Raw genomic sequence first — 45,009 nt, forward strand, 5'->3', positions numbered from 1 at the left:
ACACATTTGGTACTGGTGATTGCGCATCGATTGAGTACCTTGCAACAAGCAGATAGTATTTTTTTACTGGAAGCTGGGCGCGTAGTGCAACAAGGCAACTATCAGACATTAAGCCAGCAAACAGGGTCATTTAAGCAGTTGCTAAATAGTGATACTCAGGCGGGTGCTCATGCATAATTTCATTCGTTTATTACGCCTTTGTCAGCCCCACGCAGGGGCGATGTTGTTAGGTGTATTTCTGACGGTATTGACCGTATTGGCCAATGTCGGATTACTGGCTATTTCAGGCTGGTTTTTAGCATCAATGGCGGCAGCAGGTTTAGCTGCAGCACAAATGAATTATTTTACACCCGCTGGCATTATTCGCTTTTTAGCCATTGTGCGCACGGCATCTCGTTACGGAGAACGCCTTGTCACCCATAACGCGACCTTTCTGCTTCTTAGTGAAATTCGCGTAAGCGTGTTTGCCACGCTGAGTCAGTTGAACAATCAGCAGCTGGCCATGAATCGCAGCGCTGATTTGTTTAATCGCATGCAAAACGATGTGGATGCCCTGGACAAGTTTTATCTGAATGTGTTGCTACCGATGCTGGTGGCATTGGTATGTGTGCCGATTGTGATTTGGATAATTGTAGGTTTTAATCCACAAGTGGCGTTAGTTTGCTTAGGCGCACTGTTGATAGTGGGGGTAGGTTTACCTGTGTTGCTCAGTGCCAAGCTTAGCCGCACTGCAGGGCAGCAGACTGAGTGCTCAGCACAGCTACGCGAGGCCTTGTCTGACATGTTAACTGGGCAACGGGAGTTAGCACTATATCAAGCAACCGACAGCCAATTAGCCAAATGCAACGCAATACAACAAAACTACAATGACCTATTAGATAAGCGCCATGGCGCACTTGGGGACAGTGATGGGTTGAGTTTAATTGTTGTGCAGTTGGCCATGCTTGGAAGTGTTTGCTTGCTGGTACCTCTGGTGGTTACGCAGCAAATAGCCAACGTGCATTTAGCCATGCTGTCGTTGTTTGTTTTAGCGAGTTTTGAAACTGTACTGACGTTGCCAAATGCCTTTATTCAACTGCCCGTTGCGTTAAGTGCCGCTGGGCGAATTTTTGCTTTGCAAGACACATTAACCCAGAGCAAACAGACCACGCAGTCGAACACAGGCAACTTTGTTGAGACATCGCTGATATACGAGCAAAAGCAAGCGCCCGAAAAGACACAATATGAGCCCAATGAACACAATGCACTTGAGTCTTTAAAAAGCATGGGGCTGAGATTACAAAATGTAAGTTACCAGTACGCTAGCGACCCCTTAGTCTCAAGTCTCAAGCATAAACTTCCAGCAAACAGCCAGCACTTTGCACTGAATGATATTAGCTTTGAGATTGCGGCGAATCAAAATGTTGCGCTTGTCGGCCCAAGTGGTAGCGGGAAATCGACCTTAGTCAATTTGCTAAGCGGCCTGTGGCCTGAGCAACAAGGGCGTATTAGTTTTGAGCATGATGCCAGCAATAAAAGTAACCCTAGTAACACATGTGTAATCAATGAACTCAGTTTTGCGCAACGCGTACAACTCATCGGTATTCTCGCCCAACAGCACCATATTTTCGATGGTACTATCGCCGATAACTTGCATTATGCGGCGCCTGATGCCACACACGAGCAAATGCTTTATGCCTGTGAGCAAGCCCAACTCGGGGATTGGGTGTTCACTCTGCCCAATAAATTAAATACGCGTTTAGGCAGTGCAGGTAGACGAATTTCACAAGGTCAATCTCGCCGCTTGGCGATTGCGCAAATGTTACTACGCTCCCCAGCCCTGTTGGTCTTAGATGAACCCACAGAAGGCCTTGATAACCACGCTAAACAAGCGGTTATGGACGCTATTATTCGTGCAATGCGTGAAAGTACAGTGTTATGCATTACGCATGATACAGCGCTGCTACGCAATATGGATAAAGTCATATGGTTAGAAAATGGTCAGGTAAAAGGTGAAGGCACCCATCAAGAATTACTGGCAAAATATGAACGATACAAAGAGTTAACAACGCGCATTTAATGATGTGAATCAATGCGCTAGCCGTTTTTCACGGCATAATAAAAGCTCATCATTTTAGGTTGAGACTGATCATCTTTAAACAGAAATCACTCAGCGTGAACTTTTGGAGCCACTAACGTGTTATCTCTTTTCACTCAGTTTGCCGATTGGTTGGCGTACTCGATATTTGGCTTATCGCCTGAGTCTAAGTGGGGCAGTGCCCTTCAATTCTTTATTGAAGATACTAGCAAGATATTTTTTCTGCTGATTGTGATGATTTACATTATCGCGCTCATTCGTGCGTCCCTGAACATTGAAAGGGTGCGTGATTACCTCGCAAAGAATAATAAGTTTGTGGGTTATATCTTAGGCTCATTCTTTGGGGCGATTACGCCGTTTTGTTCATGTTCAAGTATACCGGTATTTCTGGGCTTTACCTCTGCGGGTATCCCTATCGGTATCACCATGTCTTTTTTATTGACTTCCCCCCTTATTAACGAAGTCGCCGTGCTAATGCTGTTAAGTCTAGTTGGCTGGGAAATAACCTTGATCTACGTCTTGATTGGAATGGGAGTTGGCGTTGCAGGTGGGATATTTCTTGATCTTATTCGGGCCGAGCAGCTTCTTCAGCCATTTGCCTTAAAAGCCTATCAAACTGCTGACTTTTCAAGTGATGAACAGCCCGCTTCTGAAAAACTGACGTTTCGTGAAAGACATGAATTTGCCAAAACGGAATTACTCGACATCTTGGCGCGGGTTTGGAAATGGATATTTGTGGGGGTTGGGTTAGGAGCTGCCTTGCATGGTTTCGTTCCAGAATCTTGGTTCGCTGACAATTTGGGCAATGGTCAGTGGTGGTCAGTACCTATGGCAGTGCTTGCGGGTATTCCCCTGTATTCAAACGCCACAGGTGTTATTCCCGTGATGGAGAGCTTAATTTTAAAAGGCTTGCCGCTAGGGACTACACTGGCTTTTTGCATGAGTACCGTTGCGGCCAGCTTTCCTGAATTTATCATGTTGAAACAGGTGATGACGTGGAAATTACTCGGCATTATTTTCTCACTCTTACTGCTGTCATTCACGCTCGTTGGGTGGCTAATTAATTTGCTTTACGTTGTCTAGGAGACGTTATGAAAAAGTTTGAAGTGCTCGGTACTGGGTGTACTAAATGCGTTAAAACAGCGGAACTGATCAAGTCGATCGCGGCTGAATGTGGTGTTGAGGTGCAGGTTATAAAAGAAACCAATCCAGAAATAATGATGGGTTACCAAGTGATGAGTACGCCTGGAGTAACGATTGACAAACACCTTGTGCATTCGGGCTCTATTCCCTCAAAAGGCAAGATTGCGTCTTGGTTGAAATAGGAAACATTATCAATAGGGCGGGACGCATATTTAACGATTGCTCCCTTGCAAAGTCAGATAATAAATAACGTAGGAGTCCTTTTAGGAGCCTGCAAAACCGTTCTACTTAGGAGATGTAAAAATGAAAACACTGCCTCATCAGTACTCAGTCACCGCCGAAGGTGATTCATCAGGAGCTTTAACGGCATATTGTGATAATTTACCGGATATTGCCGTAGCGCCGCCCTCACAATTCGGCGGTGATGGTGACAAATGGTCGCCAGAGGATTTATTTATGGCCGCTATCGCCAATTGTTTTGTGCTGTCGTTCAGAGCGATTGCCAGAGCGTCTAAACTAGAATGGCAAGACATAAAATGTGAATCCCAGGGGACACTCGACCGAGTGCAAGGGAAAACGTACTTTACCCAAGTGCGAACAAAAGTGCAGTTGTTGATCCCCAAAAGTGAAAGCATTGAAAAAGCTGAAAGATTGCTTAATAAAGCCGACGAAGCGTGCTTGATCAGTAATTCAATTTCGTGCGAAATGAGTTTAGAGTGTGACGTTGTTGTGCAGTAAGTTTGATGTCTGACTGAATTTCGACGGATTGGTTTTGTCAATTTGGTAGCTCGGACACTAAGTTTCTAAGTAATTAATAAAAATTAACGAGGACTTATCAGAGCATGAGGGCGGAATTACGCGCTAAAATCATCACAGTTTGTGATAATAAAATCTCAAGTAAGGGAGATAACGTTGGCTTGTCATTCTACGCTTTTTTTGCGAATAAGAACGACGATCCAGTCCTGCTGATGGAAGCAGCCACGTGGTGGATTGAAACCCATCAGTTAGATCATTTTGAGAAAGCATATAAGATCAAAGATATGGTGCTGAACAACTTATAATTGATGGGTAAATTAGTACTGCCCGGCGTACCCGTGCTTTGACATATCATAGCTTTTCACTTTGATTCTGTAAGTGGCTGCTTATTGGTTTATTGTTTGATGAGCTAATACATTTGGGAGAACAATGATGCAGCGAGTCACTGGGATTGGTGGGGTCTTTTTCAAAGCCAAAGATGCACCTGCTTTGCGTGCTTGGTACAGACGTCACCTTGGGATAGATGTGCAGGAGTGGGGTGGTTCTTCATTTACATGGCGTGATGCTAATGGCCAACCCTCTGGGGGCTCCACTGTTTGGTGCATTAATTCAACTGACGAAGAAGCTTTTTCACCGAGTGACATGCCCTTTATGATCAATTACCGGGTAGAAGCTTTACACGACTTGGTTACGTTGCTCAAAGCTGAAGGTTGTGAAGTACTAGATAAAATTGAAGAGTCTGAATATGGCATTTTTGCTTGGGTTATCGACCCAGAAGGCAATAAAGTCGAGTTATGGCAGCCCCCTGAAGGTCAATAACGACCAATGTTTTTATAAGTTTCTATCATGCTGGGCACTAATAGCGGTAACGCTTGTCTATGAGTTCTATCAATCGCAGTGTTTTTGTTTTATCGAGGAAATTTGAGCACTCGATTCGCCTTGAGACAAAGACAACTAAAATATACTCAGTCGAGAAAGAAGCAGTAAGGATTTATATGCATTACGCAGTATTATGGGGGAGTGCAGTGATATTGGGTTTAAGTGGGTGCGCCGCATCAAAGAACGATCAGGACGTTGTTAAGCAGCAGTTTGGTGAACGCTGTGAGGATGCCAGAAAAGAGCTTGATAACGCAGTTAAAGACGGCCAATTAGCTGATTTGCGCGTATTGAAGCGGGATATCGAATTGTATTGTGTTTGGCGCAGAAATTAATCGACGGCGGTGGTTTGCTTATTGCTTACACGAACAGGCCACAGCGATGATCTGTATGGTTGACTTGGGATGTATAAGCCTATCAGCTTCGTAGGAATAGCGGTGAAAACGAACAAGTTAAGTAGGATTTTGAAAAAGACAAAGCGACGAGTAATCAGCTTAAATAGTGAGTAGATATTTCTCTCTACTACCAAAGTATTAGAATTGGACGATATCACCGTAATATCTTATAAATCAATCACTAAACGACATAAAAAACTAAATTTAAAATTACAGTTGGGTAAAAATTTTATAAGTTTTAACCTATAATCAGGTTTGTAGACGACATACCTATGCAGGATATTTAGTTTCTGTACATGTTGCTTGAATTCATAATTGCAAGTCTTCAGTACTGTAATTCGTTTTTGTTTCGTCAGTTGGAATTTTTGAAATATGTTTGAGAAACTCATTTCCCGCCTTTTTAAGCGCAGTCGTCCTAGTAGCGCTGCCAATAATGAAAAAGGTGCCCTCAGCAATAGCGGGAGTGCAGTTGCCTCCGTTAACCGTCAGCAAAATAACAAACTTAAACCTGAAAACTCAACTGAGCAAACGAGCGATGATGCCGAAACCTACGAGATACCTATACCCACTCGCACAGTGAATATTAGCGTTGCCTCATTAAATCGTCTTGATTTTTTATTTTACGATTACTTGCTTGGTCCGTCACAAACTAGCACCACTTTGAACCCCATCGAGCAGTATATTTTAACGCGGGTAAATCATGCGCTGAAATCCCCTGATAGCGTGTTAACCCATTTTCCAGTGTTACCTCAATCGGTTATTTCACTAACCAATTTGCTGAATAATCCTGATTTTAATCTGCAGTCATTTATCAAGGTCGTTGAGCAAGAACCGAGTATCGCTACTGAATTGATGAAAAAAGCCAATAGTCCTGCTTACAAACGCGGTGATAAAGACATCACCAACTTGCAGCAAGCTTTTATGTTTATGGGAGCAAATGACATAAAAGAGTTTGTCTTGAATCGTTTCATTAAAAACTTATGTCAGCAAAAGCCTATTTACTTTAAAACCTTCGGTGAGAAAATTTGGCTACATAGCCAAGATGTAGCCATTGTGACTAAAACACTAGCGGCGAGGCGTAAGCAAAATGCCGACGCGGCTTATACCATTGGTTTGATGCACGATTTGGGTAAAGTTGTTATTTTTCAGTTTATGGTCGAGGCGTTTAAAATGATCGACCCAGATTTTAAACAAGACTCGTTGGTGTTCAAGAAATTTCTCAGTGAGAAATCGATGTTGCTAAGCGTAGAGTTAATGAAAATCTGGAATATGCCCAGTGTGATTATTGATGTAGTGCAAGGGCAGGTGGAAGACTTTACTAACGTGAATGATCTCGACCCTATGACGGCAATATTATTTGAAGCCAATTTAATCAGCGAGGTAAGCTTGTCTTACCAAGATGGGCATATTCAACCGGCCGAGTTTGAATTATTAGTCAGTAGTACCAAACTTCGAGATGACGCCAAGTTGCTGCTACGTGAAATACTCAATATATACTCAGACGAAGCCAGTTAATTCGGCATCACCCTCTTGATAACCTTTTGTCCGTAAGCATATCTACATGTTATGAAAGCTGAAGGTGAAAGGCTTAACAGCAGCGCTCAGAACATCGGTTCAGATTCCGCTCAATTTAATTGCTTCAACTAATTTCTATTAGCGTAATAGACGTTTTGCAAGCACGCTTTTTAGTGTGTTTAGTTCACCTTACTTTCATTAAATTCGTTCAATGCGCTCATAGCCAGTCGAGCCTTGTCACTGGGCACATATATGTGATCATGATAATAAGCTGCAACCACGTTAGCACTGATGTCGTATTCGGTTAACTTTGCTGCTACTGCTGCGGTCAGCCCTACGGCCTCTAAACTAGAATGCACCGTGAGAGTAATTTGTTTGTAGGTTCCGTCAAAAGGAATTTTCGCCTGTTTGGCATCATCGGCTAGCAATATTAATGTCAAGCCTTCCGATTCTTGAAAAAAGCACACCGGATCCAAATGTGCATAATCAGAGACCTTACCGTCTACTGTGCAAAAGGCGTATTCGCCATCTTGCAAAAATGGAGACATCGATTTAAGTAATTCATTTAACTCTGTAATGCCTGACATATTGTTTCCTGATTTCGCTGAGATTTAATGCTGTGCTAATACTGGCAAGGCGAGTAGTTTACCCGATTAAATTGTATGTGTGAACGGGCGGCAGTGCCCCCCGTGAAGACTTACATTATGTTGTTAATTTCTGGCCTTAAGCAAAATGAGGGGCTCGCTTTTCAAAAAATGCCGCAACGGATTCTTTAAACTCGGCAGAGGCTAGTTGTTCGGCAAATATGACACCTTCACGTTTCATTTGCGCCTGAACTTCCTCTTTGTTTACGCCACGAATCAAGCGCTTTGATTGCTTAACTGAATTAGGTGCTAAACTGGCGACTTGCTCTGCTATTTTCAGACTTTCAGCCACTAAAACGCCATCCTCGAATACGCGCGTAACAAGGCCCGCACTCAGTGCTTCTTCGGCATCAAGTATGCGACCTGCAAGCATTAAATCATTTGCCCATGCTTGACCCACGGCAAGGGGGAGTAACAAGCTGGATGCGGCTTCAGGTACTAAACCAACATGGGTAAAGGGGGCTCGAAAGCGCGCACTTTTGCTGGCATACACCATATCGCAATGTAGCAACATGGTAAGGCCAACCCCAATGGCAGGGCCATTCACCGCGACTACAATAGGGGTTTCACATTCTGAAATAGCCTTTAAAAATCGAATGACCGAAGGCGTACCACATTCTTCAACTGGGTTAATGAAATCATCTAAATCATTACCCGCAGTGAAGGTATCGCCGTTAGCGGTTAATAGAACAGCGCGGATCTGGTCGTCATGGTTGCTTCGCTCTAGCTCATCCGCTAGGGCTGCGTACAGTTCACGATTGAGCGCATTTTTTAGCTCAGGACGATTGATCGTTAACGAAAGCACACGATTCTTTAACGAAACAATAAGGCTTTTAGACATGTTGTAGCTCCTGTCAAAATAACATAGTGGAAATGTTGTTTAATAGAATTGGTATTAAAACTAAACCGATGGATTAAAATCGCTCCTTCTCACTGACAATGTTTTCTGCATTTTGCGTAACGTGCATTAAAAACCGCGCAATGGTTTCTTGCTCATCTAAGGTGAATTTTTTCAGCAGGGCATGATTAATATTGCGTACCTTAGAAGCGGAGCGCTGCGCAAGTTCACGTCCTTTGGCTAGTAAGATAACGTTTTGCACCCTAGCATCAGTTGTTCCTTGTTGGCGGGTAACCAATTCTGCTTTGGTCATTCTGTCAATAACGCCAGAGAGGCTGGAATAGCTCATATTTGTGCACGTTGAATTAAGTTTGTGACAGGTTTAATTAAGTTTGTGACATTAATTAAGTTTGTGACAAGGTAACAGTTGTAAGGCGAACCTGAGATGGTTCGCTTTTTTGCTATTAATAATTGGTTAAATCTGAAGTTCTGTTATGAGCCTAGGCAAAAGCTATACGGAAGAGTTTGAGTCTGCAATTACATCTGGAGCTGCATTAGAAGGAAAGTTATTCAGCTACTCCTTCATAACCCTTCTAAAATACGCTGACTTAGATTTTTGCCTAAGTCACGCTATGCTGTTGTACGCTCACGGCTATTCATTTCACAGTTAGCCTTTATTGACAACCACCACAACAGTTACCATCAGCATGGGCTGGCTTGGCAAATAAAATCTGATTTTCTAACAAGATATGTAACATTAGATCTTCTTTTAATGCCTTTAAGCCTGCATACAAAGCCGTCCAAGTATTACAAGCATCTTCTGGTAGGGTGAGGTTATGGGTTAGTTGATCTAATACCTCCAAGGCATCACCATGTTCTAAATGCTCTTCCTCCATTTGACTAATGGGGCCAGCGGGATAAATACCATTAGCCAACATTGGAAAGAGTATTTGCTCTTCTTTCATCATATGGCTTTCTAACTCTTGAAACATATTATTCAAATGTTCGGTAAGGCCAACAGGGCAGTTTGGATCTAGTTCATGGACCTGTTCAACTCGTCGTGCCAATCTAATTAATTCTGGCAGTTGCATGCGATGACGTTGATGAAAATTCAGGTAAATATGCTCAATTAGCTCTGTGGTTGGCGCTTTTCGCCAGTCAATAAAATCTTCTGCTGGTTTTTGCAATTCAGCCAATGCCGCTAACAGCTCTTCCTCTGGTAACTGGCGTTTAGCGATGGCTTCACGCAAAGTGAGGTTACCACCACAACAAAAGTCTAATTTATAACGATGAAATACTGCAGTAGCGCCTGCAACACTGGTGGCGATATTACCTAAAGATTGTTCTAACAATGACATAAAAAACTCCTCATTTTTTGCTGGCAGATTTGAAAAAAACTTGTACTTAATTTGTGACTAAGATATCCCGGTGTACTTTATCCAACAGATCCTTTAGGTCTGCAGAGTTGCAATTTTCATGTTCACGTTTTTTATAACCCAAAGAAGTTAGTTCTATATGCCATGTTGGGGTCACATCAACTGAGGCTAGGCTTTGTTTGACGCAATTTAATGGGCAGCCGTCTATTGCCAATATGGGTCTTGCAGATTTTGCCACTTTTACTAATTGATTTACTTTGCCACCCACGCCAGCAATACAGGACATTTGTGCCGAGCCTTGACGATCAAGCCTAACTGCCAGATCGTTGGCCAGTTGTGCTACATTTGAGCAACCAGAGCATGAATAAACTAAGGGTTTATTTTGGTAATGGGTTTTCATATCAACATCCCCTAAAAGTGCTGTTTGGTGTCACTAATAGAATACTCTGCTAATCGTACAAATAAATTAACCTGGCCTGCCATCTGCCCTTGGTGTGGTCAGTACCGGGAAATACACCAGCACATATAGGCCATATGCAATGACCCAAGCAACAACACCTAAGGTTAACCAGTCCATGGTGTAATTCGGCCATAGCCAAATTAACAAGGTGCGGCTTATGGCAGCCACAAAGACTAATAAAAATGCCAAAGACATAATGGCTTTGGGTTTAATCATTCGTCCACTGTGGCCAAGTGAAACACGAGCCATCATGCTTAATATCATTGAGCCCATAGCACCTGCGGTTAACATATGTAATGCCCCGCTAAGACTAATATTTAGTCCGGCATAATGTGCGCTATAACAAGCTAAGCCCAATGGGACAAACCAATAGGCTAAATGAATTGACCATAAAAGTGGGGTTTTAAGGGTGATCCACATTTTCCAACGAAAACAGCGTAGTGCCGTAAATAACGCACAAAACGCAAACAGGCCACTTAAGCCTAGATTGGGAATAAATTTAGCTAGGGTAGAAAAGTGCAGAAAGAATATTAGCCATAGTGAGCCAAGTGATAAGCGGTCTAACCAAATGTTGGAGGCTACTTTTGCTGTTTGTGTGCCATTGGCTGTGAACATGGGTATGACTCGCCCACCCACTATGGCGATTAATAATGTCACTAGCCACACAGCATTTTGTGAGCCTAACTGTTGAATATCATAGCGAGCTGTTTCAAAACCTATATACATCAGGGCATTACACAGGGTAATTAAAAACAACACTGGTACAAAAAATAGATTCCGTTGTTGATTAGCATTAATTAATGGCCGCGCCAGCAATACCGCACAAATAGGCAAAAAGCTCAAATCGATGGCAGCCACTATATAAATAGATACATCTTGGCCGAATAACAACACTAAACGTCCACTTAGCCAAAGCAGCGAGATAAAAAGCAGGGTTTTATTGTATGGCGCTCTAAGCCCTGTCCAATTTTGCACCGCAGTGAGTAAAAACCCCACAATGATTGCGTTGGCAAAACCAAATAACATCTCATGGCTATGCCAAAATAAGATATTAGCAAAAGGGCGTAGTTGAATATGCCCCATCAAAGCCAAACCCCACAGCAAGATGGCGAGTGTGCTAAATATCGCACCAAACAGAAACATAGGGCGAAAAGCCTGACGAAGTAACGGAGTCAGCTTTTGTTCTTCAGCAAGATCAGTGATTTGCATTTTGGTTGTCATCCTTTAAAAAATAATTGTTTAGAAAAATCATTTTCAGTGGTTAAATATCAATTGCAAATAATGTGATTACTTAGGTCTAAAAGCCGTGATCACTTGGGTATTACATTCTAAATAGGGGCCATCCATTAAATCGATGCAATAAGGAATAGCCGGAAATATTGCATCTAAACATTGGCGTATGGCTTTGGGTTTACCCGGTAAATTAACAATCAAACTGTCTTGTCGCAGACCCGCCGTTTGCCTAGATAAAATGGCAGTTGGCACATATTTTAATGATTCAGTGCGCATTAGTTCACCAAAACCAGGCATCATACGATCACACACAGCTTCGGTGGCTTCTGGGGTCACATCCCGTTTGGCCGGCCCAGTACCGCCTGTGGTAATAATCAAACAACAAGCCCGATTGTCTGCTAGTTCTACCAGCGTTTGTTCAACTATATCCTGCTCATCTGGGATCAATCGGTATTCAGCTTGCCAATCGCTGCAAAGGTATTGGTCTAAAGTCTCTCTAATGGCTTGACCGGAAATATCGTCATATACGCCAGCGCTGGCCCGATCGCTGACTGTGACTATGCCAATTTTTGCTACTGGTGTGTGCATTTGCGTATCCTAATTTAATGGCCATATGCCATCTTTTATTACTTGCTGTCCATAATGATAACTATGGTTTTAGCAAACAATAGCGAGGCTTGACTAGGTATCTATTATATCCCTATAGGCCAGTGAATTAGTCTTATATATTTGATATTAAAGGAGTTAACCCTAAGGGGGTAGCTGCTCTACCTCCTTTGCGCAGGCTACTAAACCTCAAGGTGCCAAGAATAATCATAAACAACGCTTCTTGGCCTTTTGGGCTTCCCCATATGTCCTGTTGATTAAATTTGTTTTATGCTCTTTAAGTGAGCCACCTATTTATAAGCTGAGCGATGGAATATTATTTAACCGTTAAATATCTGCATATCACTTGTGCCTTGTTGAGTGTCAGCCTTTTTGTTTCCAGACTAGTCTTGGACATGTTAGGCAAACCCGGTTGGCGAGTCAGTGGCTGGCGGCATGTGCCGCATATTAACGATACTCTTTTGCTGGTATTAGCATGTGTTTTGTTAGCATTAGGCCCTTGGCAGCCTTTTGTACATCAATGGTTAGGCATTAAGATATTACTGCTTTTGGGCTATATAATGATGGGATTTGTGGCACTAAAAGTGACTTTTAGTGGATTAATTCGCAGCCTTGCTGCCATTGTTGCGCTGCTGCTTTTAACCGGCATTTTTTATTTGGCTCACTTTAAACCTATTTTATTAAGTTAATTTTTGCTCAACCACAGCTAGGCCAACACAATAGTTGATTGGCCTAGCTGTGGTTTAGTTATCCGACTTGTTTTAACAGGATGTTTGCTGCTGTTTGGCGCTGATAATGGCGTAAACTATGTTCGGTGCGCCGGCCACTGCTAAAGGCTGAAACACGTTTTAAGTATCCAATTACACGGGTGCCATAATCTATGTCTTGGCTGCCACAACTGGGGCAAGAATCCAAAGTACGTTTGTCGACGGTTTCGCATTGGTTGCAAATGGTGATTTTGACGTTAACACAAAAATAATTGCAGCCGGTTTTTGCGGCAATATTCAGTAAATTGACATATCCAGCTTGATCGAGCTTTTCTTGCAAATTTAGATGTAACGCTGAACCACCATCTAAGTAATCTAATAATTTTTTGCCGTGTAACTGGAATTTATCCAACGCATTACTGTGCTCATCTTCAACCACATAGAAATAGGAGTTGTAACAATCTCTAGGCACAAAATAGCCATCCTGTTTATCCCATTTAGCGTTTTTCACTCCAAGGTTTTCGGCCGGTACAAACTCGGTATTAAACATATAACCATATTCTGCTTTGGCGGCTTTATTGGCGTCAAAAATGACCTTTAGGTGTTGCTGCACAAAATTGATGTAAGCATCATTGTTACTGGCGGTGATCCCTTGTGACTCGGCCGCCTCAACCATACCGTTTATGCCTATGGTTAAAAACTGTTTGTCGAGTGAGATAAAGCCCGCATCGTAGACAGTTAATAAGCCAGCGGCTTGGTATGCTTCCATCAGTTTGCGATAGGCCACTTGGTACTTTTGGATTTTGTTAATTTCGCTCGCCAAATCGCGACCATCTTGTACTAAGCGGTTCATATTCACGGTAATAACATTAATAGAGCCGGTTGCCACACCTCCGGCACCCAGGGAATAAGAGAAAGTATTATCACTTATCTCACTGCGTAAACGGCAACAGGAAGCCAGTGAGTCAGCGTTGTCAGATTGATAAACAAAAAACGAATTGCCCTGTGCCAGTTGTTTGGCCATGGCATTGGCAAAAGGCATGTCTTTACACTGACCATCTTCGGTTAACATGGCGACGGTAATGACGGGAAAGGTTAACACGGTTTTTTCACGCTCTTGGTTGATCCAGCTTAAGAAAAAGTTTTGTAAGGACTCAACAGATTGCCATTCAGGCTTGATAAAATCCGGGAACACAAATTGACCAAACATGCTGTCAAAATAATGCTGATCATAAATAGAAATATTCCAGAACACACTTTGATAACCTCGCGCAGCTGCGGGTTGATTTAGCGCATAAACCACATGTTGAAGGTGGTTTTCTATTACTTTGGCATGGGTAGTAAGGTAGTCATCGCCGTAGTCTTTTTTGGCAAAATAATCAAAATAGGTGAGAAACTCTACCGTTGCTACGGCACCGGCGAATTGACTGCTGACCGCAAATACAAAATTAACAAAACAGCCACAAAATGATTCCAAATGTTTAGGTGCCCTAGATTCGCCGCCCAATTTGGTTAAACCATCCCGTAAAAACGGATACATAGTCAGAGATACACAGTAGGGTTTAAGGCTGGTTTCATCGTGCACGTAGATTTCGTGTTGCTCGATTTGGCGCAAATACTCTGCAGCCAACTGCGCCCCAAACAACTCACCAATTTTATTACTGACTAAAGCGCGATTCACTTGGATAAAATGATCCTTCATGATTTCGGACTCTAAAGTGGCAATGTTTTTTTGCGTGACATTGGCGTTAGCATCCATCTTGGACCCATCTGCCGCGTTGTCTGCGTGTAGGTAATGCTCTATGAAATTAAGTTTGTGTTGAATTTGTTTGGTAGTCAGCGTTTGCATAGTGTTTTTCTCTTTTGGTTAGTTGCAAGTAAAACGGTGATTAAGGCATTGGCCTGTGCGTAAATCGGTAAAACGTTGGTTAGTGAAGGGGCTGTCTAGGCCGCCAAGCTCTGCAAGCCAGCGACCGGTTTTTAGATATGTTAGTTCGGCTTTTAATGTGGGAGTCACATCATCAAGGCCGGTGTACAGGCAAGTATTTAAGGCTTTGCTTCTGGCTAATTTTAGTAAGGGTAATAACGCGGATAATTCCCATTCGCCACCTAAAAATAACACGCAGCTAATCAACCCTTGGTATGCTTTTAAGCGCTGTGAAAAATAATCTAGGCTAAGGGGGGCGCCATTATCTTTATGCCAGCTATCGCTGCTGTGACAGCCTTTACAACCTAAAGTACAGCCACTAATGGTATACGCCAGTGACACTTCATCTGGCACTTCTAAAAACACTATGTTTTCGGTGGTGTAATTAAGCATAAACCCTCTATATGGTGTTTATTTTTGTTTTTAACACTATATCTTGTGTTTTAGCTTAGTGTCGCTCACAACAAAAATCTATGCTTTTATTGCGCTTTAGCTTTGAGCTAGCCGCTAAGGCGCGCCAATTGGGAAAGAGGTACCCCTTCAGAGGTAGATAAAATAAAGGGCTTTAAAGCAGTCAAAAGGCAAATTGCATTGGCAGGTTTGGGATCAGTAATAAATGACCATTAGTAAAAAATGGATAATGGGTTATTGGGGCATTTTATGCTGAACTTTGGGAGCTGCAATATCTGACTAAATCAGCTTTAATAAAGGGCACTAAATTTGTCACATAAAACGCATTTTTGTGCTCTAGCAACTGATGCCTTGTTGCGCCGTTACTAGGTCAAATCACCCGGGAAAAGCGCTGCTGATTCAGGTGGTGTTTTAAGTAGGCATCAAAGGACATGCATATGTTTCTAATGAGCAACCGCGCTTTTGCTGAAACCTGAATGTCTGATCCGGTATTAGTTAACAGTTGGTCTTTGATAAAGGGCCTAAGGGTAGCCAGTTCCTGATTAAAATAGTCGTCAAAGTTAATCTTAAAGTTTTGTTCAATATCGGCTTTATGCAAACAAAGGTTGCACATTAAAGCATTGATGACCGCACGCCTGATTTGGTCATCTTGGTTTAATTTCAGGCCTTTGACTGCGGCATGGCCTTGATGATCAATTAGCTGGTAATAGTCTTTTAGGCCTTTAACATTTTGACTGTAAACATTACCCACTGAGCTAATAGCAGATACCCCTAAGCCTAAAATATCGCAATCTCCTTTGCTGGTATAGCCTTGAAAGTTTCTGTGTAGTTGACCTTTATTTTGTGCTTCGGCTAATTCATCTGTTGGTTTAGCAAAATGATCCATGCCGACTAATTCGTAACCTTTAGTGCAAAGTGTTTCGATGGCAAGTTTCATCAGGGCAAATTTTTCATCTGCTTTGGGCAACCATTGATTGCGGATCTTGCGTTGGGCAGCAAAGGCTTGTGGCATATGAGCGTAACTAAACAAAGAAATACGATCTGCATCTAACTGCTGGGTGACATCTTCTAAGGTATGGGTAAAACTTTCTATTGTTTGATGGGGCAGGCCGTAAATTAAATCGATATTCACCGAAGCAAAACCTACCTGTTTGGCGCGCTGAATAAATTGTTTAATGAATTCGGTAGATTGGGGCCGGTTAATGGCTTTTTGAACTTTTTTGTTGGTATCTTGCACGCCTATACTTAGACGATTAAAGCCCAAGCTTGCTAAGTGGTCAGCTAATTCTAGCTCTATGTCACGGGGGTCGACTTCGATACTCATTTCAATCTCGTCGATAAATCTAAAATGACGTTTTAGTGTGTTGACTAGTCTAGTTAGCTGAGCGTGATCTAAGAAGCTTGGGGTGCCACCGCCTAAGTGGATTTGACGAATGGGTCTTGAGCCAAAAGCTTGTGCTCGACTAGCGATTTCTTTGCCTAAATAATCAAGATAGGTATCAGCCTTATCGCTATTTCTGGTGACAATTTTATTGCAGCCACAGTAGTAACAAAGGCTATGACAAAAAGGAATGTGCAGATACAAGGATAGCGCTTGCTCAGGATTGGCTTGGCCAGCTTGCGCTAATTGGGCATGGCTAAAATCCTCAGTAAACTCCAATGCGGTCGGATAAGAAGTATATCTTGGACCGCTGGTGTCGTATTTGTTGAGCAAGGTTTGATCAAAAAAGTCTAGTGTTGTCATAGTTCATTCCAACAAGGAAATTTATTGTGAATACTAACAAGCATTAGCCTAACTCGTACTGGCATTAGGGCGGTTGCCGCGACTGGTTTGGTGTAGCTGATAGATATCATCTACCCCTTCACGACTAGTTGTGGTGACCTGCAGATCCTTTAATAAACCGTCGTGTAAACCATACACCCAGCCATGTATACTCAGCTTTTGTCCTCGATCCCAAGCATATTGCACGGCTTTTGTGCGGGCTAAATTTTGCACCTGTGCTATCACATTCAACTCACATAAACGGTCAGTTTTTGCCTGTGCTATCAGACCATCAAGCTCTTGTTTATGGGTAAAACTGATGTCTTTTATGTGTCGCAGCCAATTATCGACTACTCCGTATTCGTCATGCCCTAAGGCGGCAGAAATGCCACCGCAGCCGTAATGACCACAGACAATGATTTGTTTTACCCTGAGCACTTCAATGGCATATTGCACCACGGCTAAACAATTAAAATCAGTGTGTACCACTTGATTGGCAATATTGCGATGCACAAACAATTCGCCAGGGGCAAGATCGACAATTTGATTGGCTGGCACTCGGCTATCAGAACAACCTATCCATAGATATTCTGGGCGCTGAATGGCTGCTAAGCGCTCAAAAAACTCAGGATCCTCTTGTTTGACCTTGGCCGCCCATTTTTGATTGTTGCTTAATAGCTGCTCTAAAGTTGGCATTTTTTGTTACTGCATCAAAGGTGAATTTTCAGGATTAAAGCTAAAGCCTGCAATGTCTGCTTCGCCAATAAGATGTTGAATGTATTGGGCTATGGCTTTTCTATGCACTTTATCATTTAAAAATTGTTTGATTTTGTCTTCAACCATAGAGTAGGGCAGTGCTTTACCCGGGACTTTGCGGTCAATATAAACCACATGTAAGCCAAAACGCGATTCAATCGGGCGGGCTAATAATCCTTCGTCTGAGGCAAATACCTGACGCTGAAATTCTGCTACCGTTTGGCCACTAGAAAGCTGGCCCAAGCTGCCACCGGTTTCTTTAGACGGGCAGGCTGAATACTTAAGGGCGAGTTGGGCAAAGCTCTGTTCATTTTGCTCTAACTGTATAATGATTTGTTCTGCGATGGTTTTGCATTCTGCACGGCGCTCGAGATCCTTGGGCTCAGCTAACAATAATATGTGTTTGGCTTCAACCAAAGGAGAGGTGACAAATTTCTCCGGATTCGCTTCATAATAACGTTTGCATTCTTCTTCTGTGGCCTTAGGGACCTTGGCTTCAATATCCATCAAATCATCAATTAAATTCGACTCACGCTCGTTGTCAGGTTGTTCGCCTGGGGCTAGCAATGCCAATTCCTGTGCTCTTTGCAAAATTAACTCGCGGATAATCAGGGTTTCAGCGGCTTTTACCATGGCTTCTCTGCGGCTTGACGCTGGGTGATACTGTATTTCTGTGTCAATGGCCGCCGCTTCTATTTTACGGCCATTTATGACAATCTCTGGGGTGTTGGTCAATGACATTTTATACTCCAAATAATAACTATCTGTTGCTTATTCTAAAAACTAAATCTTAGTGGTTATAGCCTTAATAGTCGGGCTAAATAGCCCGAGCTAACTATGCCTACTTTTGTCTAACAATTTGGTAGTTGCGGGCAATATACTGTACTGGCACACTCCAAATATGTACTAAGCGACTAAAGGGGAATAACACAAACAGGGTGATTCCTAAGGTCACGTGCATTTTATACACCCAGTGCACACCAGAAATAAACTCTACCGCTTCGTTTGGACGAAAGGTTAGTAAGTAGCGTGACCAGCTCATCAAGTTGTACATTTCGCTGCCGTCCATATGCCCAGAAGAAATGTAAATGGTGACCATACCAATAATCAGTTGCAGGTATATCAACAATAAGATGGCGGTATCCATGGCACTGCTGGTGGCGCGCACGCGTGGGTCAAACAAACGTCTTTTGACTAGCATGGTTAGACCAATAAAACACAACACACCAAACAGACCACCCACCCCCATAGCAATGAGTTGTTTCGCTGCTAATGACACACCTAATAAATGCCATACTTCATAAGGGATAACTAAGCCAGCAAAGTGACCCAGCAAAATGGTAATGATCCCGACGTGAAATAAGATGTTAGCAATACGAAAATTTTTATTGCTTAACATTTGGCTAGAGCCGGTTTTCCATGAGTATTGTTCGCGGTCATAACGCAACAAACTACCTAGCAAAAATATGCCTGTGGCGATGTAGGGATAGATCCCAAAAAAGAAAAAATCGATAAATGACATGATTAACTCCTTAACGCGCCGTCAGCTTGTTTTACTTCGCTGGCGTCAAAAAACTGAATAGGAACATCCAGATCACGACGTTGTGATTCAGACGGTTTGGATTGCTCTGTTGGGCAGCCACCATTAACGGCATCGCCACCAAAGGTGACGGCTTCTTCTTCCCAGACTTTATCTAGGGCTTTTTTGCCATCATCACGCTTCTCATTGGCTACTTGCAGGGCAATATCCTGCATGTCGATACTGGCGCCACTGATGTGTAACAAACTGGTGAATAGCGCCGCATAATTACAATCGCGTTTCTCTAGTCTTACCGCCAGTAACGCCAGTATAGGGGCGACGTCTTGCAACCAACCTCTGGCATTTTCTTCACCCTGGGTTGAGGCAAACTCAACAAAAAGTGGGATATAATCGGGCAATTCATGCACACCTATATCCAAACCTGCCGCGCGGTATTGCTTAAGTAAGTCCACCATGGCTTGGCCGCGATCCCGTGACTCGCCATGAATGTGTTCATATAACAACAAAGACAACATACGACCCCGTTCAAACAGGCCATCGTACTCTGACTGCCAATCAAGTAATTCACCGTTAAAACGCTGATCTACAAAGGCCAGAAGGGCATTTTTGTGTTTTACATCCAACAGGTCATCTTGTTGGATATAATCAACAATGTCCTGATGGTGAGCAAAAAGCTGCTCTGTCGGATAATCAATTAATCGCGACAATAAACTTAATAATTTCATATCTTTCATGGTTAGTCTTGCACCTCTACTGGAATAACCTGACGAACACCTTGTTTCTTATTCCCAAACAAGTCAGCTGAACTATCACCACCACTACAGCCATTACCAAAGGTAAAGCCACAGCTAGATTTCATATCGTAGGCATCTTCGGCATAAGATTTGTGGCTGGTGGGAATAACAAAACGATCTTCATAATTGGCCAAAGCCATATAACGATACATTTCTTCCACTTGGGCCACGGTTAAGCCCACTTCCTGCAAAGCGGCTAGGTCTTCTTCACCTTCTACTTGCTGCGCGCGTTTAAAAATACGCATTGCCATTAAACGTTCTAATGCCTTTAAGACAGGTTTTTCATCGCCAGCAGTCAGCAGGTTGGCCAAATACTTCACTGGTATACGTAAGCTTTCTAGGTCAGGGAAAACACTTTTTTTCTTGCCTTCTTTAGTAGCAATTTCTTTCATTGGCACTTTACCTGCCTTCACTGCACTTTGAATTGGGCTCAAAGGCGGTACATACCAGACCATAGGCAGAGTACGATATTCTGGGTGCAGGGGCAGAGCCACTTTCCAGTCCATGACCATCTTGTAGACTGGCGATGCTTGTGCAGAGTCTAACCAAGCTTGAGGAATGCCTTCTTTGAGCGCCGCTTCTTGTACTGCTGGGTCGAAGGGGTCAAGGAAAATATCACATTGAGCTTGATACAAGTCTTTGTCATTGGGCACTGATGCCGCTTCTTGAATACGATCGGCATCGTACAACATCACACCTAAATAACGGATACGGCCAACACAGGTTTCAGAGCAGATTGTAGGTTGCCCAGCTTCGATGCGAGGGTAACAGAAAATACATTTTTCTGATTTACCGGTTTTCCAGTTGTAGTAGATCTTTTTGTAAGGACAACCACTGACACACATGCGCCAGCCACGACATTTGTCCTGATCAATCAAGACTATGCCGTCTTCTTCACGCTTGTAGATCGCGCCGCTTGGGCATGAAGCCACACATGCGGGGTTGATACAATGTTCACATAAACGGGGCAAATACATCATAAAAGTATTTTCGAATTCCCCGTACATATCAGCCTGGATTTGATCGAAGTTAGTGTCTTTACGACGTTTGGAGAACTCAGTGCCGAGAATTTCTTCCCAGTTTGGTCCCCACTCGATTTTTTCCATACGTTTACCTGTGATCAGCGAGCGTGGGCGCGCTACTGGCTGGTGTTTACTTTCACCAGCTGTGTGTAAATGTTGGTAATCAAAATCAAAAGGTTCATAATAATCATCGATTTCAGGCAAATCTGGGTTAGCAAAAATATTGGCTAAAATTCTAAACTTGCCACCTTGCTTGGGTGCTAGTTTGCCGTTGTCATGGCGGGTCCAACCGCCGTTCCATTTTTCCTGATTTTCCCACTCTTTGGGGTAACCTATACCTGGCTTGGTTTCAACATTGTTAAACCAGGCGTATTCCACCCCTTCACGGGAGGTCCACACATTTTTGCAGGTCACTGAACAAGTATGGCAACCAATACATTTGTCTAAATTCAGCACCATGCCGATTTGAGCTCTTACTTTCATGGCTATTTCTCCGCCTTATTCAGTTCATCTTTTACTAAAGGGTTGTCAGTGGCGTCATCATCTAACCAATCAACTTTGGCCATCTTACGCACAATAACGAATTCATCGCGGTTACAGCCCACTGTGCCATAGTAGTTAAAGCCATAACTTTGCTGCGCATAACCGCCAATCATATGGGTGGGTTTCATCACACAACGGGTGACCGAGTTATGAATGCCACCACGGGTTTTGGTCATTTCTGAGCCAGGCACATTCACAATACGTTCTTGTGCGTGGTACATCATGCTCATGCCTTCTGGCACCCGCTGAGACACCACCGCTCTGGCGGCAATGGCACCATTGACGTTAAAGACTTCTATCCAGTCGTTATCCACTATGCCTGCACGCTCTGCGTCAACTTCAGACATCCACACTATGGGGCCGCCTCGAGACAAGGTCAGCATCAATAAGTTGTCTGAATAAGTGCTATGAATTCCCCATTTTTGGTGTGGCGTGAGGAAGTTAAGGGCGATCTCAACATTGCCGTTTGGCTGGCTGTTCATGATCGGCTTAACGGTTTTTAAGTTAATTGGTGGCTTGTATAAACACATGGTTTCACCAAAATCGCGCATCCATTCATGATCTTGATAAAACTGCTGACGACCTGTAAGGGTGCGCCATGGAATATACTCATGCACATTGGTATAACCGGCGTTATAAGACACATGTTCGTCTTCTAGGCCTGACCAAGTGGGTGAGCTGATGATTTTTCTGGGTTGTGCTTGTACATCTCTAAAGCGAATTTTTTCTTCCTGCTTAGGCAAGGCTAAGTGGGTATGATCTCGCCCCGTCAGTTCACCTAAGGCAGCCCAAGCCTTGACCGCTACTTGTCCATTGGTTTCTGGCGCCAGTGATAAAATCATTTCGGCTGCATCTATGGCGGATTCGATTTTAGGACGCCCCTTGTTAGCACCTTCTTCAAGATGAACATGATTCAGCTCACCAAGAAATTTCACCTCATCATCTGTGTTCCAGTTAATGCCTTTACCGCCATTGCCTTTCTCTTCCAGCAAAGGCCCAATAGAATTAAAGCGTTTGTAGGTATTCGGATAATCACGCTCAACCACCACTAAATTTGGTGCAGTTTTACCTGGTATTAGCTCACATTCCCCTTTCCACCAAGCTTTGACACCAAAGGGTTGGGCTATTTCAGCTGGGGTGTCGTGTAAGATAGGTACAGTGACTAAGTCTTTTTCCACACCCAAATGGCCCACACACACTTCAGAGAACTTCTGCGAGATCCCCTTGAATATTTGCCAGTCAGTGCGTGACTCCCAAACTGGGTCGATAGCAGCACTTAAGGGGTGAATAAAGGGATGCATATCAGAGGTATTCAAGTCATCTTTTTCATACCAAGTGGCAGTGGGTAATACTATGTCTGAGTACAAACAAGTAGTAGACATCCGAAAATCCAAGGTGACCAATAAATCAACTTTACCTTCAGCCGCTTCATCTACCCACTTCACGTCTTGTGGTTTTTTACCGCCGTCTTCACCTAAGTCTTTACCCATTAAACCGTGCTTAGTACCCAGTAAGTGGCGCAGCATGTATTCATGGCCTTTACCTGATGAGCCCAAAAGGTTTGAGCGCCAGATAAACATATTACGTGGGAAGTTCTTAGGGTTTTCAGGCTCCATACAGGCAAAGTCTAACTCGCCTGATTTAAGTCTTTTTACCGCATAATCTGCTGGTGTCATATCGGCTGCAGCAGCGTCTTTACATAACTGTAAAGGGTTCATGTTTAACTGTGGGGCAGAGGGCAACCAACCCATACGTTCGGCGCGAGAATTAAAGTCAATGATCGAACCAGACCATTTATCTTTGTTAGCAAGAGGCGAAACAATTTCTGTCATCTCAAGTTTTTCATAGCGCCACTGGCTAGAGTGGTTGTAGAAAAATGAGGTGCCGTTCATGTGACGGGGTGGACGTTGCCAATCAGTACCAAAGGCCAGTGGTTGCCAACCCGTTTGTGGACGGAGTTTTTCTTGACCTACGTAGTGCGCCCAACCGCCGCCACTTTGACCAATACAACCACACATCATTAACATGTTGATCAAACCACGGTAGTTCATGTCCATGTGATACCAGTGATTCATACCGGCACCCACAATGATCATTGAGCGACCTTTGGTTTTGTTGGCATTGTCGGCAAATTCACGGGCAATGTTGATCACATCAGCGCGCGCTACCCCAGTAATCTGTTCCTGCCAAGCGGGGGTGTAAGGAATATCATCATCGTAAGACGAGGCAACGTTAGGATCGTTATAGCCATTGTCTACCCCGTAATTGGCTAAGGTTAAATCAAAAACAGTGGCCACAAAGGCTTCAGTGCCATCGGCCAAGGTGATTTTCTTCGCCGGAATTTTGCGTTTCAGTAAGTCATCATGTTCAGTGTGCTGGAAATAACCAAATTCATGTTCAGCACCACCAAAATAAGGAAAGCCCACTTCGACCAACTCATCATGATCATCTTTTAGGCTTAAGCGTAACGATAGTTCGTCACCGCTTTTGCCGTCAGTTTGGGTAATGTTCCACTTGCCTTTTTGTCCCCAACGATAACCCACAGAGCCTGTAGGCGAGACTAATTGACCATCGGGCTCATTAATAGAAATGGTTTTCCATTCTGGGTTGTTGTCTTGACCTAAACCTTCTGCCAAATCTGAGGCGCGTAAAAAACGCCCTTGTTGCAAACTGCCGTCTTCGGCTTTTTCCAGCATCACTAGTACCGGGAAGTCGGTGTAACGACGCACATAATCGGTAAAGTAAGCAGAAGGTTTTTCGACGTGGAATTCTTTCAAAATAACATGCCCAAACGCCATGGCCAGCGCCGCGTCAGTACCTTGTTTAGGCGCCAACCACTGGTCGGTCAATTTGGCTACTTCTGAATAATCTGGGGTGATACCTATGACTTTGGTCCCTTTGTAACGCACTTCAGTTAAAAAGTGCGCATCTGGGGTACGAGTCTGTGGCACATTAGAGCCCCAGCAAATAATGTAATTGGAGTTATACCAATCGGCTGACTCTGGCACATCAGTCTGTTCACCCCACACTTGTGGAGAGGCGGGCGGTAAGTCACAGTACCAATCGTAGAAACTTAAGCAGTTACCACCAATTAGTGACAAGTACCTTGCACCTGCCGCGTACGACACCATAGACATAGCGGGAATAGGTGAAAACCCAGAGATTCGGTCTGGTCCATACTCTTTGGCAGTGTAGACGTTAGCCGCAGCAATGATTTCATTGGCTTCTTTCCAATCAGCACGGATAAACCCGCCTAAGCCACGTTGTTGTTTATATTCTTTTGCTTTGATTGGATCTTCAACAATTGAGGCCCACGCATCCACGGGGTCTTTATGTTGTAATTTGGCCGCGCGCCATAACTTGACTAAGCGTTTGCGAATTTTTGGATATTTTAAGCGGTTGGCACTGTAAATATACCAAGAATAACTTGCACCACGAGGGCAGCCACGGGGTTCATGATTGGGTAGGTCAGGGCGAGTACGAGGATAATCGGTTTGTTGGGTTTCCCATGTAACCAGACCGTCTTTGACATAGATTTTCCAACTGCACGAACCCGTGCAGTTAACGCCATGGGTAGAGCGCACAATTTTGTCGTGCTGCCAGCGACGGCGATAACCGTCTTCCCAATCTCGGTTTTCTTCGGTTGTTACACCGTGACCATCGGCAAACGATTCTTCGTTGCGTTTAAAAAATTGTAATCTGTCTAAAAAGTGACTCACGCTAGACTCCTCTGGTGATATTTACACGCGCATAATGTGCTGTAATGGCATGGGCTAAGTGGATTAAAGTTGAATTAAGGTTGCGCCACAATAGGGGATAAAATGGGCCTGATAGGGGGAGTACTCCTTAAGGGGTAGTTGATAAATTACACTGTTCCTTGCCACGAAAGGGGTTTAGACTAGATTGCATCATAATTAAACGCGCAAATTATCGATTTTGCTTTTTGTAGGTATCACTTTTGTCTCATGTTTAAAACGATTATTCACTCCACAGTCTTTAAAATTGTCGCGCTGATGTGCACCATCAGCTTTTTGGCGATAGCTAGTATGCTGAGTACTTTTATGATCAGTGATAATGCCCAGTTAGATGCTAAGGCCGTTAACGTGGCAGGCTCCTTACGCATGCAAAGTATGCAAATGTTGTCTAATTTGCAGCAACAGGCAGCACAAAATACCACTGATAATAGCCAGAACATTAATAGCAATATTCAAAGTTTTGAGCGCGACCTCACGACAGGCGTGTTGGCAAACCAGTTGATTAAAAGTGACGGTGAGCTGTTAGCGGTTCAGCATCAACAGGTTTTGACTTATTGGTTCGATGTGATCAAACCTAGCTTACTCGCGTCGCTGAATAATAAAACTGTGCCAGCCAGTTTGTATCTTGAAGTGGCGTCTTTTGTTGCACAAATAAATATATTGGTGACTGCATACCAGCAACATGCAGAAGCTAATATTTCACTTATCCGTTTAATCCAAACCTTATCATTATTTGCAACCTTAATAGTGACTGCTGTGACTATGCTTATCGTCAATAAGCAGGTAGAAAAACCCCTGTCTAATTTGTTAGAGGCAGCCAAACAGATCAGTCGTGGCGATTATACTGCGCAAGCTGATGTCAGTGGAAAGGGAGAACTTGCCATATTAGCCAAGGTATTTAATAAAATGAGCGGCAATGTGTATCGCTCACAAACGCATTTAGAAAAGCGCGTACAGGAAAAAACCCGCAAGTTAGAAAACAATCACAAATCCATGGCATTGCTTTATCAACTAGTAAAAAGACTGAATGAATTTAGCGATCAGAAACAAGATTATGGCCCTATTCTGAAACAGCTTGCTGAAGTCACAGGGGTAAAGGATCTTGACTTATGCATCATGACAGCTAATGGTCAGGCTCCCTATGAACACTTGCTAAGCGCAAGCAAAACTTTGCCCGATAAATGTATTGAGCAGGAGTGCGGCGAATGCACCGATCATGATGTACTTTTTCCCCAAACAGGCAAAGAAATAAAATATCCCTTAAGCCGAGGTGAAAAAAACTACGGGGTCTTGGTGTGTAATACCCAAGGCGAGCAACTTGACGAATGGCAACATGAATTGTTTGTGTCAGTGGCCGATCAAGTGGCGACTGGACTGAGTATGCGCGACCAACAAGATCAAAGCCGTAGAATTGCACTAATGAACGAACGTACAGTGATTGCCAGAGAATTACATGACTCCCTAGCCCAGGCATTATCTTATTTAAAGATGCAAGTAAGCCGCATGCAAAAACTACGACAACGTGATAGCACCAAAGAACAAATGGATGAGGTGATTGGTGAGTTAAAAGGCGGATTAAGCTCAGCCTATCGAGAACTACGTGAATTACTTACGACCTTCAGATTAAAAATCGACGGTCAAACCTTAAAGGCTTCTTTTGAACAAACCATTGAACATCTCAAAGTACGCTCCGATGCCATTGAGTTTACGCTGGATTTTAAGGTGGATAATATCCCCTTTACCCCACAAGAAGAAATACACCTCTTGCAAATTGCCAGAGAAGCCACCCAAAATGCCTTTTACCACTCTCAAGGCAACCGTATTGAAACCACATTGCTGCAGGATGAAGCAGGCCAAGTAAAACTCACCGTCAGGGATAATGGGGTGGGGATCGCACCAGATCCCAGTAAACTTAATCATTATGGTTTGGCTATTATGCAAGAGCGCAGCAGCAGCTTGGGCGGGACTATCAAGGTTAGCCAAGCACCTCTAGGCGGAACAGTGGTGGCCTTTAGTTTTGAACCTGAATATGCCCAATCATTAGGGGCACTCAAACGCACGGCGTAGAGCATTGCCCTAATCTCACCAAGGTTTAGGCTGCGGCTAGATAAAAGATATCCATGGATGAGCAAACGGTCAGACATGGATTGTCTTGCACCCCCAAAGTTATCCTCGCCATTGAAATCCCTCATCAATAGGTTTTACAGATAATAAACCTAATGAGCTGAAGTAGTGAGGCTTAGGTGTTATTTGCTAGATGAAAACGCCACAACCTCTTGCATGATTAAATCCTTTAAATAATCTAAATATTGATCAATATAGTTGCCGTGCTCTCCAATCAGCCAAGGGTTCATTAGGGTATGACGCAATACAAATAGGTGATCTGCCTGATCGCTTTGTTGCACATCTAGTACTAAGGTGGTTTCATCCAACCCTAAGTTTTGACATAAGTTTGAGGCAGCCTCTTTACTAAGGTAAGCCTTGAGAATTTTAGTCGACGAGGCGATAAAGGATTTATTTTGTAATGGCTGACTGGGGTCAACTTTTAGTCTGTCGTATAGCCGTTCCATCAGCTTATTCATGCGGCCAACGTTGACATTACCTTTGAGGTTAATGGCCAGACAGATCAAGTTTGTGTCCGGTTCAATGGGAATATTTAGCTGTAAGTGCGGGGCTAATTCTTTGGCTAGAGACATAGCACGATCATAAAAATGCTCTGTCGCTGTAATCGTTAGCTGGGGTAATCTGCCCAAGCCTTGGGCGTTGAAGGGTAAAACTTCCTCGGCTACAGACACAGCTGCCGCTACCGCCCCCGGTTTTGACCCTTCAAATATATACTGCCCTAGCTGGGGTTCCGGCGAATCGTATTTATTTCCAGTGAATACATAAGGTGCATCTTCCACCATAAAACCTCTGGCGGCCTGATTGCGGCAAACAAAGGCACCACAACCAAAAGGAATATAACCTAATTTATGTGGATCTATGGTAATGCTCTCCACTTGTGATAAAGCCGCAAAAGCGGCATATAGATCAGGGGATGGAAAATAGCGGAATTCTTTTTTTAGTTCAGCGTAAGCGCGTAGTTGGTTTTGTTCGTCTCTGAATAGGGCTGATAGATAACCACCCCAAGCCGCATCGATATGAATAAAAAACTCTAGCCCCTGAGCACGGGAACTATCTCGAATAGTCAGCATATCTGCAACAGGATCAATAGTGCCAAACTCTGTGGTGCCTAATACACCCACTAAAGCCAATACAGGTTGCTGCTGTTCTGCGTATTTCGCCATTAATTGAGCCAATTCGGCGCTGCAAATGCGCATTTTTTCATCTGTTGCGACTTTGACTATTTGCTGAGTGCCTAAACCGAGAATTTTGGCAGATTTTTGCCAAGAATAATGGGCGGTAGTGGGGACTAACAATAGTGGCTGTTTTAAACCGGGATGTTGGGCAAAAAAGTCTATGGGACCAAGGTGTTCGATACGAGCTTGGCTAACCTGCTGCAAGATGTTTTTTCTAAGCGATTCAGTACAGTTTTGTAAGGCTTTAAAGAAATCAATCCTTAACTGCACTATTTGATCAAAAGGCAAATTAAAAAGTTGCCATTGAGTATGATCTGCTAAAGGGTGTTGGTTAAGTGTAAGCGTAAAATCGGCAAAATTTGCCAGGCCTTTTTGTAATGCTAAGGGATAATACTTTAGCGCTTTGGCATACCAAACGGCTTGGTAATTTGCCACTGTGCCGCCAGAGGTGAGATGGCCAAAAGCACAGGGGAAGTGTTGGGGAACAGTATTAAAACCAAACATATTAGCGAGTTTTTCACCATACTTTACTTCAAGATCTATGGTGACCGGAGCAGCATCGGCACAAACATTATTAGGATTATATAAAGTGGTGATCATCTGCGCCAAAAGGCCCGGCATCAATAGGTCAGAAGACATATGTCCGATATAACGTGGATGGTAAAAAGGTACGGATTGTCTGAGTTTGGCACTAAGCTTATGCAAGGATTGTTTGGTCTTAGCAATACTTTGTAAGTATTGCGGCTGAAATTGCACATCGGCTTTAATAGGCGGCTCATCTTCAGGGTGGAATCCCCGTCGCCAAGACACATGCTCTCGGTAAAACTCTAACCAGATTGATTCAAATACCGAATTGTTTTCAGCATATGCACCTAAAAAAAAAGGCGCTAGTTCATTGCTCTTAGACATTGGCTATCTCTTTGGTGTTTTTGTTATCAGGTAAAAGACGTTTTTGAAAAGTAGAAATGTGCCAGGGCGTAATTAAAGCTTAAATACGCCCTGCTAGTATCAACATTCTATTGCTGTTAGCTAAGGTTGTTAAGGGTTATAAAACTCGCCATCTTTGCGTAAATAGAACCAATAATTGATCAACACGCAGACCCCATAAAATACAGCAAAACCAATTAATGCGACTTCAGGTGTAGTGGCTGTAATCTGTTCACCCAGTACTTTGGGTATATAAAAGGCACCATAGGCAGCGATAGCGGATGTCCAACCTAAGACTGGTCCCACTTGCTCTTTGGGGAAGACCATAGCGATGGTTCTGAAGGTGGAACCATTACCTATACCAGTGGCGGCAAATAATAATAAAAACAGCACAAAGAAGGGCACGAAGTATTCTTCAGGTGATACCGATTGATAGGCAGCTTTCATGTAGTAGGCTACACCCAACGCACTAGCCACCATGACCACAGAGCAAACTTGGGTGACTAAGGCCCCACCAAATTTATCCGCAATCCAGCCGCCAACGGGGCGAATAAGCGCACCTATAAAGGGTGCCATCCACGCGTACATGAGGGCGCTAGGGCCATTGGGATTAATAGTGTCATGGGTCATAGTACCGTCCACCATAATATGGCTGTAGCCAAAGATGACTTTTATAGACAATGGAAAAGACGCTGCAAAACCAATAAACGAGCCAAAGGTCATGGTATAAATCAAACTCATCACCCAAGTATGTTTGTTATTAAATATTTGATATTGGCGGGTTAAACTGCTGCCAATTTGCCCGGGTAACCATTTTAATAGCACCACAGTGGCTACCACTACCATGACCAATACCAGTTCTTTAGGTACGCCAAATCCTGAACCGTTAGCTGACTCAGGTAGCATTAACCATAAACCAAAGGCCGCGGTAATAAAGCCAATAGATAACATGATGCTGATCAGGGCAAAAGAAGACAGGGGGTTTCCAATATCAGGAGACACATCTTTGGTACGAATATTATTCATACCAAACCAAGTAGCAATGCTCAGTGGCACCAACAACAACACCCATAAAAAACCAGCATTGGAAATGTAACTCTCGGTGCCAGCGGGTATTTTACCTATCAAGGTGCCTGAAGTATTGATCAACACCATAGGCTCGCCACTGAAAATACCAAAGGCTGCAAAGGTCATAAACAAAGGCACCAATATTTGCATGCTGGTTACCCCAAAATTGCCTAAACCTGCGTTTAATCCAAGCGCTAAGCCCTGCTGGTTTTTCGGAAAGAAAAAACTGATGTTAGACATGGAAGAGGCGAAGTTTCCGCCTCCTAAGCCAGATAATAAGGCCAATAATTGAAATTGCCATAAAGGCGTCTCAGGATTTTGCAACGCAAAGCCTGTGCCTATGGCTGGGATCAGCAATAAGGATGTCGTGAAGAAAAGGGTATTTCGGCCACCACACAATCGTATGAAAAAACTACTGGGAATGCGCAATGTGGCACCCGTTAAACCGGCAATCGCCATTAAAGTAAATAGCTCTGCATTGGTAAAGGGAAAACCCAAATTAAGCATTTGTACGGTTATTATTCCCCAGAACAGCCATATGGCAAAGCCACATAATAAAGCTGGGATAGAGATCCATAGATTTCTATTTGCTATTTTTTTTCCTTCCTTTTCCCAGAAGTCAGGATCTTCGGGATCCCATTTTTGTAGGTCAGCCATGGTACTTTCTCCGCATTAGTAGACTATCTCGAAGACACTATGGTTTAACCTTAGACTTGAAACAATCAGCATCAATGGGTAGAAGGAACGAATTTAGTGATGATAAGATTTTTGAAAATAATCAAACTTGAAATTGAATGTGAATTCCTAACATACTGAATAATAAGATTAATTTCGGCTTTTTAAATATGGGTTCCACTACCACCTTATGGGTAGAGTGGCTACCTAAACAAAACAATACTAATTCAACGCCAGAGGTCTTATCCTTAGCTTATACGGCAAATGATATAGAGAAGAACATTATGTACCAGGACCAACCGGCAACCATTATGATGGTTGATGATCATCCACTATTACGTAAAGGCTTGAGCCAGTTGCTTGAGTTTGAAGATGAGTTAACTGTGATAGCGGAAGCAAGCTCAGGTCAAGACGCCATTGAGAAAGCCTTGGCCTTAGAGCCAGACTTGATCACCTTAGATTTGAATATGCAGGGCATGGACGGGTTAGAAACCCTCAAAATTATGCGTGATAAAGGCGTCAATTCACGCATTATCATGCTCACAGTGTCAGACAATGACGAAGATGTAGTAGAAGCGATCCGCTGTGGCGCAGATGGCTACCTTTTGAAGGATATGGAGCCAGAAGAGATCATCGATAAGCTCAAAGAAGCAACCTTAGGCAAAATGGTACTCAGTGCTAAATTGACAGAAATACTCGCCACTGCTTTGCGTAAACCTGAAAAAGCTGGGAGTCGTGCTTTGGCTAGCCTCACTAGCCGCGAATATGAGATCCTTAAACTTATTGCCAAAGGCATGAGCAATAAACTCATTGCCAGAGAACTGGATATTTCCGACGGTACGGTAAAAGTCCACGTCAAACATTTCCTTAAAAAGCTTAATTTACGCTCCCGGGTTGAAGCGGCAGTGTGGATGGTTAATCACCAAAACGGTTAGTTCCATTTAATGCTAAGTTTATTGACTTAAGTTGCCAATAAGCCTGCAATTTTTAACTACTGGGTATGTATAGAAAATAATGGCGAGTCTTTGTCTTGCTTTTTGAAGATGATTAATAAGCCAAGCGATACAACTTGTAAGCCTATATCTAGGTCACAAACTTTGTCTTAGATAACTTACCACTTATTAGCGGCGGTCACATCTGAGTCTTTTGCTTCAACCCATTTTGGACCTTTCGCACTATGCTCTTGTTTCCATATTGGTGCTTGCGTTTTTAGATAATCCATAATAAATTCTGCCGCAGAAAAAGCCGCGGCTCGGTGTGCACTGGTGACCCCCACAAACACAATTTGTTCGTTAGCGTTCAATTGGCCAATACGGTGGATAATACGGATCTGCCCAAGTGGCCATTTGGCTCTGGCTTGCACACAAATGTCCATTAAGGATTTTTCTGTCATACCCGGATAGTGCTCAAGAAACAGACCTGAAACTGAACCATCAGCATTGTAATCTCGCACCAAACCAGAGAAGGTAACTATAGCGCCGTCACCATCATTACAATCTCGTAGTTGCAGGTATTCGTGATTCAGGTCAAAATCTTCATGTTGTATTGATATCATATTAACCCCCAGTCACAGGTGGAAAAAACGCAATTTCATCACCATCGTTGATTATAGTATCAGGCTTACAAATACTCTGATTCAAAGCACATAAAACATTATTGCCAGACAGCGCTTGCCAGTCTTCGCCTCGAGTTAACAATTGTTGTTTTAGCGCTTCGACAGTTAGTTCACCATTATATTCCACGTTCATTTTAGCTTGCCCAAGTCGCTCTCTTAGACTGGCAAAAAATTGTATTTTAATCATGTGTTCTGCTCCATTCACCAGTTTTACCACCTTGTTTTTCCATCACTTTGATGTCTTGTATCTGCATCAAAGGATCAACGGCTTTTGCCATGTCAAACAAGGTTAATGCTGCAACGGATACGGCAGTAAGGGCTTCCATTTCAACCCCAGTTTGGCCGGTTAATTTGCATAAAGCCTCTATTTTAACTCTGTGTTGGCTTTCATCTATTTCAAATTGCACATCCACTTTGCTCAGCATAAGAGGATGACAAAGCGGTATTAAATCCGCACATTTTTTAGCTGCCTGAATACCTGCTATGCGCGCCACAGCAAAAATATCACCTTTAGAGAGGGCATTGGTTTTGATGAGCTCAATGGTACTAGCTTGCATCTTTATATAACCTTGTGCCCTCGCCACTCTTATGCTCAGTAGTTTTTGAGTGACATCTACCATATTGGCTTTGCCCTGCTGATCAATATGAGTGAAAGTAAGACTCATAGATTTCTACTCTGGCAAGGTTGAGCTAAGGCACCGGCTAAATGTGGGACAAAATTACACGGGCCTTGAGCACCGTCAAGTTGCGCTTTTATGATACCGTGCCACGCTGTTTTGCATGCTCCAGTTGAGCCGGGTAAACAAAATATTATGGTGCCATTGGCCAGTCCCGCCAGCGCCCTTGATTGAATGGTTGACGTACCAATTTCTGCATAAGATAGGTGTCTGAATAATTCGCCAAAACCTTCAACCTGTTTATCTAATAATGGCTGTACTGCTTCAGGCGTAGAGTCGCGGGACGTAAAACCCGTGCCCCCCGTAATTAATACTGCATGAATATTGGCATCAGCAATGTACTGAGATACTGCAGCACGTATTTGGTAGATATCATCTATGACTATTTTTTTCGTCCACTACTATGTGGTCTGCTTCAGTTGCACTTAAGCGTAAGTATTCACCTGAGGTATCAGTACTTTCGTTACGGGTGTCTGAAACTGTCAAAACAGCTATTTGTAACGGTGCAAAAACGAGTGAGGAATGTCCCATATTATGTCTCTTTATACGCGGAATGTTTATCGGCGGTTAAGGCTTGTTGCGCCTGTTGCCATTGGTCGGGATAGTTAGTATTTACCAGGTGTTGGTTATCAGCTGGCTGAATAGCCTGTGCGCCAATTTGACGGATGAAACTGGCCACTGAATAATCGTCAGTGCGCAACAAAATGTGCTCTAATATAGTAACAGTGTTGTGGTTATTGAGCAGATAAAGTGGCAAGTTGTGCTTAGCAAAATAGCTACTGCAATGATGCTTTTGGCTGTAGTGACTAAGTTGTTGTAATGTTCGGTGGTGCAGATAAGGCAAGTCCACAGGTACCAATAATAGATCGAGGTTAGGTCTATTAACCGCAGCAGTATGTATGCCAGAGAGCGGCCCTTTGTTGGCATAAATATCTTGTAGACTTTGCTCTGATGGAAGATTACGACTAATAATGACATCCTTGGCATGGGCTTGTTGTAGGCAATGGAACGTGCGCGCTAGCATATTTTCACCGTTTAGGGTCAATAAGGCCTTGTCGCTACCCATGCGCTTAGATTGCCCCCCTGCTAAAACCACACCAATAAAACTCACCTTTATCCGCCCAACATGGCTAGTTGTTGTGTTGCACCGGTAAAACCTTGTTGTAGATTGTGTCCGGCAGTTTTGCCTGCCACCAATTGACTAATGGCTGTGCTTGCGCCTTGTATATCGTTTGCACTTAAATGGTGGCGAATATCCAAGCCTTGGTCGGCAAATAAACACAGGTGCAACTTGCCTTGAGATGACACCCTTAGTCTATTACAAGTTTGGCAAAAATCTTTGCTATAGGGCATGATAAGTCCAATGCGCCCAGCATAATCAGCATGACTAAATTCTTGCGCGGGCCCTGCGTGCTTTGGGGCAATAACCCTCTGCCAACCTTGTGCCAACAGATTGTTTTTCAGACTGTCACCGGCCACATGGTTTTGATTAAAAAATTGCTGGTTATTGCCAGTTTGCATCAGCTCTATAAAACGCCAAGTGACAGGCGTATCTTTTATAAAGGTAAAAAATTGCTGCATATCGGCCAGATTAAATTGTTTTAACATCACAGTGTTGAGCTTGACAGTTTGGATCCCACAGCCTAGAGCCATATCTATGCCTTGCATTATATCTTCAAGGGTATCTTTACCGGTAATAGCTGCGAACATTCTTGGATCTAGACTGTCAGCGCTAACATTGAGTGCGTCTAGTCCTGCTTGTTTAAAATCATGTATTTGCCGTTTTAAGCTAAAACCGTTGGTGGTTAACGCGACTTTTTTTATGCCAGGGGTGTTTTTGCAAATTTCGATAATATCCGGCAAGTCTTTACGCAAAGCGGGTTCGCCACCGGTAATTCTGACCTTAGAAGTGCCTAATTTAGCAAATGTCGCTACTAAGGTGCGTATTTCGTCTTTGCTTAAATTGTCTTTAGGGGTGTCACAAGGGTTACCATCAGGTAGGCAATAGTTGCACCTGAAATTGCACAATTCGGTGATGGATAAACGCAAGTAGTGAAAACGTCGTCCTAAGCTATCGTGCAACATTATTCAATTACCCTGATGATTATAAATTTCATGCTGTACAGTTTGAGCTATTACGGATGTTTTTGTTATTACGCAGAAGGGATACTCATAAGGGAGTAGTTGGTGGCCAAGGATAAAAAGCCGGCACTGATCAGCCGGCTTTTTAGTTTGGCTTAGATAACTTAAAAGCTGAGATTTAACATCGCCCATAGTTTGTTTGTATCAGTAGCCAATTCATCGGCGTCGTAATGGGCATATTTAACCATGAGACCGAGTTTATTTGCTAATGGGTAGTTGGCTACCAAATTAAGCTCAGTACCATAATCGATGCTGTTTTTAGCCGAACTGAGATCATGCCACACTGCCGTTAAGCCCAAGTTCCCAAGCTTGCCAGTGGCTTTGATATAGATATCATCAATGCCATTAGCTGGAGTGGCTAAAAACTTGTCAGCAAAACCTTGAAATTTATGCAAAGTAGCCAAGGGAGTGATAAACCCTTTGCCATTGTCGCTACCCAAAGATTCGTAACCGGCAGCAAGGTGTATTTTTGAAAAGCTATAACCCAACTCTAAGGTTTGATAATCAGTGCTGTAGCGAATTGGATTATCACCGGCATCAGACTGAGTGGCATACGCCGCATGGATCTTTAATCCAGATACTTTGCCGTCATAGGCTAGACCTACAGTGCGGTTAGATAAAACCAGTGCTGAATCAAAATCCATGCTGTAGACATATCCAGATAAAGTGTGAGTTTCACTGAGCTTATATTGACTGTTAAAGAGGTGAAGTTTACCTGTCAAATCCGCATTGTTGCCAGTAGGACCAAAAATACGATTAACGTTGAAGATATAGCTGTAATCCATACTCAAGTTTTGCTGTCCGTGGTATTGCACACGATAACCATCAAAGGTTTGTTCATTTTGGCGCCATGCAACGCCGCCCACAAAACGCTGATCGTTGTGCACTATGCGTTGGCGACCTAAGGTAAACAGCACATTGCCTTGTTTATAACCTATATAAGCTTGGTTAAGATCCGTACCTGTGGGATCAGCCACTACTGGATATTGGCTCTTAGCGTTTGCCGTACTGTTGTAATTCTCATTGCCAATGGCGCTAACGTTATCTACTTCAATATTGGCGAAAAAACCGTTTAAGTTGGCACTTTTCCAAGTTAAACGCGTTCTGAGGGTAGAGGCATTGGCATCTTTTTCGATACCATCTTGGTCAACCCCCTCATAACGATAACGCATAGAAAGCGAAGTTTTGCCTTCCGTTACGGCTTTTTGTACTGCATCAAGGGTGACTGAGTCGGCATAAACAGGCAGACTGACCATAACGCCTAGTATGTTCGCCAAACTGACGGTTAACAGTGCCTTTGTATATTTAGTTAGTGATGCCTTTTGTGTTGATTTCATCTTTTTCCCCTTTAGTTTATAGGCTTAATAATAACCGAATGACAAAGATAAAATTCAATAAAAACATGCACATACCACTTGTTTTCTCGGCTGTGTCAATGGGAGTATGGCTATCTACCTAAAGGTAGTTATTGCCGAGCTAGTCCACAGATGGTAAAAATCGGCTAATCCCCATTAATACTGTAAATAATGAAACCACCAGAAATTACCCAGCAACAAGCCATGCGATATGCCAGACAAATCTTATTGCCTGGCTTTGACCTAGATAAACAAGAACAATTACTGGGTAGTCGCGTATTACAAATAGGCGTGGGTGGCCTAGGCTGTGCTTGTGCCCAATATTTGGTGACGGCCGGAGTGGGAGGTCTTACCTTAGTCGATGATGACACAGTAGAATTAACCAATTTGCAACGCCAAGTGTTGCATGGTGAAAGTGATATCGGTAGCACTAAATGCGCATCGGCATTGGCATCTTTGCGAAGTTTAAACAGTGAGTGTCGGATTGATACTATTGATAAAAGACTAGATGCACAAGAGTTAGAAAAAATCCTTGTCCAGTTCGACCTGATAGTGGATTGCACTGATAACCTCGTTACGCGTAATGCCATCAATGGTGCCTGTATTATGGCTGGAAAACCGTTAGTGTCAGGGGCGGCAATCCGTATGGAAGGGCAGGTTATTTGTTTTCATCCCTCGGACAATGCCCCTTGTTACCAGTGTTTAAGTACTTTATTTGCGGAGCAAGACCTTAGTTGTGTTGAAGCAGGAGTGATGTCGCCCGTTGTGGGGGTGATAGGGGCTATGCAAGCGTTAGAGGCGATAAAAATCTTAACTCAATATGGTGAGTCTTTGATCAGTCGTTTGTTATTGTTTGATGCAATGACCAGCCGTTGGCAAGAATTTGTGGTGCCTAAAAATCCTCAATGTGAGGCATGTTGTGAAAAAGAAGGATAAGACTAGTCTTGTTCTAGAAAATTATTCGCAATAGCTTCGCTCAGGCGTTCTCTATAGCGTTCTTTTTTGATTGCCAAATGCATTAGTAACATACATATCGCTAGGACACCGTATAAAAGCATAAAACAAGCACTGTAAACACCTATCAAATCTACTGAGATACCAAATAGAATAGGCAATGTACATCCGCCAAGTGCCCCTAACATGGCGACCATGCCACCGACACTGCCCATTTGCTCGGGATAATAATCATTAATCAATTTATACACGCTGGCGCGGCCAAAACCTTGGGCCAAACCAATAATGAGTAATAGGGTGGTAAACACCCAAACACTGAGCTCAATATAAATATTCACTTCTTTATCTACCCCGTGAATAGTCATAGTCGTGGGCGGATAACTAAGAAAAAACAGACAGACCAAACATATCCAAAATACGCTCCAGTTAACGGTTCTGGCACCAAAACGATCGGCGAACCACCCGCCAGCTGCCCTAGCCATGCTCGAGCTAATAACAAATAACAAGGTTAAGGCCATGGCCTGATTAAAGGGTAGGGCATAGGCTTGCACATAATACTGGGGCAGCCATAACAACAAGGCCAAAAAGCTGCCAAATACAAAGTAGTAATAAAGGCCAAATCGCCAGACTTTTGCATGCCGTAAGGGGGCCAAATAAAATTCTAAAGGAAGAGGCTCCTTGATACGTCTAGACAAAGGCAATTCAGGTGCCAACAGTGAAAATAGTGCCGCTGTAAGGCCAACCGCAACCGCGTAACTTGGGCCGATATTTTGCCAACCCCAATGCTCTATAATCATGGGGACAGAAATTAAACTGAGCGCTGCTCCGGCATTACCCGCACCAAATACTCCCATGGCCATGCCTTGTTCGTTGGCATGAAACCAGTCTGTCACGTAGCGAATGCCAATAGTGAAAGAAATACCAGAAATACCAATAACAAAGCCTAAAATTAAGTATTCAGCATAGGTTGAAGCCTGAGGCAAAAGCATTAATGGCGGGATGAGCAATAACATTTGTAGGATCAGCAGTCTTTTACAGGAATACCGTTCACACAATAAACCTATGGGTAAACGAAATAGTGCACCACTGAGAATAGGGGCGGATAGTAATAAACCAAATTCGGTAGCTGAAAGTGATAGCTGAGTGTTTAGCTCTATGCCCATCACAGAATACAAGGTCCACACCGAGAAATTCACGGCAAATGCCAAGGTTGCTAACACTAAAGCGCGAGTTGAGTGTGGGATTTGCGAGCTCATAGCTGCCTAATCTGGTTGTTAGTTCAGGATCATATTGGTCATCCTAGCGGGCTTAACGTCATTTCACCATATCCCCAACTAGTTGAGACTATGTTAATCAGTAAAAAAAACTACCCAAAAGTAGGTATAAAGCTCGCTACCCGCCTGTCTTAGGGCTTTGAAGGCCACTACCCTAAAAGAGCTAGGACTTTTTTTTGAAAAGAAATCAAGCCCTTTAATGGGCTAAACCCAGATGAAAAAGCATGCCATTATCCTCGTATATATCAATCCAAAGCCCCTGCTATCCCTATAAAAAGGAGCATAATAATGACAACTGTTAGTAAACTTAATTTGCTAAAGCTCAGTGAACCCAAGATCAAAACCTTACATCTAACCTGGTTCGCTTTTTTCCTCACATTTGTTGTGTGGTTTAGTCATGCCCCTTTGATGATATTTATCAAAGAGGCATTTGATCTATCTACTGCGCAAGTGAAAGCCCTGCTTATTCTGAATGTGGCACTAACTATTCCTGCCCGAATTGTGGTGGGGATTTTGGTGGATAAATTTGGTCCCAGATATGTGTTTAGTGGACTGTTGATCTCCTCATCCTTTTTCTGCTTCGCTTTTGCCATGGCCGATAGTTATGCCCAACTGGCCTTAATGCGTTTTTTATTAGGCTTTGTGGGGGCAGGGTTTGTGATCGGCATTCGTATGGTAGGAGAATGGTTCCCGGCCCGACAAGTTGGCATTGCTGAAGGTATTTATGGCGGTTGGGGAAATTTTGGTTCGGCCGCTGCAGCCATGTCATTACCTACTTTAGCCTTAATTTATGGTGGTAATGATGGCTGGCGATATGCTATTGCCACAACAGGTGCGTTGACCTTTTTATATGGTATTTTTTATTACACTCAAGCAAAAAACACCCCTAAAGGCTCTACTTATTTTAAGCCTAAAAAATCTGGTGGGTTAGAAGTCACCAGCAAAGGCGACTATTACTTTTACCTCGCCATGAATGTACCTATGTATTTAGCTTTGGCTACTTTGGCTTGGAAGCTATCACCTGCAGGAGTGGCATTGTACAGCGACAACATCATGATGGTGTTGTGGGGCCTATTGTTGGTGTTATTTGTTTTTCAAACCAGTCAAATCCACAAGGTTAATAAAGAAGCCTTGAGGGATGGTGTGGCAGAGTTTGACAAGTATAAATTCAAACAAGTGGCTATTTTAAGTCTGGCCTATTTTGTGACTTTTGGCTCTGAATTGGCCGTGGTGTCTATGTTGCCGCTGTTCTTTTTGGATACTTTTGTTGACTTAGATCCGGTTAAGGCCGGCTTGTTGGCCTCGGGTTTTGCATTTATGAATTTAGTGGCAAGACCTACGGGAGGGTGGTTTTCAGATAAATTTGGACGACGGAAAAGTTTAATGATCCTGATTGGTGGTTTATCAATGGGCTATTTTATCCTGAGTAATATTGATGGTCATTGGTTTATCCCCTTAGCCGTGGCTGCCACTATGTTATGTTCTTTCTTTGTACAGGCAGGTGAGGGCGCGGTGTTTGCCGTTGTGCCTTTAGTCAAACGCAGAATGACCGGGCAGATTGCTGGCATGACAGGGGCATATGGCAATGTGGGGGCAGTGACCTATTTGACCATATTGTCTTTTGTTGACTACAGCACTTTTTTTATGGTGATCGCATGCTCAGCCTTAGTTATTTTTGCTGCTTGTTGGTTTATGGAAGAGCCACAAGGGCATACTACAGAAGTAGCGGCCGATGGCAGTGTTCACCTGATTGATGTAAGTTAAGTTATTCAAATAAAGCGGTTCAAGGACGAGCCGCAACTATACCCATTCAATCAGGCACTAATATGATTTCAAGCGAGACCAAAAGCCCTGCAGAACAAGGATTGCCTAGTAAGCCAGAGGTAGGCCTTGTGGTCACTATGGCCTTCAAAACAGTGTCTGGGGTTAAAAGTGTCAATGAAGATGCTGTGGCGGCGGCTCAGGCTCCTAACCAACATGCATTGGTGAACAAAGGCATTTGTGCATTGATCGCCGACGGCGTGAGCAGTGCAGAAGCTGGGCGAGAAGCCAGTGAATTTTGTGTGAATACTTTTGTTCAAGAGTATTACCGGACACCAGATACTTGGTCGGTCAGTCAGTCAGGCGAAAAAACCTTAAGCAGTATCAATTTAAATCTATTTAAAAAAAGTCATGCCTTTACGCAACAAGAAAAAGGCTATTTGTGCACCGTTAGTGCGTTAATCCTTAAATCCCGTACCGCGCACTTTTTTCATGCCGGTGATTCGCATATTTATCTGTTGCGTGGTGGCCAAGTGAAACTGCTCACCCGAGATCATACAGTTAATATTGGTGGCGGAAAAAATATTTTGGCGCGGGCAGTGGGTATGGATAGTAGCCTGCAAATTGACTACGGAAAACAGCCGCTAGAAGAGGGGGATCTGTTTTTACTCTCCACAGATGGGGTGCACGATTTTATGTCTCCAGATGAGCTGAGTGCCATCTTACTTTCAAAGCTGAATGAACAACAACGCTGTGACAGCTTAGTTCAATTGGCCCTAAAAAATGGCAGTGATGATAATCTCAGTTGTGCTTTAGTGCAGGTCAATAGCCTGTCGCAAGAAAGTCGTGATGATTTTAATAGCAAGTTAACTCGTCTACCTTTTCCGCCAGATTTAGAGCCAGGCATGAGTTTGGATGGTTATCGTATCGAACGAGAATTGTTTGCCAGTAGCCGCAGTCAGGTCTACCTAGTTAGTGATCAGGAAAGTGGGCAGCAGATGGTGATGAAAACCCCTTCTGTGAATTTTCAAGATGACATTAGTTACATCGATCGCTTTATCCGCGAAGAGTGGATTGGCAAACGTATTGATAGCAAGTATGTGGTAAAAATCATAACCCAGACTCGGCAGCGCAATTTTTTATATTATTTGATGGAGTATGTACCGGGATTGCCGTTGGACAAATGGATGATGCAAAACCCTTTGCCAGCGCCTAAATTAGCCATCTGCATAGTCAAACAGATCGCATTGGCTTTGCAGGCTTTTCATGAGATGGAAACTATTCATCAAGACCTCAAACCCGGAAATATCCTGATTGATGAAAATGCCAAGATTAAGGTCATTGATTTTGGTTCTGTTTTTGTAGCAGGCATTGCAGAAATTTTTGTGCCTTTGGAACATACTGGTGCCCTAGGTACGGCAAGTTATTCCGATCCCCATTATCTACAAGGCAAAAATACTGGCGTGCAGGGCGATATTTATGCCTTAGCGACCATTAGTTATGAACTTTTTACCGGTCAACTTCCCTACGGCGAAAAAATTGAGCAGTGCCAAAACAGTTTTGATTTTGCCAAATTGCGTTATCGACCCGCAAATGAAATGAATCCTCGCATTCCCTTATGGTTTGACCGAGCGCTGGAGAAAGGCGTGAGCATTGATTTGTCTGTGCGTTATAGCCGCCTACAAGATTTTGTGGCCGATCTAAGCAAACCCAATCCCGTGTTTTTGCAAGATGATCCTAAAGTATCTAAAAGCCGTGGATTGCTTTTTTGGCAACTAATGTCTGGATTTTGGATTTTAATGTTAGTTATAGTGGTGGTACTCTTTTCCACTTCTTAAGCGGCTTAGCCTCTGTATTTAGCTTTTCGAATAGAAAAATAAAAGTAGGTTTAGGCTGAGCTTGGTCATCAAGCAGGCGATAGCCTGTTTATCCTATTGACTAGATTATCACCGAAAACCTTGGTTATTATGAAATTTTATGCCGAGTAGGTGCTAATTTGGCCTAGCACTAGAGTGCAGTTCAATTGGTGGAATCGGTTACATAGAATGATAAAACATAGAAGGCATGCTCGCCCGTTCCAATCAAGCGTTAAATCGGGCGAAAGATGCTGAGCGTAATCGTATGATAACTGAGAAATAAAAGCGCTGAGTCGTTACTAGCTAAGGTTTAGCTAGCGGATAATTCGATCGGGTTTTCTTGTCGGTCAAATACCACATAGCGATTGATATTTTTGCCTATAGTGACGTCATTGGTCATAGTGTCTAAAAATGGTTCTGCATGCTCACTTGTGGGCGCAGTATTGTGATCACCACTCAAGCTAGCTATAAACACAAAGTTCCACTCCTTGTTAATACTGTCCGCTTCTTTGACTAAGGCTGGAAAGTCAGTTAACTCAGAGGGGAGTTTGTCTACAACCATAGTGGGCGTGATGGTGCCTTTTTTATCCTCGCGCTTTTTACTTTTATTCGACTCATCTGTAGCAGCAAATAAAAAAAGTAAGCGCTGTGGAGCAGTTTGCTCGTTGGCCATTTCCAGCAAATCACTGAACATTGAAATCATAGTATGTAGCCTTATTTGATAAATTTCGATTGGCCTATTCTATGACAATGAGCAAAGAAGGCTTTAGGTCATAAGGAGTAATAAGCTACCACTTAAGAGGTAGGTGGTTGTTGACATTGCAGAAGACATAGTCTGCCTTTAAATTTTTGGGGTAAGTAACAGTGAAAAAATATATGGTCATAATTTACATTTGTAATGCTAAAGCGGCATCGTATCTTTCACGTGATGACAACAAAAATTATATTGGTGTTTGTTGAGTGTTTGATGGTTCAGAATAAGACTTTCGACCGACACTTTTGGGTCTTTTTTGCCAAATACCAAAATCAGTGTCCAGCCTATATAACGGTTGCGCCTGGCTTAGTAGTTCCAATTAAAAGATAGCGACTTTTCATATCCGGTAACTTTGTGTAGTCGACGGACATTGAGCGGGGCATTTCTCTGTCATTCGTTTGAAAGCGCGATAGTCTAGTTTCGGGGTATTGTGCGTAAAGTATCACTTTGCAGTCGGATACTTTGTGGAGCGCACCTGTTGTTGAAACCCAACTAAAGTGCTTAAAAACTGCTTCAGGTATTCGCTCGCCGGGATTTGAGCTAGATTTGGTTACACTTGTACTCTCGTCTCTTTCGTTAAACCTGAGGTCAAACATTGAGCTAAATACGCTTATGTCTTTGTGAATGTAAACCTGATTTTTATCATTATTGTTTTTGGCCAGTCTTTTTATGACTGCTGTCTCGCAATTATGGCTCTTTAGAATTTGCAATGCTGCGGCGATAAACGTCAGACCTTCATGGTCTAAATGATTCAATTCGTAGTTCAATTTAAATCCATTTAATGTATTGGTTAGATTACGTGGTGCTTAAGGCAGGTTAACAATATTAACGACGAATTTGAAGATAAAGTGAATTGCCAAAATGTATATTGATAAGGCTTATCCATTCGAACATTCCCTTGGCTTTCTGGTTAACAGCAGAGCGATAATAGCTATAAAGTTCTCAGTAACACTAAGTGCTCGCAAGCGAACCTATTATTTTAACCACCTCTTTATAATTTTTTTGCAGGTTATAGCTGTTTTTTAGTATCCCATTTTCGGATATTTTGACTACGAGACTTATGCATGATTGTGCGTGAATGAGTGTCGCTTGAAATCTTGGTTTAGGGGTTGCACTTAATTGTTTTTGTTGAATAAATTTAAAGTGTTATTGTTTTTTTACAGTTATTGTTGGAGAGCATATCTAATAAATCTACAGGGCCTTGAACTTACAATTCACAACAAAAATATTATACATAACAATAGGTTATGATTACTTTGGATTGATTTTGTGCTTGCAATTAATTCTGAAATGTCGTAGTTTAAATATACACACACAGAGAAGGTTTCAGTGATGACTGAGAATTTACAAGCCGAAGGTTTGTTTTGATTCTTATATGACATTGCTGGGAATATTAACCACTGAACACGCTATATTTGAGTGGTTCAGCATCAGCGGTTGATGGATTTAACGGGTAATTAGGCTTCGCCTTTTTTTTGTCCATACGCGGATGAAAAGTTAAAGGATAGCCCTGTGT

The 45,009-nt window shown here is 43.0% G+C and carries 41 protein-coding genes and 1 pseudogene (1 of these 42 cut by a window edge); 15 read left to right on the top strand and 27 right to left on the bottom strand.

The window, feature by feature from the left end; all coding sequences use genetic code 11:
- The 9 genes from cydD to GMES_RS09890 form a co-directional block, all read left to right on the top strand.
- Positions 1-177, top strand: partial view of a thiol reductant ABC exporter subunit CydD gene (gene cydD, locus GMES_RS09850; RefSeq protein ID WP_039987119.1) — the 3' portion only. Its footprint begins 1,611 nt before the window's first position; 177 of the gene's 1,788 nt are visible here — the last part of the coding sequence; the start codon falls outside the window, past its left edge; its stop codon occupies positions 175-177.
- Entirely contained in the window at positions 170-2,059 is a 1,890-nt protein-coding gene (gene cydC / locus GMES_RS09855) for a thiol reductant ABC exporter subunit CydC (RefSeq protein WP_006992520.1), read from the top strand. The genes cydD and cydC overlap by 8 nt, the downstream gene beginning before the upstream one ends.
- Before the next feature lie 117 nt (positions 2,060-2,176).
- The gene (locus tag GMES_RS09860; protein ID WP_006992521.1) at positions 2,177-3,160 is read left to right on the top strand and encodes a permease; all 984 of its coding nucleotides are present in this window, start codon (positions 2,177-2,179) and stop codon (positions 3,158-3,160) included.
- Between the two features lie 8 nt (positions 3,161-3,168).
- A complete protein-coding gene (locus tag GMES_RS09865) occupies positions 3,169-3,402 on the top strand; it encodes a thioredoxin family protein (RefSeq protein WP_006992522.1) in 234 nt (77 codons plus the stop codon).
- A 121-nt stretch (positions 3,403-3,523) separates the two neighbouring features.
- Positions 3,524-3,958 carry an OsmC family protein gene (locus tag GMES_RS09870; RefSeq protein WP_006992523.1) on the top strand — a complete coding sequence of 145 codons (435 nt, stop codon included), beginning with the start codon at positions 3,524-3,526 and terminating at the stop codon, positions 3,956-3,958.
- 104 nt (positions 3,959-4,062) lie between these two features.
- The gene (locus GMES_RS09875) at positions 4,063-4,281 is read left to right on the top strand and encodes a DUF6500 family protein (RefSeq protein WP_006992524.1); all 219 of its coding nucleotides are present in this window, start codon (positions 4,063-4,065) and stop codon (positions 4,279-4,281) included.
- A gap of 124 nt (positions 4,282-4,405) precedes the next feature.
- A complete protein-coding gene (locus tag GMES_RS09880; protein ID WP_006992525.1) occupies positions 4,406-4,795 on the top strand; it encodes a VOC family protein in 390 nt (129 codons plus the stop codon).
- A gap of 176 nt (positions 4,796-4,971) precedes the next feature.
- The gene (locus GMES_RS09885) at positions 4,972-5,187 is read left to right on the top strand and encodes a hypothetical protein (protein ID WP_006992526.1); all 216 of its coding nucleotides are present in this window, start codon (positions 4,972-4,974) and stop codon (positions 5,185-5,187) included.
- Between the two features lie 432 nt (positions 5,188-5,619).
- Complete coding sequence (locus GMES_RS09890) at positions 5,620-6,762, top strand: HDOD domain-containing protein (RefSeq protein ID WP_006992527.1); 1,143 nt, start codon at positions 5,620-5,622, stop codon at positions 6,760-6,762.
- Positions 6,763-6,941: 179 nt separating this feature from the next.
- On the opposite strand, the gene GMES_RS09895 is transcribed toward GMES_RS09890, so the two are convergent.
- The 7 genes from GMES_RS09895 to mog all read right to left on the bottom strand — a co-directional run bounded on the left by GMES_RS09895 (position 6,942) and on the right by mog (position 11,901).
- Positions 6,942-7,349, bottom strand: a complete 408-nt coding sequence (locus tag GMES_RS09895) for an ACT domain-containing protein (RefSeq protein ID WP_006992528.1) — start codon at positions 7,347-7,349, stop codon at positions 6,942-6,944.
- Positions 7,350-7,485: 136 nt separating this feature from the next.
- The gene (locus GMES_RS09900) at positions 7,486-8,247 is read right to left on the bottom strand and encodes an enoyl-CoA hydratase (RefSeq protein ID WP_006992529.1); all 762 of its coding nucleotides are present in this window, start codon (positions 8,245-8,247) and stop codon (positions 7,486-7,488) included.
- A gap of 73 nt (positions 8,248-8,320) precedes the next feature.
- Positions 8,321-8,593 carry a MarR family winged helix-turn-helix transcriptional regulator gene (locus tag GMES_RS09905; protein ID WP_006992530.1) on the bottom strand — a complete coding sequence of 91 codons (273 nt, stop codon included), beginning with the start codon at positions 8,591-8,593 and terminating at the stop codon, positions 8,321-8,323.
- A gap of 325 nt (positions 8,594-8,918) precedes the next feature.
- Positions 8,919-9,602: an iron-sulfur cluster repair protein YtfE gene (gene ytfE / locus GMES_RS09910; RefSeq protein WP_006992532.1), complete on the bottom strand. Its 684-nt coding sequence runs from the start codon at positions 9,600-9,602 to the stop codon at positions 8,919-8,921.
- Between the two features lie 46 nt (positions 9,603-9,648).
- Positions 9,649-10,020: a putative zinc-binding protein gene (locus GMES_RS09915; protein WP_006992533.1), complete on the bottom strand. Its 372-nt coding sequence runs from the start codon at positions 10,018-10,020 to the stop codon at positions 9,649-9,651.
- A gap of 66 nt (positions 10,021-10,086) precedes the next feature.
- Positions 10,087-11,289, bottom strand: coding sequence for an NnrS family protein (locus tag GMES_RS09920; RefSeq protein ID WP_006992534.1), 1,203 nt, complete (start codon positions 11,287-11,289; stop codon positions 10,087-10,089).
- A gap of 78 nt (positions 11,290-11,367) precedes the next feature.
- Complete coding sequence (gene mog, locus GMES_RS09925) at positions 11,368-11,901, bottom strand: molybdopterin adenylyltransferase (protein WP_006992535.1); 534 nt, start codon at positions 11,899-11,901, stop codon at positions 11,368-11,370.
- Positions 11,902-12,227: 326 nt separating this feature from the next.
- On the opposite strand from mog, the gene GMES_RS09930 reads away from it, so the two are divergent.
- On the top strand, positions 12,228-12,608 hold the full coding sequence (locus GMES_RS09930; RefSeq protein WP_039987128.1) for a SirB2 family protein: 381 nt from the start codon (positions 12,228-12,230) through the stop codon (positions 12,606-12,608).
- Between the two features lie 58 nt (positions 12,609-12,666).
- On the opposite strand, the gene nrdD is transcribed toward GMES_RS09930, so the two are convergent.
- The 9 genes from nrdD to GMES_RS09975 all read right to left on the bottom strand — a co-directional run bounded on the left by nrdD (position 12,667) and on the right by GMES_RS09975 (position 25,100).
- Positions 12,667-14,475: an anaerobic ribonucleoside-triphosphate reductase gene (gene nrdD, locus GMES_RS09935; protein WP_006992537.1), complete on the bottom strand. Its 1,809-nt coding sequence runs from the start codon at positions 14,473-14,475 to the stop codon at positions 12,667-12,669.
- A gap of 18 nt (positions 14,476-14,493) precedes the next feature.
- The gene (nrdG, locus tag GMES_RS09940) at positions 14,494-14,946 is read right to left on the bottom strand and encodes an anaerobic ribonucleoside-triphosphate reductase activating protein (RefSeq protein WP_006992538.1); all 453 of its coding nucleotides are present in this window, start codon (positions 14,944-14,946) and stop codon (positions 14,494-14,496) included.
- Between the two features lie 388 nt (positions 14,947-15,334).
- Complete coding sequence (hemN, locus tag GMES_RS09945) at positions 15,335-16,708, bottom strand: oxygen-independent coproporphyrinogen III oxidase (protein WP_006992539.1); 1,374 nt, start codon at positions 16,706-16,708, stop codon at positions 15,335-15,337.
- Between the two features lie 48 nt (positions 16,709-16,756).
- Complete coding sequence (gene can / locus GMES_RS09950; protein WP_006992540.1) at positions 16,757-17,422, bottom strand: carbonate dehydratase; 666 nt, start codon at positions 17,420-17,422, stop codon at positions 16,757-16,759.
- A 6-nt stretch (positions 17,423-17,428) separates the two neighbouring features.
- A complete protein-coding gene (locus GMES_RS09955) occupies positions 17,429-18,223 on the bottom strand; it encodes a peptidylprolyl isomerase (protein ID WP_006992541.1) in 795 nt (264 codons plus the stop codon).
- A gap of 100 nt (positions 18,224-18,323) precedes the next feature.
- Entirely contained in the window at positions 18,324-19,004 is a 681-nt protein-coding gene (narI, locus tag GMES_RS09960; protein WP_006992542.1) for a respiratory nitrate reductase subunit gamma, read from the bottom strand.
- A gap of 2 nt (positions 19,005-19,006) precedes the next feature.
- Positions 19,007-19,756, bottom strand: a complete 750-nt coding sequence (gene narJ / locus GMES_RS09965; protein ID WP_006992543.1) for a nitrate reductase molybdenum cofactor assembly chaperone — start codon at positions 19,754-19,756, stop codon at positions 19,007-19,009.
- Between the two features lie 2 nt (positions 19,757-19,758).
- The gene (gene narH / locus GMES_RS09970; RefSeq protein ID WP_006992544.1) at positions 19,759-21,321 is read right to left on the bottom strand and encodes a nitrate reductase subunit beta; all 1,563 of its coding nucleotides are present in this window, start codon (positions 21,319-21,321) and stop codon (positions 19,759-19,761) included.
- A 2-nt stretch (positions 21,322-21,323) separates the two neighbouring features.
- Complete coding sequence (locus tag GMES_RS09975) at positions 21,324-25,100, bottom strand: nitrate reductase subunit alpha (RefSeq protein ID WP_006992545.1); 3,777 nt, start codon at positions 25,098-25,100, stop codon at positions 21,324-21,326.
- A 327-nt stretch (positions 25,101-25,427) separates the two neighbouring features.
- On the opposite strand from GMES_RS09975, the gene GMES_RS09980 reads away from it, so the two are divergent.
- The gene (locus GMES_RS09980; protein WP_226990282.1) at positions 25,428-27,203 is read left to right on the top strand and encodes a histidine kinase; all 1,776 of its coding nucleotides are present in this window, start codon (positions 25,428-25,430) and stop codon (positions 27,201-27,203) included.
- 179 nt (positions 27,204-27,382) lie between these two features.
- On the opposite strand, the gene GMES_RS09985 is transcribed toward GMES_RS09980, so the two are convergent.
- Together GMES_RS09985 and GMES_RS09990 are read right to left on the bottom strand one after the other, a co-directional pair.
- Positions 27,383-29,344: a pyridoxal phosphate-dependent decarboxylase family protein gene (locus tag GMES_RS09985; RefSeq protein ID WP_006992547.1), complete on the bottom strand. Its 1,962-nt coding sequence runs from the start codon at positions 29,342-29,344 to the stop codon at positions 27,383-27,385.
- 129 nt (positions 29,345-29,473) lie between these two features.
- A complete protein-coding gene (locus GMES_RS09990) occupies positions 29,474-31,087 on the bottom strand; it encodes an MFS transporter (RefSeq protein WP_006992548.1) in 1,614 nt (537 codons plus the stop codon).
- A gap of 302 nt (positions 31,088-31,389) precedes the next feature.
- Here GMES_RS09990 and narL point away from each other — a divergent pair, with 302 nt between their 5' ends.
- Entirely contained in the window at positions 31,390-32,040 is a 651-nt protein-coding gene (gene narL, locus GMES_RS09995) for a two-component system response regulator NarL (protein WP_039987145.1), read from the top strand.
- A gap of 176 nt (positions 32,041-32,216) precedes the next feature.
- On the opposite strand, the gene moaE is transcribed toward narL, so the two are convergent.
- From moaE to GMES_RS10030, 7 genes and pseudogenes are all read right to left on the bottom strand, one after another.
- On the bottom strand, positions 32,217-32,660 hold the full coding sequence (moaE, locus tag GMES_RS10000) for a molybdopterin synthase catalytic subunit MoaE (protein ID WP_006992550.1): 444 nt from the start codon (positions 32,658-32,660) through the stop codon (positions 32,217-32,219).
- 1 nt (position 32,661) lies between these two features.
- Positions 32,662-32,907, bottom strand: a complete 246-nt coding sequence (moaD, locus tag GMES_RS10005; protein ID WP_006992551.1) for a molybdopterin converting factor subunit 1 — start codon at positions 32,905-32,907, stop codon at positions 32,662-32,664.
- On the bottom strand, positions 32,900-33,385 hold the full coding sequence (gene moaC, locus GMES_RS10010; protein ID WP_006992552.1) for a cyclic pyranopterin monophosphate synthase MoaC: 486 nt from the start codon (positions 33,383-33,385) through the stop codon (positions 32,900-32,902). Before moaC ends, moaD begins: the two co-directional genes overlap by 8 nt.
- A pseudogene (gene moaB / locus GMES_RS10015) lies at positions 33,382-33,928 on the bottom strand (molybdenum cofactor biosynthesis protein B). Before moaB ends, moaC begins: the two are co-directional and overlap by 4 nt.
- Position 33,929: 1 nt before the next feature.
- Positions 33,930-34,508 carry a molybdenum cofactor guanylyltransferase gene (gene mobA, locus GMES_RS10020; protein WP_006992554.1) on the bottom strand — a complete coding sequence of 193 codons (579 nt, stop codon included), beginning with the start codon at positions 34,506-34,508 and terminating at the stop codon, positions 33,930-33,932.
- 2 nt (positions 34,509-34,510) lie between these two features.
- Positions 34,511-35,482 carry a GTP 3',8-cyclase MoaA gene (gene moaA / locus GMES_RS10025; RefSeq protein WP_006992555.1) on the bottom strand — a complete coding sequence of 324 codons (972 nt, stop codon included), beginning with the start codon at positions 35,480-35,482 and terminating at the stop codon, positions 34,511-34,513.
- A 161-nt stretch (positions 35,483-35,643) separates the two neighbouring features.
- Positions 35,644-36,876, bottom strand: a complete 1,233-nt coding sequence (locus tag GMES_RS10030) for an alginate export family protein (RefSeq protein WP_006992556.1) — start codon at positions 36,874-36,876, stop codon at positions 35,644-35,646.
- Between the two features lie 189 nt (positions 36,877-37,065).
- On the opposite strand from GMES_RS10030, the gene GMES_RS10035 reads away from it, so the two are divergent.
- Positions 37,066-37,830, top strand: a complete 765-nt coding sequence (locus tag GMES_RS10035; protein WP_006992557.1) for a molybdopterin-synthase adenylyltransferase MoeB — start codon at positions 37,066-37,068, stop codon at positions 37,828-37,830.
- A gap of 2 nt (positions 37,831-37,832) precedes the next feature.
- On the opposite strand, the gene GMES_RS10040 is transcribed toward GMES_RS10035, so the two are convergent.
- Positions 37,833-39,104: an MFS transporter gene (locus GMES_RS10040; RefSeq protein ID WP_006992558.1), complete on the bottom strand. Its 1,272-nt coding sequence runs from the start codon at positions 39,102-39,104 to the stop codon at positions 37,833-37,835.
- A 306-nt stretch (positions 39,105-39,410) separates the two neighbouring features.
- Here GMES_RS10040 and GMES_RS10045 point away from each other — a divergent pair, with 306 nt between their 5' ends.
- Together GMES_RS10045 and GMES_RS10050 are read left to right on the top strand one after the other, a co-directional pair.
- Positions 39,411-40,886: a NarK family nitrate/nitrite MFS transporter gene (locus tag GMES_RS10045; RefSeq protein WP_006992559.1), complete on the top strand. Its 1,476-nt coding sequence runs from the start codon at positions 39,411-39,413 to the stop codon at positions 40,884-40,886.
- Positions 40,887-40,948: 62 nt separating this feature from the next.
- A complete protein-coding gene (locus GMES_RS10050) occupies positions 40,949-42,721 on the top strand; it encodes a bifunctional protein-serine/threonine kinase/phosphatase (protein ID WP_006992560.1) in 1,773 nt (590 codons plus the stop codon).
- A gap of 328 nt (positions 42,722-43,049) precedes the next feature.
- Here GMES_RS10050 and GMES_RS10055 read toward each other — a convergent pair whose 3' ends face one another.
- Positions 43,050-43,442: a hypothetical protein gene (locus GMES_RS10055; RefSeq protein ID WP_006992561.1), complete on the bottom strand. Its 393-nt coding sequence runs from the start codon at positions 43,440-43,442 to the stop codon at positions 43,050-43,052.
- Positions 43,443-45,009 lie beyond the last annotated feature (1,567 nt).

This window comes from Paraglaciecola mesophila KMM 241, assembly GCF_000315015.1.
Classification (GTDB): Bacteria; Pseudomonadota; Gammaproteobacteria; order Enterobacterales; family Alteromonadaceae; genus Paraglaciecola; species Paraglaciecola mesophila.

Excerpts from the sequence above, each read along its gene's own strand:
- cydC (WP_006992520.1), top strand. The coding sequence starts at position 170 with ATGCATAATTTCATTCGTTTATTACGCCTTTGTCAGCCCCACGCAGGG.
- GMES_RS09865 (WP_006992522.1), top strand. The coding sequence starts at position 3,169 with ATGAAAAAGTTTGAAGTGCTCGGTACTGGGTGTACTAAATGCGTTAAA.
- GMES_RS09870 (WP_006992523.1), top strand. The coding sequence starts at position 3,524 with ATGAAAACACTGCCTCATCAGTACTCAGTCACCGCCGAAGGTGATTCA.
- GMES_RS09875 (WP_006992524.1), top strand. The coding sequence starts at position 4,063 with ATGAGGGCGGAATTACGCGCTAAAATCATCACAGTTTGTGATAATAAA.
- GMES_RS09880 (WP_006992525.1), top strand. The coding sequence starts at position 4,406 with ATGATGCAGCGAGTCACTGGGATTGGTGGGGTCTTTTTCAAAGCCAAA.
- GMES_RS09885 (WP_006992526.1), top strand. The coding sequence starts at position 4,972 with ATGCATTACGCAGTATTATGGGGGAGTGCAGTGATATTGGGTTTAAGT.
- GMES_RS09890 (WP_006992527.1), top strand. The coding sequence starts at position 5,620 with ATGTTTGAGAAACTCATTTCCCGCCTTTTTAAGCGCAGTCGTCCTAGT.
- GMES_RS09895 (WP_006992528.1), bottom strand. The coding sequence starts at position 7,349 with ATGTCAGGCATTACAGAGTTAAATGAATTACTTAAATCGATGTCTCCA.
- GMES_RS09900 (WP_006992529.1), bottom strand. The coding sequence starts at position 8,247 with ATGTCTAAAAGCCTTATTGTTTCGTTAAAGAATCGTGTGCTTTCGTTA.
- GMES_RS09905 (WP_006992530.1), bottom strand. The coding sequence starts at position 8,593 with ATGAGCTATTCCAGCCTCTCTGGCGTTATTGACAGAATGACCAAAGCA.
- ytfE (WP_006992532.1), bottom strand. The coding sequence starts at position 9,602 with ATGTCATTGTTAGAACAATCTTTAGGTAATATCGCCACCAGTGTTGCA.
- GMES_RS09915 (WP_006992533.1), bottom strand. The coding sequence starts at position 10,020 with ATGAAAACCCATTACCAAAATAAACCCTTAGTTTATTCATGCTCTGGT.
- GMES_RS09920 (WP_006992534.1), bottom strand. The coding sequence starts at position 11,289 with ATGCAAATCACTGATCTTGCTGAAGAACAAAAGCTGACTCCGTTACTT.
- mog (WP_006992535.1), bottom strand. The coding sequence starts at position 11,901 with ATGCACACACCAGTAGCAAAAATTGGCATAGTCACAGTCAGCGATCGG.
- GMES_RS09930 (WP_039987128.1), top strand. The coding sequence starts at position 12,228 with ATGGAATATTATTTAACCGTTAAATATCTGCATATCACTTGTGCCTTG.
- nrdD (WP_006992537.1), bottom strand. The coding sequence starts at position 14,475 with ATGCAAACGCTGACTACCAAACAAATTCAACACAAACTTAATTTCATA.
- nrdG (WP_006992538.1), bottom strand. The coding sequence starts at position 14,946 with ATGCTTAATTACACCACCGAAAACATAGTGTTTTTAGAAGTGCCAGAT.
- hemN (WP_006992539.1), bottom strand. The coding sequence starts at position 16,708 with ATGACAACACTAGACTTTTTTGATCAAACCTTGCTCAACAAATACGAC.
- can (WP_006992540.1), bottom strand. The coding sequence starts at position 17,422 with ATGCCAACTTTAGAGCAGCTATTAAGCAACAATCAAAAATGGGCGGCC.
- GMES_RS09955 (WP_006992541.1), bottom strand. The coding sequence starts at position 18,223 with ATGTCATTGACCAACACCCCAGAGATTGTCATAAATGGCCGTAAAATA.
- narI (WP_006992542.1), bottom strand. The coding sequence starts at position 19,004 with ATGTCATTTATCGATTTTTTCTTTTTTGGGATCTATCCCTACATCGCC.
- narJ (WP_006992543.1), bottom strand. The coding sequence starts at position 19,756 with ATGAAAGATATGAAATTATTAAGTTTATTGTCGCGATTAATTGATTAT.
- narH (WP_006992544.1), bottom strand. The coding sequence starts at position 21,321 with ATGAAAGTAAGAGCTCAAATCGGCATGGTGCTGAATTTAGACAAATGT.
- GMES_RS09980 (WP_226990282.1), top strand. The coding sequence starts at position 25,428 with ATGCTGAGTACTTTTATGATCAGTGATAATGCCCAGTTAGATGCTAAG.
- GMES_RS09985 (WP_006992547.1), bottom strand. The coding sequence starts at position 29,344 with ATGTCTAAGAGCAATGAACTAGCGCCTTTTTTTTTAGGTGCATATGCT.
- GMES_RS09990 (WP_006992548.1), bottom strand. The coding sequence starts at position 31,087 with ATGGCTGACCTACAAAAATGGGATCCCGAAGATCCTGACTTCTGGGAA.
- narL (WP_039987145.1), top strand. The coding sequence starts at position 31,390 with ATGTACCAGGACCAACCGGCAACCATTATGATGGTTGATGATCATCCA.
- moaE (WP_006992550.1), bottom strand. The coding sequence starts at position 32,660 with ATGATATCAATACAACATGAAGATTTTGACCTGAATCACGAATACCTG.
- moaD (WP_006992551.1), bottom strand. The coding sequence starts at position 32,907 with ATGATTAAAATACAATTTTTTGCCAGTCTAAGAGAGCGACTTGGGCAA.
- moaC (WP_006992552.1), bottom strand. The coding sequence starts at position 33,385 with ATGAGTCTTACTTTCACTCATATTGATCAGCAGGGCAAAGCCAATATG.
- moaA (WP_006992555.1), bottom strand. The coding sequence starts at position 35,482 with ATGTTGCACGATAGCTTAGGACGACGTTTTCACTACTTGCGTTTATCC.
- GMES_RS10030 (WP_006992556.1), bottom strand. The coding sequence starts at position 36,876 with ATGAAATCAACACAAAAGGCATCACTAACTAAATATACAAAGGCACTG.
- GMES_RS10035 (WP_006992557.1), top strand. The coding sequence starts at position 37,066 with ATGAAACCACCAGAAATTACCCAGCAACAAGCCATGCGATATGCCAGA.
- GMES_RS10040 (WP_006992558.1), bottom strand. The coding sequence starts at position 39,104 with ATGAGCTCGCAAATCCCACACTCAACTCGCGCTTTAGTGTTAGCAACC.
- GMES_RS10045 (WP_006992559.1), top strand. The coding sequence starts at position 39,411 with ATGACAACTGTTAGTAAACTTAATTTGCTAAAGCTCAGTGAACCCAAG.
- GMES_RS10050 (WP_006992560.1), top strand. The coding sequence starts at position 40,949 with ATGATTTCAAGCGAGACCAAAAGCCCTGCAGAACAAGGATTGCCTAGT.
- GMES_RS10055 (WP_006992561.1), bottom strand. The coding sequence starts at position 43,442 with ATGATTTCAATGTTCAGTGATTTGCTGGAAATGGCCAACGAGCAAACT.